The 56860-nt window shown below is 65.5% G+C and carries 51 protein-coding genes and 3 pseudogenes (1 of these 54 running past the window's edge); 11 read left to right on the forward strand and 43 right to left on the reverse strand.

Translation table 11 applies throughout. The annotated features are described in order from the left end of the window. Both rpmF and Atro_RS06845 read right to left on the reverse strand, forming a co-directional pair. A protein-coding gene (gene rpmF / locus Atro_RS06840; protein ID WP_007160601.1) for a 50S ribosomal protein L32 crosses the window boundary here: on the reverse strand, positions 1-12 show its 5' portion. It extends 171 nt beyond the left edge of the window; only the first 12 of its 183 coding nucleotides appear in the window; it begins with the start codon at positions 10-12; its stop codon lies off the left edge, out of view. Positions 13-25: 13 nt separating this feature from the next. After that, positions 26-553 (reverse strand): YceD family protein, encoded by a 528-nt coding sequence (locus Atro_RS06845; RefSeq protein WP_497926986.1) that lies wholly within the window; start codon positions 551-553, stop codon positions 26-28. Between the two features lie 105 nt (positions 554-658). On the opposite strand from Atro_RS06845, the pseudogene Atro_RS06850 reads away from it, so the two are divergent. Then, positions 659-1236 (forward strand): annotated as a pseudogene (locus Atro_RS06850) (Maf family protein). A 36-nt stretch (positions 1237-1272) separates the two neighbouring features. On the opposite strand, the gene Atro_RS06855 reads toward Atro_RS06850, so the two are convergent. Genes Atro_RS06855 through rluC form a run of 3 tightly spaced genes read right to left on the reverse strand, consistent with a single transcriptional unit; the run spans position 1273 to position 3879 of the window. Next, positions 1273-2247 carry a S49 family peptidase gene (locus Atro_RS06855; RefSeq protein WP_497926987.1) on the reverse strand — a complete coding sequence of 325 codons (975 nt, stop codon included), beginning with the start codon at positions 2245-2247 and terminating at the stop codon, positions 1273-1275. A gap of 2 nt (positions 2248-2249) precedes the next feature. Further along, on the reverse strand, positions 2250-2933 hold the full coding sequence (locus Atro_RS06860) for an HAD-IA family hydrolase (protein WP_497926988.1): 684 nt from the start codon (positions 2931-2933) through the stop codon (positions 2250-2252). Continuing rightward, positions 2926-3879 carry a 23S rRNA pseudouridine(955/2504/2580) synthase RluC gene (rluC, locus tag Atro_RS06865; RefSeq protein WP_497926989.1) on the reverse strand — a complete coding sequence of 318 codons (954 nt, stop codon included), beginning with the start codon at positions 3877-3879 and terminating at the stop codon, positions 2926-2928. Before rluC ends, Atro_RS06860 begins: the two co-directional genes overlap by 8 nt. A 573-nt stretch (positions 3880-4452) precedes the next feature. On the opposite strand from rluC, the gene rne reads away from it, so the two are divergent. Continuing rightward, the gene (gene rne, locus Atro_RS06870; RefSeq protein ID WP_497927627.1) at positions 4453-7899 is read left to right on the forward strand and encodes a ribonuclease E; all 3447 of its coding nucleotides are present in this window, start codon (positions 4453-4455) and stop codon (positions 7897-7899) included. Positions 7900-7991: 92 nt separating this feature from the next. Here the strand turns inward: rne and murB are convergent, their stop codons facing one another. From murB to Atro_RS06910, 8 genes are all read right to left on the reverse strand, one after another. Next, the gene (murB, locus tag Atro_RS06875; RefSeq protein ID WP_497926990.1) at positions 7992-9011 is read right to left on the reverse strand and encodes a UDP-N-acetylmuramate dehydrogenase; all 1020 of its coding nucleotides are present in this window, start codon (positions 9009-9011) and stop codon (positions 7992-7994) included. Beyond that, entirely contained in the window at positions 9008-9472 is a 465-nt protein-coding gene (locus tag Atro_RS06880; protein WP_497926991.1) for a low molecular weight protein-tyrosine-phosphatase, read from the reverse strand. The genes murB and Atro_RS06880 overlap by 4 nt, the downstream gene beginning before the upstream one ends. Next, the gene (kdsB, locus tag Atro_RS06885) at positions 9472-10236 is read right to left on the reverse strand and encodes a 3-deoxy-manno-octulosonate cytidylyltransferase (RefSeq protein ID WP_497926992.1); all 765 of its coding nucleotides are present in this window, start codon (positions 10234-10236) and stop codon (positions 9472-9474) included. The genes Atro_RS06880 and kdsB overlap by 1 nt, the downstream gene beginning before the upstream one ends. After that, entirely contained in the window at positions 10233-10418 is a 186-nt protein-coding gene (locus Atro_RS06890; RefSeq protein WP_089167535.1) for a Trm112 family protein, read from the reverse strand. The genes kdsB and Atro_RS06890 overlap by 4 nt, the downstream gene beginning before the upstream one ends. Positions 10419-10479: 61 nt before the next feature. Then, complete coding sequence (lpxK, locus tag Atro_RS06895) at positions 10480-11481, reverse strand: tetraacyldisaccharide 4'-kinase (RefSeq protein WP_497926993.1); 1002 nt, start codon at positions 11479-11481, stop codon at positions 10480-10482. Beyond that, complete coding sequence (pocB, locus tag Atro_RS06900) at positions 11481-11909, reverse strand: flagellar polar localization protein PocB (RefSeq protein ID WP_497926994.1); 429 nt, start codon at positions 11907-11909, stop codon at positions 11481-11483. Before pocB ends, lpxK begins: the two co-directional genes overlap by 1 nt. Beyond that, positions 11906-12538 carry a flagellar polar localization protein PocA gene (gene pocA, locus Atro_RS06905; protein ID WP_497926995.1) on the reverse strand — a complete coding sequence of 211 codons (633 nt, stop codon included), beginning with the start codon at positions 12536-12538 and terminating at the stop codon, positions 11906-11908. Before pocA ends, pocB begins: the two co-directional genes overlap by 4 nt. Before the next feature lie 72 nt (positions 12539-12610). After that, the gene (locus tag Atro_RS06910; RefSeq protein WP_497927628.1) at positions 12611-14833 is read right to left on the reverse strand and encodes a DNA internalization-related competence protein ComEC/Rec2; all 2223 of its coding nucleotides are present in this window, start codon (positions 14831-14833) and stop codon (positions 12611-12613) included. 129 nt (positions 14834-14962) lie between these two features. Between Atro_RS06910 and Atro_RS06915 the strand changes: the two genes are divergently transcribed. Beyond that, positions 14963-15490: a DUF2062 domain-containing protein gene (locus Atro_RS06915; protein WP_497926996.1), complete on the forward strand. Its 528-nt coding sequence runs from the start codon at positions 14963-14965 to the stop codon at positions 15488-15490. Between the two features lie 10 nt (positions 15491-15500). Here Atro_RS06915 and Atro_RS06920 read toward each other — a convergent pair whose 3' ends face one another. From Atro_RS06920 to Atro_RS06930, 3 genes are read right to left on the reverse strand one after another with little or no spacing between them, the layout of a single operon-like run. Beyond that, positions 15501-16745, reverse strand: a complete 1245-nt coding sequence (locus Atro_RS06920; RefSeq protein WP_497926997.1) for a lipoprotein-releasing ABC transporter permease subunit — start codon at positions 16743-16745, stop codon at positions 15501-15503. 2 nt (positions 16746-16747) lie between these two features. Next, complete coding sequence (lolD, locus tag Atro_RS06925; protein ID WP_497926998.1) at positions 16748-17446, reverse strand: lipoprotein-releasing ABC transporter ATP-binding protein LolD; 699 nt, start codon at positions 17444-17446, stop codon at positions 16748-16750. Beyond that, positions 17439-18689, reverse strand: a complete 1251-nt coding sequence (locus tag Atro_RS06930; protein ID WP_497926999.1) for a lipoprotein-releasing ABC transporter permease subunit — start codon at positions 18687-18689, stop codon at positions 17439-17441. The genes lolD and Atro_RS06930 overlap by 8 nt, the downstream gene beginning before the upstream one ends. A gap of 286 nt (positions 18690-18975) precedes the next feature. Here Atro_RS06930 and Atro_RS06935 point away from each other — a divergent pair, with 286 nt between their 5' ends. Continuing rightward, positions 18976-19698: a glycerophosphodiester phosphodiesterase gene (locus Atro_RS06935; protein ID WP_497927000.1), complete on the forward strand. Its 723-nt coding sequence runs from the start codon at positions 18976-18978 to the stop codon at positions 19696-19698. Positions 19699-19740: 42 nt separating this feature from the next. On the opposite strand, the gene sthA is transcribed toward Atro_RS06935, so the two are convergent. The 10 genes and pseudogenes from sthA to Atro_RS06985 form a co-directional block, all read right to left on the reverse strand. Then, positions 19741-21135, reverse strand: coding sequence for a Si-specific NAD(P)(+) transhydrogenase (gene sthA / locus Atro_RS06940; RefSeq protein WP_131341218.1), 1395 nt, complete (start codon positions 21133-21135; stop codon positions 19741-19743). 130 nt (positions 21136-21265) lie between these two features. Next, positions 21266-21499: a (Na+)-NQR maturation NqrM gene (gene nqrM / locus Atro_RS06945; RefSeq protein WP_497927001.1), complete on the reverse strand. Its 234-nt coding sequence runs from the start codon at positions 21497-21499 to the stop codon at positions 21266-21268. Further along, positions 21496-22509, reverse strand: a complete 1014-nt coding sequence (locus Atro_RS06950) for an FAD:protein FMN transferase (RefSeq protein WP_497927629.1) — start codon at positions 22507-22509, stop codon at positions 21496-21498. The genes nqrM and Atro_RS06950 overlap by 4 nt, the downstream gene beginning before the upstream one ends. 13 nt (positions 22510-22522) lie before the next feature. After that, positions 22523-23746 (reverse strand): NADH:ubiquinone reductase (Na(+)-transporting) subunit F, encoded by a 1224-nt coding sequence (nqrF, locus tag Atro_RS06955; protein ID WP_497927002.1) that lies wholly within the window; start codon positions 23744-23746, stop codon positions 22523-22525. A gap of 15 nt (positions 23747-23761) precedes the next feature. Further along, positions 23762-24370, reverse strand: coding sequence for an NADH:ubiquinone reductase (Na(+)-transporting) subunit E (gene nqrE, locus Atro_RS06960; protein ID WP_497927003.1), 609 nt, complete (start codon positions 24368-24370; stop codon positions 23762-23764). After that, positions 24370-25044, reverse strand: coding sequence for an NADH:ubiquinone reductase (Na(+)-transporting) subunit D (locus Atro_RS06965; RefSeq protein ID WP_497927630.1), 675 nt, complete (start codon positions 25042-25044; stop codon positions 24370-24372). Before Atro_RS06965 ends, nqrE begins: the two co-directional genes overlap by 1 nt. Further along, complete coding sequence (locus tag Atro_RS06970) at positions 25041-25829, reverse strand: Na(+)-translocating NADH-quinone reductase subunit C (protein WP_497927004.1); 789 nt, start codon at positions 25827-25829, stop codon at positions 25041-25043. Before Atro_RS06970 ends, Atro_RS06965 begins: the two co-directional genes overlap by 4 nt. After that, positions 25822-27032: pseudogene (locus Atro_RS06975) on the reverse strand (NADH:ubiquinone reductase (Na(+)-transporting) subunit B). Before Atro_RS06975 ends, Atro_RS06970 begins: the two are co-directional and overlap by 8 nt. 3 nt (positions 27033-27035) lie before the next feature. Beyond that, complete coding sequence (locus Atro_RS06980; RefSeq protein WP_497927005.1) at positions 27036-28373, reverse strand: Na(+)-translocating NADH-quinone reductase subunit A; 1338 nt, start codon at positions 28371-28373, stop codon at positions 27036-27038. 292 nt (positions 28374-28665) lie between these two features. Next, the gene (locus Atro_RS06985) at positions 28666-30114 is read right to left on the reverse strand and encodes a glyceraldehyde-3-phosphate dehydrogenase (RefSeq protein ID WP_497927006.1); all 1449 of its coding nucleotides are present in this window, start codon (positions 30112-30114) and stop codon (positions 28666-28668) included. Between the two features lie 159 nt (positions 30115-30273). On the opposite strand from Atro_RS06985, the gene mfd reads away from it, so the two are divergent. Further along, positions 30274-33720 (forward strand): transcription-repair coupling factor, encoded by a 3447-nt coding sequence (mfd, locus tag Atro_RS06990; protein WP_497927007.1) that lies wholly within the window; start codon positions 30274-30276, stop codon positions 33718-33720. Positions 33721-33730: 10 nt separating this feature from the next. After that, complete coding sequence (locus Atro_RS06995) at positions 33731-34255, forward strand: CsiV family protein (RefSeq protein ID WP_497927008.1); 525 nt, start codon at positions 33731-33733, stop codon at positions 34253-34255. 61 nt (positions 34256-34316) lie between these two features. Here Atro_RS06995 and Atro_RS07000 read toward each other — a convergent pair whose 3' ends face one another. Genes Atro_RS07000 through Atro_RS07015 form a run of 4 tightly spaced genes read right to left on the reverse strand, consistent with a single transcriptional unit; the run spans position 34317 to position 37373 of the window. Further along, positions 34317-35054 carry an S-methyl-5'-thioinosine phosphorylase gene (locus tag Atro_RS07000; protein WP_497927009.1) on the reverse strand — a complete coding sequence of 246 codons (738 nt, stop codon included), beginning with the start codon at positions 35052-35054 and terminating at the stop codon, positions 34317-34319. 9 nt (positions 35055-35063) lie between these two features. After that, positions 35064-36062 carry a beta-N-acetylhexosaminidase gene (gene nagZ, locus Atro_RS07005; RefSeq protein WP_497927010.1) on the reverse strand — a complete coding sequence of 333 codons (999 nt, stop codon included), beginning with the start codon at positions 36060-36062 and terminating at the stop codon, positions 35064-35066. A 9-nt stretch (positions 36063-36071) separates the two neighbouring features. Next, a complete protein-coding gene (locus tag Atro_RS07010; protein ID WP_497927011.1) occupies positions 36072-36596 on the reverse strand; it encodes a L,D-transpeptidase family protein in 525 nt (174 codons plus the stop codon). A 45-nt stretch (positions 36597-36641) separates the two neighbouring features. After that, the gene (locus Atro_RS07015) at positions 36642-37373 is read right to left on the reverse strand and encodes a TetR/AcrR family transcriptional regulator (protein ID WP_497927012.1); all 732 of its coding nucleotides are present in this window, start codon (positions 37371-37373) and stop codon (positions 36642-36644) included. Positions 37374-37528: 155 nt separating this feature from the next. On the opposite strand from Atro_RS07015, the gene lexA reads away from it, so the two are divergent. Both lexA and sulA read left to right on the forward strand, forming a co-directional pair. After that, positions 37529-38137, forward strand: a complete 609-nt coding sequence (gene lexA / locus Atro_RS07020; RefSeq protein ID WP_497927013.1) for a transcriptional repressor LexA — start codon at positions 37529-37531, stop codon at positions 38135-38137. An 8-nt stretch (positions 38138-38145) separates the two neighbouring features. Next, positions 38146-38619, forward strand: coding sequence for an SOS-induced cell division inhibitor SulA (gene sulA / locus Atro_RS07025; protein ID WP_497927014.1), 474 nt, complete (start codon positions 38146-38148; stop codon positions 38617-38619). A 73-nt stretch (positions 38620-38692) separates the two neighbouring features. On the opposite strand, the gene Atro_RS07030 is transcribed toward sulA, so the two are convergent. The 6 genes from Atro_RS07030 to fadB form a co-directional block, all read right to left on the reverse strand. After that, the gene (locus Atro_RS07030; RefSeq protein WP_497927015.1) at positions 38693-38926 is read right to left on the reverse strand and encodes a hypothetical protein; all 234 of its coding nucleotides are present in this window, start codon (positions 38924-38926) and stop codon (positions 38693-38695) included. Between the two features lie 95 nt (positions 38927-39021). Next, positions 39022-39546 (reverse strand): DUF6586 family protein, encoded by a 525-nt coding sequence (locus tag Atro_RS07035; RefSeq protein WP_497927016.1) that lies wholly within the window; start codon positions 39544-39546, stop codon positions 39022-39024. Positions 39547-39679: 133 nt separating this feature from the next. Beyond that, entirely contained in the window at positions 39680-42286 is a 2607-nt protein-coding gene (topA, locus tag Atro_RS07040; RefSeq protein ID WP_497927017.1) for a type I DNA topoisomerase, read from the reverse strand. 268 nt (positions 42287-42554) lie between these two features. Next, on the reverse strand, positions 42555-42791 hold the full coding sequence (locus tag Atro_RS07045) for a DUF1653 domain-containing protein (RefSeq protein WP_497927018.1): 237 nt from the start codon (positions 42789-42791) through the stop codon (positions 42555-42557). A 90-nt stretch (positions 42792-42881) separates the two neighbouring features. After that, positions 42882-44057 carry an acetyl-CoA C-acyltransferase FadA gene (gene fadA / locus Atro_RS07050; protein ID WP_497927019.1) on the reverse strand — a complete coding sequence of 392 codons (1176 nt, stop codon included), beginning with the start codon at positions 44055-44057 and terminating at the stop codon, positions 42882-42884. Between the two features lie 11 nt (positions 44058-44068). After that, entirely contained in the window at positions 44069-46216 is a 2148-nt protein-coding gene (fadB, locus tag Atro_RS07055) for a fatty acid oxidation complex subunit alpha FadB (protein ID WP_497927020.1), read from the reverse strand. A gap of 306 nt (positions 46217-46522) precedes the next feature. On the opposite strand from fadB, the gene Atro_RS07060 reads away from it, so the two are divergent. Then, positions 46523-47008: a MarR family winged helix-turn-helix transcriptional regulator gene (locus Atro_RS07060; protein WP_497927021.1), complete on the forward strand. Its 486-nt coding sequence runs from the start codon at positions 46523-46525 to the stop codon at positions 47006-47008. A gap of 43 nt (positions 47009-47051) precedes the next feature. Here the strand turns inward: Atro_RS07060 and Atro_RS07065 are convergent, their stop codons facing one another. Further along, positions 47052-47963 (reverse strand): helix-turn-helix domain-containing protein, encoded by a 912-nt coding sequence (locus tag Atro_RS07065; RefSeq protein WP_497927022.1) that lies wholly within the window; start codon positions 47961-47963, stop codon positions 47052-47054. Between the two features lie 164 nt (positions 47964-48127). On the opposite strand from Atro_RS07065, the gene pobA reads away from it, so the two are divergent. After that, positions 48128-49312, forward strand: coding sequence for a 4-hydroxybenzoate 3-monooxygenase (gene pobA, locus Atro_RS07070; RefSeq protein WP_497927023.1), 1185 nt, complete (start codon positions 48128-48130; stop codon positions 49310-49312). 98 nt (positions 49313-49410) lie between these two features. On the opposite strand, the gene Atro_RS07075 is transcribed toward pobA, so the two are convergent. Beyond that, positions 49411-49884, reverse strand: a complete 474-nt coding sequence (locus Atro_RS07075) for an integrating conjugative element protein (RefSeq protein WP_497927024.1) — start codon at positions 49882-49884, stop codon at positions 49411-49413. 123 nt (positions 49885-50007) lie between these two features. Between Atro_RS07075 and Atro_RS07080 the strand changes: the two genes are divergently transcribed. Next, positions 50008-50154, forward strand: a complete 147-nt coding sequence (locus Atro_RS07080; RefSeq protein WP_497927025.1) for a hypothetical protein — start codon at positions 50008-50010, stop codon at positions 50152-50154. Positions 50155-50226: 72 nt separating this feature from the next. Here Atro_RS07080 and Atro_RS07085 read toward each other — a convergent pair whose 3' ends face one another. The 5 genes and pseudogenes from Atro_RS07085 to Atro_RS07105 form a co-directional block, all read right to left on the reverse strand. After that, positions 50227-51156, reverse strand: coding sequence for an electron transfer flavoprotein subunit alpha/FixB family protein (locus tag Atro_RS07085; protein WP_497926967.1), 930 nt, complete (start codon positions 51154-51156; stop codon positions 50227-50229). Between the two features lie 2 nt (positions 51157-51158). Then, positions 51159-51908, reverse strand: a complete 750-nt coding sequence (locus Atro_RS07090) for an electron transfer flavoprotein subunit beta/FixA family protein (protein WP_497927026.1) — start codon at positions 51906-51908, stop codon at positions 51159-51161. 19 nt (positions 51909-51927) lie between these two features. Then, a pseudogene (locus Atro_RS07095) lies at positions 51928-53684 on the reverse strand (acyl-CoA dehydrogenase family protein). Positions 53685-53705: 21 nt separating this feature from the next. Further along, positions 53706-54956, reverse strand: coding sequence for a thiolase family protein (locus Atro_RS07100; RefSeq protein WP_497927027.1), 1251 nt, complete (start codon positions 54954-54956; stop codon positions 53706-53708). Beyond that, entirely contained in the window at positions 54953-56806 is a 1854-nt protein-coding gene (locus Atro_RS07105; protein ID WP_497927028.1) for a feruloyl-CoA synthase, read from the reverse strand. The genes Atro_RS07100 and Atro_RS07105 overlap by 4 nt, the downstream gene beginning before the upstream one ends. Positions 56807-56860: the final 54 nt, after the last annotated feature.

The raw sequence follows: 56860 nt of genomic DNA on the forward strand, positions 1-56860 counted from the left end.
CTGAACAGCCATAACTGATTAACTCCTAAACGTTTGGGTCGCGCTTTAACTGCGCCAGTACGCTGAACGGGTTGGACCGAGATACCTCGTCCTCGCTCGGCTCGGGCTCTTCAAGCCCGGCCGGCGGCCGGCAAACATCAGGGTCATGGAGCGGAACGATGGGCAAGGCAAGCAGCAGTTCGTCCTCGACCAGCGCCAGCAGATCCAAGGGATCTTCCCCAACCTCCAGCACGTCATAGTCCTTGGGCAACGACTGAGTGTTCGCCCCCTCCTTCACCACAGCGTAATGGCATTCGCTGTGGATCGGCAGGGCAACCAGCTCCAGACAACGCTGGCAAACCATCTTGACCTCAACGTCGAGTTCGCTGCGAATGACCACAGCTTTGCGTTCGTCGCGCTCAAAATGGAGTCTTGCATGCACCACTCCCGAACTATCGGAAAGCGGATCGCAAAGACGCGGCAGGCTGGCCAGCGGCAGCTCACCCTCGAGGGTTGCGCTGCGATCAGCCAGCTTGCGTGGATCAACGTGAGGTGGAATCGGCCCATTCAACATAGGGGCGGCATTCTAGGGACGGGCCGAAGTGCTGTCAAAGGGAATTCCTCCCTGTCCGCCAACCGGCGACGCCACTAGAATCGCGCCATCCTCCAGGAGAACATCATGCTGCCGCTCGTGCTTGCTTCCAGCTCCCTCTACCGTCGTGAACTGCTGAGACGCCTTCGACTGCCCTTCATCTGGACAGCCCCCTCCATCGATGAAACCCCCATCCCGGAGAAAGCGCTGACAGCCTAGTCAGGCGCCTGGCAGCCGAAAAGGCCAACGCCCTTGCCACAGAGCATCCGCATCATCTGATCATCGGCTCAGACCAAGTTGCCGTATTGAACGGACAAATCCTCGGCAAGCCTCACGATCTCTCTCGTGCGCGCCTCCAACTGCAGAGCGCCAGCGGCAATAGCGTGACCTTCCTGACCGGGCTTTCCCTGCTCAACACATCCAGCGGAGCACAGCAGACCGACTGCATTCCTTTCACAGTGCACTTCCGCCCCCTGGACAGCGCCCGAATCGAGCGCTACCTGGCAGCCGAGCACCCCTTCGACTGCGCTGGCAGCTTCAAATCCGAAGGACTCGGCGTGAGCCTGTTCCGCTCCACCGAAGGCGAAGATGCCACTAGCCTGATCGGCCTGCCACTGATTCGCCTAGTCGATATGCTACTGGCCGAAGGCGTGCAGATTCCCTGAATAGCCATCAAAAGTCCGAACAGGACGACGGCCCGCTCAGCGCAACGCCGGAGCCTGCAGCCCCACCCACACAGCCAGACGCTCTGCCACGCCACTGCCCAGCTTTTTGGCAAAACGATCGAAGGGCGTTTCCCGTACCGTGAAATCGACCAGATTTTCCGCTCCCACGACTTCGCGAGCCACATGGCTGGCGCTACCTAGTGCATCGACCAGCCCCAACTGCAAGGCCTGCTCGCCAGACCAGACCAGACCGGAGAACAGCTCGGGATGCTCCTTGTCCCTCAGCCGCTCACCGCGCCCCTGCTTGACGCTGTCGATGAACTGCCGGTGGGTGACCTCCAGCACCTCCCGCCAGAAACGCACCTCCCCCTCCTTTTGCGGCTGGAACGGATCGAGGAAGGCCTTGTGCTCGCCAGCCGTGTAGACCCTACGCTCAACCCCGAGCCGCCCCATAGCCTCAACGAAGCCGAAGCTTGCGGCCGTCACCCCGATCGAACCGACCAAGCTGGCCTTGTCCGCGTAGATGATATCGGCGGCACTGGCGATATAGTAGGCACCGGAGGCCCCGAGATCGGCGATGACCGCATAAAGCTTGATATCCGGATGCGCGCCGCGCAGCCGGCGAACCTCATCATAGATATAACCAGACTGCACAGGACTGCCGCCCGGACTGTTGATACGCAGCACCACACCTTTGGTATGCTTGTCCTTGAAGGCCGCTCGCAGACTGCCGACGATGTTGTCGGCGCTGGCCGCCTCGTCGTCGGCGATCATGCCGCGCACCTCGACCAATGCCGTATGATCACCGGCACGCGCCGCCTCCTTGAGATCCAGCGACGGAGAAAACACGGCCAAGAGCGCGAGCAGATAGGCGAACCCCAGCAGTTTGAAGAAGATGCCCCAGCGACGCGCCCGCCGCCGCTCCTCCACGGTGGCCAGCAAGGTCTTCTCTAGCAACTTCCAGCTCTTCCCGTCACCACCCTCCGGCGGCGCCTTCCATTCATCGGCCATGCCTACCCCTCAACAATGAGACTCCGTACCGGCCAAACCCCCAGCCAGGCACACAACTCGCCAAATTCGTCAATAATCAAACGCGGCCCGTGCAGACACAGCACCTCGGCACACTGAGCCCCATAGCTCACCGCCACCGCATCCATCCCGGCATGCCGCGCCATCTCCAGATCGAATGAGGAATCCCCCACCATCAGCGCCTGCCCAGGCAATACACTGCAGTGCGCAAGAATCTCGTGCAGCATTCGCGGATCAGGCTTGCTGGCGGTTTCATCCGCACAGCGGCTGACATCGAAATACTCCTGCCAGCCATGCCCTGCCAGAACCCGATCGAGCCCCTGGCGCGTCTTGCCGGTCGCCACTGCTAGGCGGTAACCCGCCTCCCGGAATGCCTCCAACGCCTCGGCCACCCCAGCGTACAGCGGCGACGGCTCGCCCTCCAGAGCCAGGTAATGGTCGCTATAGAGGTGACGGAAGCGCTCCAGCAGCCGAGCGTCATGCGATTCTGGATAGAGCGTGCGGATTGCCTCGGGCAAACCCAGCCCAATGATGCCTTTTATGGCCGCATCACCGAGCGGCTCTAGATCACAGCCCGCCGCTGCAACACGCATGGACTCGACGATGCGTCCGATCGAATCAACCAGCGTGCCATCCCAGTCGAAAATCAACAGCCGATAATCAGTCACTCAAACGCTCCAGAGTCTGCGCCCACATCTCATCCACCGGCGCCTCTAGGCGCAGCTCGCCGCCCTCCGGCAGTGGCACCACCAGCGAGTACGCATGCAGAAATAGGCGCTTGCCGCCAAGCGCACGAATCTCGCGGGTGAACGCCTCGTCTCCATACTTGGCGTCGCCAGCAATGGGATGCCCGGCATGCCGGGCATGCACCCGAATCTGATGGGTCCGCCCAGTGACCGGCTTGGCCTCCACCAAGGTAGCGAAATCACTGAAACGCCGCAGCACGCGAAAAAGCGTCAGCGCCTCCCGCCCTTCTTCGTCAACCTCCACCATCCGTTCGCCGGAACGCAGGGTATTCTTCTGCAACGGCGCACTGACCTGCTTTCTGGCACTGGACCAAGCGCCACAGACCAGCGCTAGATAACGCTTGTCCACTCCATCACCACGCAGCGCCTCGTGCAGATGGCGCAACATGCTGCGCTTCTTGGCGATCATCAACAGCCCCGAAGTGTCCCGATCGAGCCGGTGAACCAGCTCCAAATCCTTGGCTTCCGGACGCAACTGACGCAACGCCTCGATCACGCCGTAACTGAGGCCGCTACCGCCATGCACGGCAATGCCGGCCGGCTTGTTCAGCACGATCAGCGCCTTGTCCTCATGGAGAATGGCCGCCTCGAGTCGCTCGAGCAGCCCCTGCGCCAGCGGAACCGGCTCGTCACGCTCAGCCAGACGGAGCGGCGGCACACGCACCAAGTCGCCAGCCTGCAGCTTGTACTCGGGCTTGATCCGTCCCTTGTTCACTCGCACCTCACCCTTGCGCAGGATGCGATAGATCAAGGTCTTGGGCGCCCCCTTGAGCTGGGTGCGAAGAAAATTATCGATTCGTTGACCGGCCGCTTCCGGGCCGATCTCAAGCAGTTGGACGCCAGAATTTGCATGAGAGGGATTTATCATCGCAATATCATATCAATTTTTAGAGAATTGAAGCACTTATTAATAGCTGCTATAGTCGCAAATGCCGCCATTTACGGCCAAGCCAGTGGATGGGCGCAAAATCCCCAGCCACTCATCCGCAATGCTATCCATCCAGGACGTAAGGCCGTCCGACGGGACTTCGCCCGACTATCGCGAAGCCTCGGAAACAAATGCCTTAGCTACATGATGGCGTACCTCCAGCACGGGAGGACGCAAAATGAGTAATTGCCAACTCGCTGCAGATTCTGCGGACGGCACCCGATTTTCAAAGGATACGTGCAGGGTGGAGATGTACAACCATCGGATTGCGTAGCTGCAAGCCTTTACCCAGACGCACATGGCGTCCGCTGCCGATGCTTGATTCCTCCTCCTGATTGATTGCTTTCTGCCACAACAGTAAGCAGGAGACGTAGTCGCGACTCTGGCCACCAGCCAAACGTTGCTTGACACGGGAATGGACGACAAACCTTTCCTGAACGCCCCTGTCACCGACCGCGAGAGTCGTGTGTGCCGAACGCCGTTTCCGGCAGCCCGGAAACCGAACGGTACTACATGAAAAGAATGCTGATTAACGCAACTCAGCCTGAGGAGTTGCGTGTTGCCTTGGTCGATGGCCAACGTCTCTACGACCTGGACATCGAATCGGGCGCCCGCGAGCAGAAAAAAGCCAATATCTACAAAGGCCGTATCACCCGGGTCGAGCCGAGCCTTGAGGCAGCCTTCGTCGACTTCGGCGCCGAACGCCACGGCTTTCTCCCTCTCAAGGAAATTTCCCGCGAATACTTCAAGAAGGCTCCGGAAGGCCGCATCAACATCAAAGAAGTGCTCTCCGAAGGCCAGGAAGTCATCGTCCAGGTGGAGAAGGAAGAGCGCGGCAACAAAGGCGCGGCCCTGACCACCTTCATCAGCCTCGCCGGGCGCTATCTGGTGCTGATGCCGAACAATCCGCGCGCCGGCGGCATCTCCAGGCGCATCGAGGGCGAAGAGCGTAACGAACTGCGCGAAGCCCTTAACGGTCTCGATGTTCCGAGCGACATGGGACTTATCGTACGCACCGCCGGCCTCGGCCGCTCCAGCGAAGAACTGCAGTGGGATCTCGACTACCTAGTCCAGCTGTGGACCGCGATCAAGGAAGCCTCGCTGGACCGCTCGCCGCCCTTCCTGATCTACCAGGAATCCAATGTCATCATCCGGGCAATCCGCGATTATCTGCGCCAGGATATCGGCGAAGTGCTGATCGACAGCGTGGAAGCCCAGGAAGAGGCTCTGAGCTTCATCCGCCAAGTGATGCCGCAGTACGCCAGCAAGATCAAGCTGTACGAGGACAGCGTACCGCTGTTCAACCGTTTCCAGATCGAGAGCCAGATCGAAACCGCTTTCCAGCGTGAAGTGAAGCTGCCGTCCGGTGGCTCTATCGTCATCGACCCGACCGAGGCTCTGGTATCCATAGACATCAACTCGGCACGTGCGACCAAGGGCGGCGATATCGAGGAAACTGCGCTGCAGACCAACCTGGAAGCAGCCGAGGAAATCGCCCGCCAGCTGCGCCTGCGCGACATCGGCGGCCTGATCGTCATCGACTTCATCGATATGACGCCGGCAAAGAACCAGCGTGCCGTGGAAGACCGCATGCGCGAGTGCCTGGAGGCCGACCGCGCGCGCGTGCAGATCGGCCGCATCTCGCGCTTTGGCCTGCTGGAAATGTCCCGCCAGCGCCTGCGTCCCTCCCTCGGCGAAACCAGCGGCATCGTCTGCCCGCGCTGTAACGGCCAGGGCATCATCCGCGACGTCGAGTCGCTATCCCTAGCGATCCTGCGCCTGATCGAAGAGGAGGCTCTGAAGGACCGTACCGCAGAGGTACGCGCCCAGGTACCGATTCCGGTCGCTGCCTTCCTGCTCAACGAGAAGCGCAACTCCATCACCAAGATCGAGCTACGTACCCGCGTGCGCATCGTTATCTTGCCGAGCGATCACATGGAAACGCCGCATTTCGAAGTGCAGCGCCTGCGTGACGACAGTCCAGAAGTGCAGAGCGCCCAGTCGAGCTACGAAATGACCCCGGCGGAAGTGGAGGAAGTCCAGCTGGTCAGCTCCACCCGCACCCTGGTGCGCCAGGAGGCTGCGGTCAAGACTGCTCCGCCGCGCAACGCCCTGGTGCCGGTCCCGGCCGAGCCGCCGGCAGCACCGGCAGTGGCCCCGCACCCCGCTCTCGAACTCAATCTGTTCAAGGGGCTGGTGAAATCGCTGGTCAGCCTGTTCGCGGGCAAAGAAACGGCCAAACCCGTTGCTGCCGAACGGCTGGTCGAGGAGCGCCTGACGCGCAGCAGCGAGGAGCGCCGCAGCAGCCGCCAGCAGAATCGCCGCCGCGAAGGCCGCCATGCTCGCGACGAGGAACGCAAACCGCGTGAGGAGCGCCAGCTTCGCGAGGTGCGAGACGAGCGCATACCTCGCCCCCCCCGCGAGGAGCGCCCCGCGCGCGAAGAGCGCCAGCCCATCGAGATCGTCGAGGCCCGGGAACCGCGTGAAAGTCGTCGCGAACGTCCGTCTCGCGAGGAGCGTGCCCCACGCGAAGAGCGCCAGCCCACGGAAAGCGTGGAAACTCGCGAACCACGAGAGCCGCGGGAAAGTCGCCGCGAGCGCCCACCCCGCGAGGAGCGCCGTCGCGAGTTGCGCGAGCCGCTCGATGCCCAAGAAAGCCCGCGGGAAGAGCGTCCCGCCCGCTTGCCGCGCGAGGAATCCCTCCAGCAGCGGGAAGAGCATCAGCCGCATGAGGAGCACCCAGTGCACGAGCTGAAGGCTCCGGAGCAAGAGGTCCTGTCCCAGGAAACGCTAGAGGACGAGCTCGAAGCCAGCAGCGAGGAGCGCCCCCGCCGGCGCTCTCGCGGCCAGCGTCGCCGCAGCAATCGCCGCGAACGCCAGCGCGACAGCCAAGGCAACGAGATCGAGAGCGGCGAAGAGAGCGAAGCCGCGACTACCGCGGCAGCCGCCACAGCCACTGCCGTGATTACCGCCCAGCCTCATCAGGTTGACGAGGTCGCTGAAGAAGCATCCGCCAGCAGCGCTCCGCTCGCCGAGCAGCCTGCAGGAGAGGAATGCCAAGCTCCCATCGAGACTGCCACGGCGATTCCCGTCATCGAGACGGGTATCACGGAGATCTCGAATCTCGCCCCGCGAGTCGAGCAACTGCAATCGGCACCAATCGAAGAGCCGACAGTCGGCACAAGCGAAGCGCCGCAGACCGCGCTGCCAGTCGAAGAGCCAGCACCGCTCGCCGTGGCGCCAGCCGAAGCGCCACGCAGCACTGCCCGCGCCGCCAACGACCCGCGCGAAGTACGCCGCCGCAAGCGCGAAGCTGCCGAGGCGGCAGCCAGGCAGGCCGCCGAGACAACCAAGGTCGCGGAAGCCGCCGCCATCGTCGCCTCAGCGCCAGTAGTCGAAGTGCAAGCCGACGTTGAGCCCGTCGTCACGCAAGAAACAACGGAGGAAATAGTCGAAACTCCGCTCGAGCAAGCGCAGCCAATAAACGAGCCCTCCCTCGCGGTATCAGAGTCGACCGAGGCGCAAAGCGAGCAGATTCGCCCCGAGCGAGAGGCCCCCATCGTAGCCCCGGAGCCGATCGCCGAAGCACCGAGCGAAACTCGTTCAGCGTCAGAGGTTTCCCTTGCGCCCCCAGAGTCGGTCGAGGCGCCGTTCGAACTGATTCAGCCGGAAGTCCAGCCTTTCATCGCGACAGAGGAACCGATCGAAACATCGTCCGAGCAACCAATCCCAATGGCGGACGAACTGCCAGACGCTCGGAAAGAGCAGCAGACGCTTGATTTCCAGCCAGTCGCCGAGCAATTGGAAGAGACCTCCAATGCGATGGAGACCTCCCCTCAGACAGCAAGCCCGGCGGAGAAACACGAAGAGACTGCCGAGCCACTGTGCACGAAAGCCGAGGCGAAGGATGAAAACGCGGAGGTGAAGCTGGCCGACAAGCATGATCGGACCGCCGGCTGAAGCTGGAAAGAAACATGAGGGCCGGCTCCGCGCCGGCCTATCATGACAAAAGGGGATGCTTTGCATCCCCTTTTGTGTTTGAACGTTCGAATTTAAATTACGCTGGGCTCGATTTCCAGAGACACGCCGAAACGCCTTTCGATATCTTCACGGATAAGCCGGGCCAGTGCCAGCACCTGTCTGCCCGTGGCCTGCCCATGGTTAACCAGCACCAGTGCCTGCAGACGATGCACGCCAACATCGCCATCGCGGTATCCCTTCCAGCCGGCCCGCTCGAGTAGCCAGCCGGCCGCCAGCTTCACCGTGCCATTGGCCTGCGGATAGGCAACCAAATCCGGATATTCTACGCGCAAGCGCTCGGCCTGCTCGACAGAAACCAGTGGATTCTTGAAGAAGCTCCCGGCATTGCCGAGCGTGGCGGGATCGGGCAACTTCTCCCGGCGGATGGCACAGATTGCCCGGCTGACATCCAGAGGGGTCGGCGAAACCATGCCCTGCTCCGCCAGCCACTGGCGTACCGGGCCGTAGTCCAGATGCAACCGCGGCGTGCGCTGCAACGCGAAACGCACACGCAGGATCAACCAGCGCCCGGCTTGGCGCTTGAACAGGCTGTCGCGGTAGCCGAAAGCGCACTCCTCACGGCTGAACTCGTGCAGTTCGCCGCTCTGCCGGTCAAGGGCGACCAGACCGGCAAACACATCCTTGAGCTCGACGCCATAGGCCCCGATGTTCTGCATTGGCGCAGCACCTACGGTGCCCGGGATCAGGCTGAGGTTCTCCAGCCCCGCCAGTCCCAGCCCTAACGTGTGCAGCACGAAGGGATGCCAGGGCTCGCCCGCCTCCGCCTCGATTAGTACTCGTTCGCCATCGTCGGCCAGCAGCCGCACGCCACGGCTGACCATATGCAGCACCAGCGCCTCGACATCCCGGGTCAGGAGCAGGTTGCTGCCCCCCCCCAGCACTAACAGCGGCAAGCTACGCGCAGCGGCTAATGCCAGCGCCTCACGCATCTCGGCTTCGTCATGAGCCTCGGCGAATAGCTTGGCCCGCGCCTCAAGGGCGAAAGTGTTGAACGGCTTGAGGGAAAAGTTTTCCTGTACCTGCAGATTCACAGGCGCCTCCGCATCTCGGCGAGCAGATCGTCGCTGGCGCGCTCGAGCAGATCGAGCACCCGCTCGAAGCCCTCTTCGCCGCCGCAATAGGGATCCGGCACCTCATCCTCTTCCAGCGCGTAGCGGCGCAGATAGAGGTCCAGCTCGGCCTGGGAGTCTCCTGGGCGCATAGCCTGCAGGTCCTTCAGATTGTTGCGATCCATGGCGAGGATGAGGTCGAAGCGCGAGAAATCTTCCCGACAGATCTGGCGGGCGCGCAATGCATCCAGATCATAACCACGCAGGCGCGCTGTTCGTCGCGTGCGGACATCCGGCGCCTTACCTACATGCCAGTCACCGGTACCGGCCGAGTCGATACGAATGCGCTCCTCCAGGCCCGCCGCGCGTACCCGCTGACGGAACACGCCTTCGGCAGTGGGCGAGCGGCAGATATTGCCGAGGCAGACGAACAGGATGCGCATCAAGCCCCCAACAGGCGCCGCACGCGCTCCAGGTCTTCCGGGGTATCCACACCGGCCGGCGGTGCCTCCAGGGCATCGGCCACATGGATGCGCACGCCATGCCAGAGCGCGCGCAACTGTTCCAAGCTTTCGACGTTTTCCAGCCAGCAGGGTCCCCAGGCGACGAAATCGCGGAGAAAGCCCGCGCGATAGGCATAAATGCCGATGTGCCGACGATAGGGCACGCCAGCCGGCAATCCTTCGCAGCTGCTGGCGAAGGCATCCCGCGCCCAGGGCAAGGGGGCACGACTGAAGGTCAGGGCCAGACCGTGGATGTCGCTCACGACCTTCACCACATTGGGATTGAACAGCGCCTCAACATTGTCGATCGGCTCAGCCAGGGTGGCGATGGCAGCTTCCGGATGGACCGCCAGGTTTCCCGCTACCTGATCGATGATAACCGGCGGAATCAGCGGCTCGTCGCCCTGCACGTTGACCACGATGGCATCGTCGGCCAAGTCGAGCCGACCAGCCACCTCCGCCAGCCGGTCGGTTCCGGAGTTGTGCTCGACGCGGGTCAACATCACCTCGGCGCCGAAGTCCCGGCAAACCGCTTCGATGCGCGCGTCGTCGGTAGCCACCACCACGCGCGCTGCCCCGCTGCGGCTAGCCTGCTCCCAGACATGCCAGATCATAGGCTTGCCGGCGATGTCCTGCAGCGGCTTGCCTGGCAGCCGGCTGGAGGCGTAGCGGGCAGGAATCACCACGGTGAAGGCTGTGCTCATTTGTCCAGGCGCTCGTCGACATTGAGGGTGCGGGCCTCGCTTTCCAGCATCACCGGGATACCGTCGCGCACCGGGAAGGCCAAGGCATCGGCCTTACAGATCAGCTCGGACTTGTCGTCGGCCAACTTCAGCGGGCCCTTGCAAATCGGGCAAGCGAGAATGTCGAGTAATTTCGGGTCCATGATGAAATCCTGGAGAAGCAATGGAAAGCCGGCAGCAGGCGCCCGGCAAGAGGCCGAACGTTCAGCGCAATGCCAGCAGGCGATCGAGGGCCGCGTCGAACCAGCCGGCGAAAGCCGGCGAAGGCACGGCATCGACGGCCAGATACCAGCAATCGGCAGGGGCGAAGGCCCGGCATTTAACCGCATCCTTTTCCGTCATCACCACCGGCAGCACCGGAGAGAAACGCAGCTGCTCGGCACGGTAGCGGGCATGGTCGGGAAAGGCGTGCGCAATCGGGCGCCAGTGTAGCGCCTCGAGCGTAGCGAAGAAACGCCGGGGATTGCCGATGCCGGCCAAGGCATGCAGGGTCGTTCCAGGTGGGAAGTGATTCAAGGAGCGGCGCTCACCCGTGGCCAGGTGCACCAGGGCGCCGGGCTGCAGGGTAAAGGCAAAGCCGCCAGGGGGATCCTCGCCAGCCCCATTGTGGAGCACCGCATCCACGCTAGCCAAGCGCTCGATCGGCTCACGCAACGGGCCGGCCGGCAAGCAGCGGCCATTGCCGAGACCGCGCGCGGCATCGATCAGGACCAGTTCCAGGTCGCGAGCCAGCCGATAATGCTGCAGGCCGTCGTCGCAGAGGATGAGATCGAGCGGCTGATCTTCGAGCAAGGCTCGCACGGCCCGCGGGCGATCCGGATCGATCACCAGCGGTACGCCGGTACGCTGGACGATCAGCAGCGGTTCGTCGCCGGCCTGCTCGGCCGGCTGATCGGCGGTGACCCGCCAGGGCAGTTGCGGCGGTCTGGCACCATAGCCGCGGCTGACCACCCCGACCCGCAGGCCGCGGCGTCGGCAGGACTCGATCAGCCAGAGAATCAGCGGCGTCTTGCCGGTGCCGCCGACGGTGATATTGCCGACCATCACAACCGGCACCGGCGCCCGGTAGATGTCGCCCTCGCCGCGCAGGAAGCGCTCGCGGCGACGCCGTGCCACGCAGCGGAACAGCACCTCCAGCGGGCGCAGCAGGATCAGGGCCGGATGGCCGCGATACCAAGCCTCGAGCAGACGGTCGGCACCGACCATCAGGGCGCCGCCTGAGCCTCGACCGTGGTGATGCGCAGATGGGAGAAGCCAAGCTTGCCGGCCGCGTCCATGGCAGTTATGACTGCCTGATGGGGGGTCTTGCCGTCGGCGCTGATGACCAGCGGCAGGCCATTGTCGCCGCCCGACTCCTTCTGCAGGGCGCGCATCAGGCTATCCAGGTCGCTGCTGATGAGCTCTTGCCCATTCAGCGAATAGCTGCCATCGACATCAATCAGCACCTCCAGCTGCTTCGGCTCGACCGTTTCGGGCGGCGTGCCATTGACGGCCTCGGGCAGATCGACCTTGAGCTGGGTCTCACGGGTGAAGGTCGTGGTAACCACGAAGAACAGCAGCAGGATGAATACGACATCGATCAGGGAGGCCAGATTGATCTCGACATTCTCCCGGGGTTTGCGCCGGAACTTCACGCCTTGCCCCCGTTGAGATCGACCTCGCGGTCCCCCTGCAGCACCTCCACCAGCTTGATCGCTTCCTGCTCCATGCCGACCACCAGCTCTTCGACGCGACGCTGCAGATAGCGATGGAAGAACAGCGCGGGAATCGCCACGAACAGACCGGCAGCGGTGGTGATCAGCGCCGTGCCGATACCGCTGGCGAGCTGCGAGGCGTTGGCCATGCCGGCCCCCATGAAGCTGCCGAAGATCTCGATCATGCCCAGCACCGTACCGAGCAGACCGAGCAGCGGTGCAATGCCGGCAATGGTGCCGAGAGCGTTGAGGTAACGCTCCAGATCATGAATGACGCGGGCTGCCGCCTCCTCGATACACTCCTTCATGACTTCCCGGCCATGCTTGGAGTTGGCCAGCCCCGCTGCAAGGATCTGCCCGAGCGGCGAATCCGCACGCAACTCCTTGAGCTTGTCGCTGTTCAACTGCTTGTCCTGGATCCAGCGCCAGACCTGTCCGAGCAGATGTGCCGGAGTGATCCGGCTCGACCGCAGGGTCCAGAGACGCTCGGCGATGATGGCGAGGGCAACGACGGAACAAAGAATGATCGGCAGCATCATCCAGCCGCCCGCTTTGACAAGCTCCCACACGGTGGCAAATCCCCTTGAAAAAAGTGGCGCAACTCTAGCACAGGCGTACTCGCTCGCCGACGGCCATTGTTCTCATTTTTCCCGCCAGAAACGGGCTTGTTCGCGCAATCCCACCGCCCTGCCCCAATCTCCCAAACGAAACTGCAGAGCGCCCTGAAGGGCAGTATCGTAGACCAGCATCGGCAAGTCCCGGTAGCGGGCCACGACGTCCGGATGCGGATGGCCGAAGGCGTTACCCCAGCCGCGTGAAATCAGCACTGCGCGCGGCGCCAAGGCCTCGAGCAAGGCCTGGGAGGACGAGCCGCGGCTGCCGTGGTGCGGTGCCAGCAGCCAGTCGGCACGCCATGCTGGGCGATCTGCGAGCAGGGCACGCTCGGCCGCGACATCGATATCGCCGGTCAGCAGCAGACGCTCGCCATCGGCCTCCACCAGCAGCACACAGGAAGCCTGATTGCCATCCTGCGCAGACACCCAGCGCCAAGTGACGAAACGCACGCCATCCCATTGCCACTCCCGGCTGCGGCAAGGCCTGGCAGTTAGCGCCGCCGGCAGTGCCTGAACCTCGCCAGCGATGACCTCGCTTGGCGGTAGGCCACGCTGCACGGCCAGGGCACCGCCGGCGTGATCACCATCGGCATGACTGAGCAGCAGACTATCCAGGCGGGTCACGCCCAGACTGCGCAGCGAAGGCAACACCACCCGCTCGCCCAGATCAAAATCGCCGAAACGTGGTCCTGCATCATAAAGCAGAGCATGCTCGCGAGTGCGCAGGAGTACAGCCAGCCCCTGACCGACATCCAGTAGCCAGACATCGGCACGACCAGCAGGAATGCGCGTTTCGGGAGGAAATACCAGAGGCAGCAGCAGCGTCAGCCCTAAAGCACGCAGCGGCACCCCGGCCGGTAACAGAATGAGCAAGGCACCAAGCATCGCCAGCAGCCAGCCCCAGAACGGCACGGCATGGGGCAGCCAGGCCGGTACGGCGCCGGCAATCTCGCCGAGCAGCCAGAACAGCGCAGCCAGCAAGGCACCGGCGATCCAGAGAAAACCCTCGCCGAGCAGAGGCACGGGCAGCAACAGGGTGCCGAAGAGCGCCAGCGGAACCACCGCGAGCCCTACCCAAGGCACAGCGATCAGATTGGCCAGCGGACTGCTCAGACTGATCGGCAGCCCCAGGATCAGCAGTAGCGGCAATAGTCCCAACGCGCTAGTCCATTGGGCACGCCACAGGCTCTGCCGCCATGACCAAGCACCCAGCCGGCCGCCAAAGGCCAGAGCGAGAACCAACACTGCGCCGAACGACAGCCAGAACCCCGGCTGCAGGCTGGCCAGCGGCTCGAACAGCAGCACTGCGTCCAGCGCCAGCAACAGGGGCAGCCAGAACCCCAGGTGACGGAAACGCAGGCGCCAGAGCAATACCACAGCGAGCATGGCGCAGGCCCGCTGCACCGGCACCGCGAAACCGGCCAGCCAGCCGTATCCCAAGGCCGTCATCAGCGCCAAAGCGCAAGCCCAGGGCAGCCAAGGCAGGCGCCGCGGCCACAGGCCATAACGCGCCAGCAGCGCGATCAGCCCATAGACCAGACCGGCGAGCAAGGCCACATGCTGGCCGGAGATCACCATCAGATGCACGGTGCCAGTGTCCTGCAGAAGGCGCCAATCCGTCGCACTCAGTCCCGAGGCATCGCCCATCACCAGGGCGGCGATCGCGCCTGCGCGGCCATGGGCATCGACCTGCTGCAGGCGTTGGCGCAGGACGTCGCGCCAACCGTCGGCCATGCCTGGTGGCCCGAGACGCTCCCCAGCCTTCACCGTACCGGTGGCACCGATGCGCTGGGCCAGCAACCAGGCTTCGTTATCGAAGCCCTGAGGATTGATCAGACTGCGTGGACGCTTGAGGGTAACGGCCAGGCGCCAACGCTCGCCGGCGCGGATCTCCGGCCCGGCACGCCAGGTCAGACGCAGCCGCCGGGGCAACTCGGCACGCCGGGAGCGGGCATCCTCCACCTGAAAGCGCAGCGTACCGTCAACCCGCTCCGGCAGACCGACCACCTGCCCTTCCAGCCACAGGGTGCGACCGTCGAGCTCGGCAGGCAGACGCCCCTCCAGCGCCCAGTATGCCGACAGGCAGGCCCAGCTCAGACCGAGCAGAAACAGTGCCGACCGATAACGGCGCAACGCCAGACAGAACACCCCGCCCGACAGCCACAGCGACCACAGCCACCAGTCCGGCAAGGCCGGGAGAAATCGCAGGACGAGCAGGCCTGCCGCGAGCGCCAACATCCCTGTGCGCAACATTCGAAACGACTCCGCAATCAATGCATTTCAGCGGGACGAGCGGCCGGGATGGGCGGTAACAATACCTGCAGCAGGCCGTCATCAATGTGTGCATAATACTGGCGCTTCGAACTGCCGAGTGTCGCCATGCCCCGTCGCATCTTTAAGCGCTACATGCCGCATCCGGATAGCATCAGGGAACACAAGTCCCTGCGCTTTTTGGGCAGCTTGATCCACGACCCCAACCTCTGGCACCTGAACCGCCACTCGGTGTCACGAGCCATGCTCGTCGGCCTGTTCAGCGCCTTCATTCCCATCCCGATGCAGATGCTCCTCGCCGCCAGCCTGGCCATCCCGCTGCGGGCCAATCTGCCGATTTCCATCGGCCTGGTCTGGTTGACCAATCCGATCACCATGCCGCCGGTGTTCTACTGCACCTACAAGGTCGGCAGTTGGGTTCTGGACACACCGCCGCTGACCCTGCCCAGCGAATTGAGCATGGCCTGGATCAGCGAGCGGGTCGCCACCCTGTGGGAGCCGATTCTGGTCGGCTCGTTCATCACCGGAATCGTTCTCGGCATCGTCGGCTACTTCGCGACCATGCTGTTCTGGCGCTGGTGGGTCCGTCACAACTGGCGGAAACGTCAGGAAAAACGGCGTCCTCCCCTCGTTTGAAGCGAGCGCCTCACTCGTAACGCAAGGCTTCGGCCGGCTGGGTGCGTGCAGCGCGCCAGGAAGGATAGAGGGTGGCGAGAAAGCTCAGGACGAAGGCTGCCGTGCAAACCAGCGCCACGTCCAGCGCCTGCAGATCGGACGGCAGATAATTGACGAAATAGATATCCGAGCTGAGGATCTGCCGGCCGCTGACCGACTCCAGCCAGGCGATCAGCCCGCTGACGTTCAACGCCGCAAGCACGCCCAGCACAGCGCCAATCAGGGTACCGAACGCCCCGATCACCGTGCCCTGTACCATGAAGACCGCCATGATCTGCGCCGGCGTGGCACCCAGGGTGCGCAGGATGGCGATATCCGCTCCTTTGTCGGCGACCACCATGATCAGAGTAGCGACGATGTTGAACGCCGCTACTGCGACGATCAGCAATAGAAGCAGGCCGATCATGGTCTTTTCCATCTTCATGGCGCTGAACAAGCTGCCTTGGGTCTGCGTCCAGTCGACATGATGATAGGCCGCACCGAGCTTCCCGGCGATTTCTGCCGCTACCTGCGGTGCTTGGTACAGATCCCTCATGGCCAAGCGAACGCCTTGCACCTGATCGGGCTGCCAGCGCATCAGCTGCGCAGCATCGGCGACATGGATCAGCGCCAGCGAGCCATCCAGTTCAGCGCCGATCTTGAACACGCCGACCACGTTGAGACGCTGCATGCGTGGGGTGATGCCGCCCTGGTTGTCGCTCAGCTCAGGAACGATCAAGGTCAGCTTGTCGCCGACCCGAAGACCGAAGCGCCGCGCGGTGATCTCGCCGATGACCACGCCGAATTCGCCGGGCGCCAGATCCGCTAGGTGCCCCTGCTGCAGGTGGTTGGCGACGATGGACACCTTCGGCTCCTCGTGCGGATCGATGCCTTGGATCTGGATTGGCTGCATCGATCCCTTGTAGGACAGCATGCCATCCAGCTCGGTAAGAGGGGCCGCGGCCCGTACCTGCGGATGCTCCTGCGCGATCCGGGCCAGGCCGCGCCAGTCGCCCAGCGGCTGTGCGCCGACGATGGCAGCATGCGGCACCATGCCGAGGATCCGCGAGCTCATCTCCCTCTGGAAACCGTTCATTACCGACAACACCACGATCATCGCCAGTATGCCGAGGGCGAGACCGAGCATCGAGGCCAGCGAGATGAAGGAGATGTAATGGTTGCGCCGCTTGGCGCGGGTGTAACGGACGCCGATGAAAACCGCCAGGGGACGAAACATGCTCACTCCGCGACCAGTCGACCGTCTTCGAGACGCAAAACCCGATCCATCTGCCGGGCCAGCTGAGAATCGTGGGTCACCACCAGGAAAGCCGTGCGCAGCGAGGTGCTGAGCTCCAGCATCAGCTCCTGGATACCGTGGGCGGTATGCTGATCGAGATTGCCGGTCGGCTCATCGAGCAACACGAGGCCCGGCCGGTTGGCCAGGGCACGGGCGATCGCCACGCGCTGGCGCTCACCGCCGGAAAGCTCCGCTGGCTTGTGCTTGAGGCGGTGCCCCAGGCCGACCCGTTCGAGCAGCGCAGTGGCCCGTTGGCGTGCCTCGGGAATCGCCACCCGGGCGATCAGCAGAGGCATGCAAACATTCTCCAGAGCCGTGAATTCCGGCAGCAGATGATGGAATTGATAGACGAAGCCAAGTGCGCGATTGCGCAGCAGGCCCCGCTCCTTCTCGCTGAGCGCCGAAAGCTCCTCACCGGCCAACCACACACCACCCTCACTCGGCGTGTCCAGCCCGCCGAGCAGATTCAGCAAAGTACTCTTGCCGGAGCCCGAGCTTCCGACGATGGCCACTCGCTCGCCCGGATGCAGTTCCAGCTCCAGGCCGGAAAGCACCACCACCGACTGTGGGCCCTCCTCGTAGCGCTTGCCCAGGTTGCGGCAACTGAGAACAGCTCGATCTTTCATGGCAATGTCACTCATAACGCAAGGCCTCCGCGGGCTGAGTGCGTGCAGCGCGCCAGGCTGGATACAGGGTGGCAAGGAAACTCAGCAACAGGGCCGCACCACACACCAGCGCCACGTCCTCGCTCATCAGCTGCGAAGGCAGGTAATCGATGAAGTAGACGTCCGCACTGAGGAACTTGTGACCCAGAAGCCTCTCGAGGGCGGCGATCCAGCTACCGATGTTGAGTGCGGCAAGAATGCCCAGGGCCCCGCCGATCAAGGTGCCGATCACCCCGATCACCGTGCCCTGAACCATGAAGGTGGCCATGATCTGCGCCGGCGTGGCACCCAGGGTACGCAGGATGGCGATGTCGCCCTTCTTGTCGGTGACCACCATGACCAGCGTGGAAACGATGTTGAATGCCGCCACCGCGACGATCAGCAGCAGCAGCAGGCCGATCATGGTCTTCTCCATACGGATCGCCTGATACAGGTTGCCATGGCTGCGCGTCCAGTCGCGGGCATAGAAATCCTCGCCGCCCAGTCTCTCGGCGATCGCCCAAGCGGTACTCGGCGCTTGGAACAGGTCGGCTAGCCTGAGGCGTAACCCCTGGACCTGGCCGGTTTTCCAGCGCTGCAGGCGCCCCAGATCGTCGATATGAGCCATGGCCACGTAGCCATCCAGCTCGCCGGCACCGACATGGAAGATCCCCTGTACGGTAAAGCGCTTCATGCGCGGAAACATGCCGGCCGGCGTCACCGTCACCTCGGGAGCAACGAAGGTGACCCGATCGCCAATGCCGACGCCCAGCTTGGCAGCCGCCTTGTCGCCGATGAGAATGCCGAACCCTCCCGGCTGCAGCGCAGCCAGACTACCCTGACGAAAGAAATCGCCGATGATCGACACTTGGGGTTCGAGCCCCGGATCGATGGCGTTGATCAGCACTTTCTGCACCTGACCGCCGTGGGTCAGGAGTCCCTGCATCTGGGTGAAGGGAGCAACCGCGACAACCTGGGGATGGGCCTGCGCCCGCGCAGCCAGACTGCGCCAGTCGTCGATCGGCACCGGGCTCTCGATGGTCGCATGGGGAACCATGCCGAGCACCCGGGTACGCATCTCGTGATCGAAGCCGTTCATCACCGAAAGCACCAGAATCATCACCAGCACACCGAGCGCCAGTCCGGTCATCGAGGTCAGCGAAATGAAGGAGACGAAATGGTTGCGACGCTTGGCACCCGTGTAACGCATGCCGATGAAGACGGACAGCGGTCTGAACATAGCGGAGAATCGTTATCGCCGGCGAGAGAGAAGCGTCCCCCGGCAAGCGCTAAGGGCCAAGCCCAGCTGTTACACTCGGGGCCGGCAGCTCGCCAGGAAAACGCCATATCGACATGAAATCGCCGCGCATACTACCGTATCGCTGCAACGGATGGCACCGAAAATTGCCCGGCCACCGCCCGGCGAAAGGGGCTGCAGGGCGCAGAGTGTACGTCCTGCGCGAGCCTCCGCATCCGCTTTCGCCCCCTCAACCACGCAGAGCACAACCGCTCCGGAAGGAACAATCGTGACCCTCATCTACGGCCATCGCGGCGCCAAGGGCGAAGTCCCGGAAAATACCCTGATCGGCTTCCAGCGCTGCCTCGAACAGGGCGTGCGTCGCTGCGAACTCGATCTGCATCTCTCTCGCGACGGCGAGCTGATGGTCATCCATGATCCGACCCTGAAGCGCACCACCGGCCGGCGGGGCAAGGTCAGCGAACAGGATGCCGCCGATCTGGCGAACATCGACGCCCGGCTGGGCGGCCCTGGCTGGGTACAGCCCTGCCCTATCCCGCGGCTGGCCGAGCTCTTCGAGAAATGCGCTTTCGAGCACTGGCAACTGGAAGTGAAGAGCGCCTCACGGGTACGTGCGGCACGCACCGTGACAGCCATCCAGGAGTTGGCGGAGCATTATGGCCTGCTCGAGCGGATCACCGTGACATCGAACTCACGGGAAGTTCTACGCGCCCTGCGCCGGCTGACACCTCGCCTGTCGCGCGGCCTGGTGGCCGAATACGCCTGGCTCGATCCGGTAAAGGCAGCTTGCAACTATGGCTGCGAGCTGCTCGCCCTGAACTGGACGCTGTGTACTCCGGAGCGTTTGAAAAAGGCGCGGCAGATGGGACTGCAGGTGTCGGTATGGACGGTTAACGAACCGGCGCTGATGCGCCGGCTCGCCGATTTCGGCGTGGACAGCCTGATCACAGACTTTCCCGGTTTGGCCATTGCCACCCTTGGGAAAGGCTGAAGTCGCCCCCTCCGACCGGCTCAGGCCACCGGTCGGAGCCTCTCAAAAAAGCCGGTTGAGGCCGTCGTACGCCGCCACCCGATAGGCTTCGGCCATGGTCGGGTAGTTGAAGGTGGTGTTGATGAAGTACTTGAGGGTATTCGCCTCGCCCTTCTGGTTCATGATCGCCTGGCCGATGTGGACGATCTCCGAGGCCTGATAGCCGAAGCAATGCACGCCGAGAATTTCCAGGGTCTCGCGGTGGAAGAGGATCTTCAGCATGCCGGCCTTTTCGACGGCGATCTGCGCCCGCGCCATGCCCTTGAAGAAGGCCTTGCCCACCTCGTAGGGAACCTTCGCCTGGGTCAGCTCCCGCTCGGTCTTGCCGACCGAACTGATCTCGGGGATGGTGTAGATTCCGGTCGGCACGTCGTCGACGAAGCGCCAGCTGTCGTTCTCGGTGATGCTGCCCGCGGCCGAGCGGCCCTGGTCATAGGCGGCACTGGCCAGACTCGGCCAGCCGATCACGTCGCCAGCCGCATAGATGTTGCCGATGTCGGTGCGGTAATGCTCGTCGACCTGGATCTGCCCGCGGCTGTTGGCCTTGAGGCCGATGTTCTCCAGACCCAGCTTGTCGGTGTTGCCGGTACGGCCGTTGCTCCACAGGAAGGCATCGGCCTTGATCTTCTTGCCGGACTTGAGATGCAGAATCACCCCGTTGTCCAGACCTTCGACGCGCTCGTACTCCTCGTTGTGGCGGATCAGTACGTTGTTGTTGCGCAGGTGGTAGCTGAGCGAGTCGGAGATCTCGTCATCGAGGAAGCTGAGCAGTTGGTCGCGGTTGTCGATGAGGTCGACCAGCACCCCCAGGCCGCTGAAGATGGAGGCGTATTCGCAGCCGATGACCCCTGCCCCGTAGATGATCAGCCGGCGCGGGGTATGGCCGAGACTGAGGATGGTGTCGCTGTCGTAGATGCGTGGATGGCTGAAGTCGACATCGGCCGGGCGGTAGGGGCGCGAGCCGGTGGCGATGACGAACTGCTTGGCCACCAGTTTTTCGACCATGCCGTTGAGATGGACGACCTCGATGGTGTGCTCGTCGCAGAAGCTCGCGGTCCCGAAGAAGGTGTCGATGCGGTTGCGCGCGTAGTAGCCGGTGCGCGAGGAAACCTGCTTGGCGATGACCTGCTCGGCGCTCTTCAGGACATCGGCGAAGGAAAACCAACGCGGTTCGCCGATCTGGCGGAACAGCGGGTTGTTGTTGTACTGCATGATCTGCCGCACCGAGTGGCGCAGCGCCTTGGAGGGAATGGTTCCGAGGTGGGTACAGTTGCCGCCGACCTGGGGACGATCGTCCACAACGGCTACCTTGCGGCCGGCCTTCACGGCATTCATCGCGGCCCCTTCGCCAGCGGGACCCGTGCCGATTACCACCACATCGTAGTTATATACAGCCATACTTACTCCTGAAAACGCAGCGGGGCGCCCCGGTGCGGTTAACGAATTCGCTCAGAACCCGACTGAATACTCCAACAACACTCCTGTCGCTATAGGCCTTTTGGGTATCGGCGCCTCGTCACGGCTTCGGCTAGTCCCTGTTGGCGTCATACCCCAGACTGGGCTTGGCCGCCTTGCCACCGCCGGCATTCGCTTCCTCGCACTTGTCCTGATCGCCGCCGCAGATGGGGCAATCATCCTTCTCGACCCCCAGATTGGCGATGCCGCCGCAGGAGCCGGCAATGGGCTTGCGGCCCATGATCACGCCGATGGACATGCCCAGTACCACCAGCAGCATGACGAGAAAAACCAGTACCCAGGTCATTGCTTTTCTCCTTCACCAAACAGCCGCTCGAAAGCCGTGGTGCTCTTGGCGATGAACCCTTCGTTCTCGCGGATCACCAGGAAGGCTGCAATCCCCTGCCGCTCCGCAAAGGCGGAACCAAGTTCATCGCCGAGTACCATCAGGATGGTGGACAGACCATCGGCTCTGAGCGCCGAGGGGTCTATGACCGTCACGGCAGCCAGCCGGTGAGCGACCGGAGTACCCAGCTTGGGATCCACCGTATGGGAATAGCGCTTGCCATTCTGCTCGAAGAAGTTTCGATAATCACCCGACGTGGAAACCGCATAGCCATCCAGGGAGATGATCTTCTGCGCGACCCGCTCGTTGTCGTGGGGAGCTTCGATAGCGATCCGCCAGGCCGTACCGTCGGGCTTGTGCCCCTTGGCCTTGAGCTCTCCAGTGATTTCCACCAGATAGCTGTCCACCCCCAGCCCCTCGAGACGGGCGGCGACCAGATCGACCGCGTGGCCGGCAGCGATGCTGTTGAAATCCACCTGCACCGGCGCATCCTTGCATAGCCGCTCGCCATCGATGCGCAGATGCTGGTGCCCTACGCGCTGACGCGCCGCGGCGATCTCTCCGGCGTCAGGTACCCGCTCGCCCTGGCCATGCGGGCCGAAGCCCCAGAGATCAAGCAGCGGACCGACCGTCAGGTCCAGAGCCCCCTCGCTTTCCACGGAAAGCCGCTCGCCGGCTGCCACCAGTTCGCGCACCTCGCTGGGCACCAGCGCACAACTGCCACTCGGCAGAGCATTGAAGCGCTCGATATCCGAATCGGAACGATAGGTGGAGACCTGCCGGTCGAGATCGGCCAGGATCCTCTCAGTCTCGCGCTGCAGATCCTCCTTGTCAGGCGCCCCCCGGCGATGCACGTACTTCACCGAATAGGTGCTGCCCATGGTCGGTCCGGAGAAGCTTTCCACCTGCTCGGAAAACATGCAGCCCGCTATCGTGGCCGCCAAGGCGACCACGATAGCGGGCTTCAACAGTGCTGCGACCACACTAACCACCGAAGTCGTCGAGCAGGATGTTCTCCCGTTCGACACCGAGATCGAGCAGCATCTTGATCACTGCAGCGTTCATCATCGGCGGGCCGCACATGTAGAACTCGCAATCCTCCGGCGCCGGATGGTCCTTCAGATAGTTCTCGTAAAGCACGTTGTGGATGAAGCCGGTCAGCCCGGTCCAGTTGTCTTCGGGCTGCGGATCGGACAGCGCCAGGTGCCACTGGAAGTTCGGGTTCTCCGCCTGCAGTTGGTCGTACTCCTCGACGTAGAAGGCCTCGCGCATGGAGCGGGCACCATACCAGAAACTCATCTTGCGCTTGGATTTCAGGCGCTTGAGCTGGTCGAAGATGTGCGAACGCATCGGCGCCATGCCGGCACCACCGCCGATGAACACCATCTCGGCATCCGTGTCCTTGGCGAAGAACTCGCCGAAGGGGCCGTACACAGTGACCTTGTCGCCCGGCTTGAGGTTGAATACCCAGGAAGACATCTTGCCCGGCGGGATATCGTCGCGGTTCGGCGGCGGCGAGGCGATGCGGATGTTGAACTTGACGATGCCCTTCTCTTCCGGGTAGTTCGCCATGGAATAGGCACGAATGGTCGTTTCGTCCACCTTGGATACGAAGCGCCACATGTTGAACTTGTCCCAGTCGCCGCGGTACTCCTCCTGGATATCGAAATCCTTGTAGTTGACCACGTGCGGCGGGCACTCCAGCTGAACGTAACCCCCCGCACGGAAGTCCACACTCTCACCTTCGGGCAAACGCAGGGTCAGCTCCTTGATGAAGGTGGCAACGTTGGGGTTGGACTCCACGGTGCATTCCCATTTCTTCACGCCGAAGACTTCTTCCGGCACTTCGATATGCATGTCCTGCTTGACCGGGGTCTGACAGGACAGGCGCCAGCCTTCCTTGGCCTGCCGGCGGGTGAAGTGCGACTCCTCGGTGGGCAGCATCTCGCCGCCGCCGGACTCGACGATGCACTTGCACTGCGCACAGGTGCCGCCGCCGCCGCAAGCAGAGGACAGGAAAATGTTGTTGGCCGCCAGGGTCTGCAGCAGTTTGCCGCCGGCCGGTACGGTAATGGTGCGCTCGCCGTTGATCTCGATGCTCACGTCGCCGCTGGACACCAGCCGGGCGCGGGCGGCGAGAATGATCACCACCAGCGCCAGCACGATGGCAGTGAACATGCCGATGGCGAGGAATATTTCGTAACTCATCTGCTCATCCCATCCTTACAGCTGAATGCCGGAGAAAGACATGAAGCCCAGGGACATCAGGCCAATGGTGATGAAGGTGATCCCCAATCCCTGCAGCCCTTCGGGCACATCGCTGTACTTCAGCTTCTCGCGGATGCCGGCGAGCAGGGCGATGGCCAGTGCCCAAGAGAAACCCGAGCCGACCCCGTAAACCACACTTTCCGGGAAGTTGTAGTCGCGCTCGACCATGAACAGCGAGCCAGCCATGATGGCGCAGTTCACCGTGATCAGCGGCAGGTAGATGCCCAACGCGTTGTAGAGCGAGGGTACGTACTTGTCCAGGAGCATTTCGAGGATCTGCACGATGGCGGCGATCACCCCGATGTAGCTCAGGAAGCCGAGGAAGCTGAGATCGATATCGGGCAGGCCGGCCCAGGCCAGCGCGCCCTCCTTGAGCAGATAGGCGTAGAGCAGGTTGTTGGCCGGCACCGTGATGGCCTGAACCACCACGACCGCGATGCCGAGGCCGATGGCCGTCTCCACTTTCTTGGAGATGGCGATGAAGGTGCACATGCCGAGAAAGAACGCCAGAGCCATGTTCTCGATGAACACGGACTTCACGAACAGACTGAGATAGTGCTCCATTAGTAAGCCTCCTTGTTCGAGACCTGCGGGGCCAGGCGGTAGGTCGGTTGCTCGACCTGATCCTTCCTCCAGCTACGCAGCCCCCAGACGATCAGACCGATGAGGAAGAACGCCGAGGGCGGCAGCAGCAGCAGGCCGTTGGGCTGATACCAGCCACCGTCGTTGACGACCGGAATGATGGTGAAGCCGAACAGCTTGCCGGCACCGAACAGCTCGCGGAAGGTGCCCAGCACGATCAGCATGGCGCTGTAGCCCAGGCCATTACCGATACCGTCATAGAAAGACAGGGCCGGCGGGTTCTGCATGGCGAAAGCTTCGGCACGCCCCATCACGATACAGTTGGTGATGATCAGGCCGACGAACACCGAGAGCTGCTTGGACAGGCCATAGGCGAAAGCCTTGAGCAGCTGGTCGACCACGATCACCAGCGAGGCGATGATCACCATCTGCACGATCATGCGGATCGAGCTGGGGATCTGGTTGCGGATCATCGAGATGAACATGCTCGAAAAAGCCGTTACCAGAGTCAGCCCGATGGCCATCACCAGCGCGGTTTTCAGGTTCGAGGTGACTGCCAGGGCCGAGCAGATGCCAAGGATCTGCAGGCCGATGGGATTGTTGTTGAAGACCGGATTTAACAGGACTTCCTTGATGGTCGGTTGCGCCATGCTCAGGCCCCCCCATTGCGCAGGTTAGCGATAAACGGACCGAAGCCCTTCTGGCCGAGCCAGAAGCGCAGCAGGTTCTCGACGCCGTTGCTGGTCAGGGTCGCACCAGCCAGGCCATCGACCTGATGGGTGGCTTTCGGGCTTTGCGAATCGACGTTGCCCTTAACGATATCCACGGCCAGCTTGCCGTCCTCGTCGAACAGGGTCTTGCCCGGCCACAGGGCCTTCCATTTCGGATTGTCCACTTCGCCGCCCAGACCGGGGGTCTCGGCATGTTGATAGAAGCCCATGCCCGCTACGGTGTTCAGGTCGCCCTTGAGCGCCATGAAGCCATACAGGGTCGACCACAGGCCGTAGCCGCGCACCGGCAGGATCAGGGTGTCGAGCTGGCCGTCCTTCTCCACCAGATAAACGGTGGTGAAGCGTTCGCGCCTTTTGATCGAGGCGATGTCCTGGTCGCCCGGCAGGGCGTCGGACAGCTTGGCATCTTTGGCCGCCTTGAGCGGATCGAAGACGTTCGCATCGTAGGCGTCACTGAAGGTGCCGGACTCCAGGTCCACCACCTTGGCAACGATGCGCTCCTTGTACAGCGCCTTGACCTGCCTGCCGGAGAGGTCCACATCGCCCAGTCCGGCGATCGCCAGGATGCTGCGCTGCTTGTCCAGCTCCTTGTTCTCGGCCTGGGCCGGTTTCAGCGCCACGGCGGCGCCGGCAACGAACACCGAGCACACCAGGCAGACCACCAGGGCCACCGCCAGCGTACGGACGGTGGATTCTTGCTGATTAGACATTGCGTGCCAGCCTCCGCTTGATGTTGGCCTGAGCGACAAAGTGATCGATCAAGGGTGCACACAGGTTGCCGAACAGGATCGCCAGCATCATGCCTTCGGGAAAGGCCGGGTTGACTACACGGATCAATACGACCATGACCCCGATGAGGATGCCGAACGTCCACTTGCCGGTATTGGTCATGGACGCCGAAACCGGATCGGTAGCCATGAACATCATGCCGAAGGCGAAGCCGCCGACGACCAGATGCCAGTACCAGGGCATGGCGAACATGGGGTTGGTATCGGAGCCGATCAGATTGAACAAGGTGCTCAGGGCGACCATGCCGACCATCACGCCGGCGACGACGCGCCAGGCGGCGATCTTGGTCAGCAGCAGCACCGCACCGCCAATCAGGATGGCCAGGGTGCTGGTTTCGCCGATGGAGCCCTGCTCGACCCCCAGGAAGGCATCCATCCAGTTGGCGCCAGCGGCAATCACGCTCTCGATACCCCGGTAGCCGCCAGGCTCAGCGCAGTAGCGCCGGCATAGCCGTCGACCGCGGTCCATACGGCATCGCCGGACATCTGGGCCGGATAGGCGAAGAACAGGAAGGCCCGGCCGACCAGCGCCGGATTGAGGAAGTTCTTGCCGGTACCGCCGAACACTTCCTTGCCGATCACCACGCCGAAGCTGATGCCCATCGCCACCTGCCACAGAGGAATGCTCGGCGGCAGGGTCAGCGCGAACAGCACGGAGGTGACGAAGAAGCCCTCGTTGACCTCATGGTTGCGCACCGAGGCGAACAGCACTTCCCAGAAGCCACCGACGATGAAAGTCACCGCATAGATGGGCAGGAAGTAGGCTGCTCCCTGAACGAAGCAGTCCCACAGACTGTGCGGATCGAACCCGGCCAGGGCGCCGGTCAGGGCGAAACGCCAGCCATCCTGGGCCGCCAGCAGCTCGGGGCTCTTGGCGAAAATCAGGTTGGCCTGGTAGCCGGTGTTCCACATGCCGAAGAACATCGCCGGGAAAGTGCAGAGCCAGACCAGGATCATCATCCGCTTGAGGTCGATGCCATCGCGCACATGAGCGGTGGTCTTGGTCACGCTGGCCGGACGGTAGAGGAAGGTATCGACGGCCTCGTAGAGGGCGTACCACTTCTCGAAGCGGCCACCCTTTTCGAAATTATGCTCGATCTTGTCGAGAAACGCGCGGATTCCCATCGATCAACCCTCTTTCTCGATGCGGGTGAGGTTGTCCCGGAGAATCGGGCCGTACTCGTACTTGCCGGCACAGACATAGCTGCACAGGGCCAGATCTTCTTCGTCCAGCTCCAGTGCACCGAGCTTCTGCGCCATCTCGGTATCGCCGACGATCAGGCTGCGCAGCAGCTGCGTCGGCAGGATGTCCAGCGGCATTACTTCTTCGTAGTTGCCGACCGGCACCATGGCGCGCGGGCTGCCGTTGGTGGTGGTGGAAAAAGCGAAGCGCTTGTCTTCCGCCAGCTTGGAGACGAATACGTTGAGCAGCGAGTGCTTCTCCGTACCGGCACGCAGGTAATGCAGCATTTCCCGCTCCTCGCCCTCCCGCAGGCAGGACACCTGCAGGTGGTAGCGGCCGAGATAGGCAAAGGCGCCATGAGCGGTACGACCGCCGAGCAGCGAGCCGGACACCACGCGGTTATAGCCGGGCTGCAGCTCGCCAGCGGTCAGCTCGTCGAGATTGGCGCCCAGGCGGGTACGCAGCAGACGTGGATGCTCGACCACCGGGCCGCCCAGAGCGACGACACGCTCGACCGACAGCCGGCCACTGGTGAACAGCTTGCCGATGGCGATCACGTCCTGGTAGTTGACGGTCCAGACACTCTTGCTGGCGCTGACCGGATCGAGAAAATGGATGTGGGTACCGGCCAGGCCTGCCGGATGCGGACCGGTGAAGACCTCGGCCTGCACCTTGGCCAGCTGCTCGCCGGGCAGGGCGATGCGATCGGCCTTGCACAGGTAGATCTTGGCCAGATTGCCGAGCACCTTGAGGCCATTCTCGAAGTCCGCCGCCTGCTCGGTGATGACCACCAGCGGATTCGCCGCCAGCGGATGGGTATCGAGCGCCGTGACAAAGATCGAGCTGGGTTTCGCATCGATGGCCGGCACACGACTGAACGGCCGGGTACGCAATGCGGTCCAAAGACCGGAACGCAGCAGATTCTCGCGAACCAACTCGTCGCTCAGGCTTTCCAGCTGCTCCGGCGCATACTGGGCGAAGGTTTCTTCTTCGTCGCCTTCCAGGTCGATGACTACCGACTGGAGGACACGCTGCGCCCCCCGATGGATGGCGCTGACGACCCCGGCGCCCGGTGCGGTGTACTGAACACCCGGCGTTCTCTTGTCGCCGAACAAGACCTGACCGAGCTTGACCCGGTCGCCGACCTGGACATTCATGGTCGGCTTCATACCGTGATAGTCGAAGCCTATTACGGCCACGCTGCGAACCGCCCTCGCTGCGTCTATGCGCTGCGTCGGCTCGCCGGTTATGGGCAAATCGAGCCCTCGTTTGATTCTGATCATAGGTTCCAGACCTGACCCATTGATTCCAAAAAGCTTTAGGAACTCGAACGAACGCGAAACGAGGGGCAGTCAACGGCGAACCGAGACTTTCCCCTGCGCTTCGCGGCCTGCGAATCCATGGAAAAAATCCGGTCAATTATAAATATGCTACTTGGCAATGACTATCCAAGGGCTTGTTTTTTTACATTTTATTGAAACAGGGGCGCCCCCTGCAAGCGCGGAGCCCTCGAAATAGAACGCAGAAAACAAAAAACGGGAGCCTTAGGCTCCCGTTTTTACGGCCCAGCGATGATCAGCGAGGAAAGGCCGGCGGATTGACTCCAGCCATTTCCTCAAGCACGCGCACCACCTGGCAGCTGTAACCGAACTCGTTGTCGTACCAGACATAGAGCACGACCCGGTTGTCGGTGCAGATGGTGGCTTCGGCATCCACCACGCCGGCATGACGGGAGCCGACGAAGTCGGTCGACACCACCTCGGACGAGTTGACGAAGTCGATCTGCTTGTGCAGCTCGGAGAACATCGCTACCTGGCGCAGGTATTCGTTGATCTCATCGCGACTGGTGGGCTTTTCCAGGTTCAGGTTGAGGATCGCCATGGAGACGTTCGGCGTCGGCACGCGGATCGCATTGCCGGTCAGCTTACCCTTCAACTCCGGCAGGGCCTTGGCTGCCGCGGTGGCCGCACCGGTTTCGGTGATCACCATGTTCAGCGGAGCACTGCGACCACGGCGACTGCCTTTGTGGAAGTTGTCGATCAGGTTCTGGTCGTTGGTATAGGAATGCACGGTTTCCACATGACCGTTGACGATGCCGAACTTGTCGTTCACCGCCTTCAGCACCGGCACGATGGCGTTGGTGGTGCAGGAAGCGGCGGAGACGATTTTGTCCTCGTCGGTGATGTCACGATGATTGATGCCATGCACGACGTTCTTCAGCGCCCCCTTGCCCGGAGCGGTCAGAACCACGCGGGCAGCACCCGGGCACTTCAGGTGCTGACCGAGACCCTCGGCGTCGCGCCACTTGCCGGTGTTGTCCACCACGATGGCATCCTGGATCCCGTACTTGGTGTAGTCGACGGAGGTCGGATCGTTGGAGTAAATCACCTGGATCAGGTTGCCGTTGGCGAGGATGGTGTTGTTCTCCTCGTCGACGGTGATGGTGCCCTCGAACGGACCATGCACCGAGTCGCGGCGCAACAGGCTGGCACGCTTGGCCAGATCGTTGTCGGCCCCCTTGCGCACGACAATGGCGCGCAGACGCAGGCCGTCGCCGCCGCCAGTTTTCTGGATCAGGATGCGCGCCAGCAGGCGGCCGATACGGCCAAAGCCATACAGGACCACATCGACGCCCTTGTGCGGCGCGGTGCTCTGCTTGCCTGCGACTTCGGCCAGCTCGTCACGAACGAACTGCTCGACGGAGCGGCCGGCACCTGCCTCCTTGTACTTGCCGGCCATCTTGCCCAGATCGACCGAAGCGGCGCCGAGCTTCAGCTCGCTCATGGCCTTGAGGATCGGGAAGGTGTCGTGCACCGAGAGCTCGGCCTCGTCGGTCTGGCGATGACGGGCGAAACGGTGAGCCTTGAGGATCGCGATGACGGAACGGTTGATCAGGCTGCGGCCGAAGATCGAGGTCACCACATTGTTGTTGCGGTAGAGCTGACCAATCAGCGGGATCATCGCCTCAGCGAGCGCTTCACGGTCAATCCATTCACCAAGACACTGGTCGGGCTTCTGATTCACGGGCGACACCTTCTTACATGTAGGGGCTGATAAAAATGACTACATTATGACCAGCCCAGCAGGGGCCGGCAATCTACAACGGACGAAACACTGACAGCAAAGCACGCGGATAGTTACAATCGACCGGATATCAATTCTCCATCGGAGCCACGCCTCCCCGTGTCTGTACTGCGTCTTCCGAGCCTGCCGGCCGCCTCCGGCAAACAACACTGGGGCAGCCTGCCAGGTACGGCGCTCTCCCTGGCGATCGCCGAGGCCGCCAGCGCCGCCAAGCGCTTCACCCTGCTCCTCACCGCCGACAGTCTGAGCGCCGAACGCCTGGAACAGGAACTGCGCTTCTTCGCCCCCGCGCTTCCCGTGCTGCAGTTCCCGGACTGGGAAACCCTGCCCTACGATCTCTTCTCGCCTCACCAAGACATCGTCTCGCAGCGTATCGCCAGCCTTTATCGTCTGCCGGAGCTGAGCCACGGCGTGTTGGTGGTGCCGATCACCACCGCCCTGCACCGCCTGGCGCCGAAGCCCTTCCTGCTGGGCAGCAGCCTGGTGCTGGACGTAGGCCAGAGGCTCGACGTGGAGCAGATGCGTCAGCGCCTGGAGGCCGCCGGCTACCGCTGCGTGGAAACCGTCTACGAGCACGGCGAATTCGCCGTGCGCGGCGCACTGATCGATCTCTTCCCCATGGGCAGCGAGCGGCCCTACCGCATCGATCTGTTCGACGACGAGATCGAAACCCTGCGCACCTTCGACCCGGAAACCCAGCGCTCGATCGACAAGGTCGACTCGATCCGCCTGCTGCCGGCCCGCGAATTCCCGCTGCGCAAGGAGGCGGTCGCCACCTTCCGCACCCGGTTCCGCGAGCGCTTCGACGTCGACTTTCGCCGCTGCCCGATCTATCAGGATCTCACCAGCGGCATCACGCCGGCCGGCATCGAGTACTACCTGCCGCTGTTCTTCGAGGAGACCGCCACCCTCCTCGACTACCTGCCGCCCACCACCCAGGTGTTCTCCCTGCCCGGTATCGAACAGGCCGCCGAGAGCTTCTGGAGCGACGTGCGCAACCGCTACGAGGAGCGCCGCCTCGATCCGGAGCGCCCGCTGCTGCCGCCTGCCGAGCTGTTCCTGCCGGTGGAGGACTGCTTCGCCCGGCTGAAGAATTGGCCGCGGGTGATCGTCTCGGCGGAGGACCTCGAGCCCGGTATCGGCCGCGAGCGCCTGCCCGCCCGCCATCTGCCGCCATTGGCCCTCGATGCCAAGGCCAGCCAGCCGCTGGCGGCCCTGGCCGATTTTCTCGGCGAGTTTCCCGGCCGCGTGCTGTTCGCCGCCGAATCGGCCGGGCGCCGCGAGGTCCTGCTGGAGCTGCTCGCGCGCCTGAACCTGCGCCCGCAGAGCGTCGACGGCTGGCCGGGCTTTCTCGCCGCCACGGAGCGCCTGGCCATCGCCATCGCCCCGCTGGACGAGGGCCTGCTGCTCGAGGAGCCAGCCTTGGCGCTGGTTCCCGAAAGCCAGCTGTTCGGCCAGCGGGTGATGCAGCGCCGCCGGCGGGAAAAAACCCGTGACGGCGGCGACAACGTCATCAAGCACCTCACCGAGCTGCGCGAAGGCGCACCGGTGGTGCACATCGACCATGGCGTCGGCCGCTATTGCGGCTTGGTCACCCTGGAAGTCGAAGGCCAGGCCGCCGAATTCCTCATGCTGGAATACGCCGAGGAGGCCAAGCTCTATGTGCCGGTGGCCAACCTGCACCTGATCGCCCGCTACACCGGCAGCGACGATGCTCTCGCCCCGCTGCACCGCCTCGGCTCGGAACAGTGGCAGAAAGCCAAACGCAAGGCCGCCGAGCAGGTCCGCGACGTCGCCGCCGAACTGCTCGACATCTATGCCCGACGCGCCGCCCGTGCAGGCTTCGCCTTCAGGGACCCGGCCGCCGACTACGAAACCTTCAGTGCCAGTTTCCCCTTCGAGGAGACCCCGGACCAGCATGCCGCCATCGATGCGGTGCGCGCCGATATGCTGGCGCCCAAGCCGATGGACCGCCTGATCTGCGGCGATGTCGGCTTCGGCAAGACCGAAGTGGCCATGCGCGCCGCCTTCATCGCCGTGCACAGCGGCAGGCAGGTGGTGGTACTGGTGCCGACCACCCTGCTCGCCCAGCAGCACTACAACAGCTTCCGCGACCGCTTCGCCGACTGGCCGGTGAAGGTCGAGGTGATGAGCCGCTTCAAGTCGGCCAAGGATGTCGAGAGCGCCATCGCCGCGCTGGCCGAGGGCAAGATCGACATCGTCATCGGTACCCACAAACTCCTGCAGGACGACGTCAAGTTCAAGAATCTGGGCCTGGTCATCATCGACGAGGAACACCGCTTCGGCGTGCGCCAGAAGGAGCAGCTCAAGGCCCTGCGCAGCGAGGTGGACATCCTCACCCTGACCGCCACGCCGATCCCGCGCACCCTGAACATGGCCGTCGCCGGCATGCGCGACCTGTCGATCATCGCCACCCCGCCGGCGCGCCGGCTGTCGGTGCGCACCTTCGTCATGGAGCAGCAGAACACCCTGATCCGCGAGGCCCTGCTGCGCGAATTGCTGCGCGGCGGCCAGGTCTACTACCTGCACAACGAGGTGAAGACCATCGACAAGTGCGCCCGCGAACTGGCCGAACTGGTGCCGGAGGCACGCATCGCCATCGGCCACGGACAGATGCGCGAGCGCGAGCTCGAACAGGTGATGAGCGACTTCTACCACAAGCGCTTCAACGTGCTGGTGGCCTCGACCATCATCGAAACCGGCATCGACGTGCCCAGCGCCAACACCATCGTCATCGAGCGCGCCGACAAGTTCGGCCTGGCCCAGCTGCATCAGCTGCGCGGGCGGGTCGGACGCAGCCATCACCAGGCCTATGCCTACCTGCTCACCCCGCCGCGCAAGCAGATGACCGAGGACGCGCAGAAGCGCCTGGAAGCCATCGCCGGCGCCCAGGATCTCGGCGCCGGCTTCGTCCTGGCCACTCACGATCTGGAGATCCGCGGCGCCGGCGAGCTGCTCGGCGAAGGCCAGAGCGGGCAGATCCAGGCGGTCGGCTTCACCCTCTACATGGAAATGCTCGAGCGCGCGGTCAAAGCCATCCGCAAGGGCGAGCAGCCGAACCTCGAGCAGCCGCTGGGCGGCGGCCCGGACATCAACCTGCGGGTCCCGGCGCTGATCCCCGAGGACTACCTGCCGGACGTGCACGCCCGCCTGATCCTCTACAAGCGCATCGCCTCGGCGGCCGACGAGGACGAGCTCAAGGAACTGCAGGTGGAGATGATCGACCGCTTCGGCCTGCTGCCGGAGCCGACCAAGCACCTGATGCGCCTGACCCAGCTCAAGCTGCAGGCGGAAAGGCTCGGCATCGCCAAGATCGACGCCGGCCCGCAGGGCGGGCGTGTCGAGTTCGCGGCCCATACCTGCGTCGATCCGCTGGTGCTGATCAAGCTGATCCAGAGCCAGCCGAACCGTTACAAATTCGAAGGCGCCACCCTGCTCAAGTTCCAGATCCCCATGGAGCGCCCGGAAGAACGCTTCAACATCCTCGAGGCGCTGCTCGAGCGCCTGACTCCGCCATCCGCTTAAGGACAGATCCATGCGTGCGTTACGCCTGCTTCCTCTGCTGTTCGCTCTGCTCGCTCCCGCTGCGTTCGCCGAGGGGCTCTATCAGATCGAGCTGATCCTGTTCCGCCAACCCGGCGACCCGCTGCCCGCCGGCCAGCCGCCGGCTGAAGACTGGGCCGTCGGCGCGCAGACCCTCAACAATTCGAACCGTCGGACGCCGGCCCTGGAAGAGCAGGTGGCCAAGCTGTCCGCAGCCGAGGGGTACAAGGTGCTGCTGCACCAGGCCTGGCAGCAGCAACTGGGCGGCGCACCGAGCCGGATGGCGCTGAGCAGCGGCAAGGAGCGTCACAGCCACTACCCCATCGAGGGCACGCTGAGCCTGACCCAGGGCCGCTACCTGGATGTCGCGGCGGAGTTCTGGCTCAACCGTTTCGACAACACCGGCTTCCTCGCCGGCAGCGAGCGCCTGAAACAGACGGGCCGCCTGTCCGCCGGACAGCTCACCTTCCTCGATCACGGCAACCTGGGGCTGCTGATCCTGGTCACGCCACTCTGACGCATGGCACAAACGAAAAGGACCGCCTACAGCGGTCCTTTTCGTTTTCAGGCTCTGCGACTCAGGCCGCCAGCACGCGCCCCAGCACCGCCTTGGCCTTGCCCATGCCCTCGCCGATGGCGCGCTCGATATCGGCCATGGTGATCAGCGCCGTGCTCTTGCCCGCCGCCGGGTTCACCACCAGCGCCAGACAGGCGTAAGGCAAGCCCAGCTCACGGGCCAGCACCGCCTCGGGCATGCCGGTCATGCCGACGATGTCGCAACCGTCCCGCTCCAGGCGGACGATTTCCGCAGCGGTCTCCAGGCGCGGCCCCTGGGTGCAGCCGTAGACCCCATGCCCGCTGAAGGCGCAGCCCTCGACGGCCAGCGCCGCGATCAGCCGCTGGCGCAGCGTCTCGTCGTAGGGATGGCTGAAGTCCACATGGGTGACGGCGTCGAGATCCTCTTCGAAGTAGGTGTGCACCCGACCGAAGGTGTAGTCGACGATCTGGTGCGGCACGCAGAAATGCCCGGTGCCCATCGCCGCATGGATGCCACCGACGGCATTCACCGCCAGAATCGCCGTGGCACCCACTTGGCGCAGCGCCCAGAGGTTGGCCCGGTAGTTGACCCGGTGCGGCGGGATGCGGTGCGGATGGCCGTGGCGCGCCAGGAACAGCACCTCGCGGCCGGCGTACTCGCCGCGCAGGATATCCGCCGAGGGCGGGCCATAGGGCGTTTCCAGCGACAGGGACTGACGAATGCTCAGTCCATCCAATTGGGTCAGACCGGTGCCGCCGATGATCGCATGGACCGTCATTTCATCTCCTCAATCGATCAGCCGGGCCTTGCGCAGACACTCGAGCGCGCGCAGCCAGCGTGGGTTCTGCTTGTAGTCGATCCCCGGGAAGGCCCGCCGGCGCATCCGCGCCAGGCGCGGCGCCGGCCGCACGCCGAGGCGCTGCAGAGCGGACAGGGCCAGCTCGGCCGCCGCCCGGTCGTTGCATACCAGCCCCATGTCGCAGCCGGCGGCGAGCGCCGCCTCGATCCGCGCCGCCGCATCGCCGGCCACATGGGCGCCGGCCATCGACAGATCGTCGCTGAACACCACGCCGTCGAAGCCCAGTTCGCCGCGCAGGATGTCCTGCAGCCAACGGTGGGAAAAGCCGGCCGGCTGCGCATCCACCTGCGGATAGATGACATGTGCCGGCATCAGCGCATCGAGCTGCCCGCGGAGCTGCTGGAAGGGCAACAGGTCCTGGCCACGAATCGCCTCGAGGCTGCGCTCGTCGGTGGGGATGGCCACATGGGAGTCGGCCTCCGCCCAGCCATGCCCCGGGAAATGCTTGCCGGTGGCCGCCATGCCGGCGGCGTGCATGCCGCGGACGAAGGCCCCGGCCAGGCGGACGACCGCCTGCGGATCGCCGGCGAAGCCGCGCGAACCGATCACCGCGCTGCGCCCATGGTCGAGGTCCAGTACCGGCGCGAAACTGAAGTCCAGTCCCGCCGCCAGCACCTCGGTCGCCATCAGCCAGCCGCACGCCTCGGCCAGCCGCTCGTCCTCGTCGCGGCCGGCCAGCGCGCCCATCGCCGGCAGGCGGACGAAGCCCTGGCGCAGGCGCTGCACGCGGCCGCCCTCCTGGTCCACGGCGAGCAACAGGTCGGGACGCACGGCGCGGATCGCCGCGCAGAGTTCGCGCACCTGGGCAGGGTGCTCGATATTACGGGCGAACAGGATCAGGCCGCCCACTTCGGGCTGGCGCAGCAAGCGGCGATCCTCGGCGGTCAGCCAGGTGCCGGCGATGTCCAGCATCAGAGAGCCTTGCATGGAAAATCCTTAAGTGAGATCGGCCGCCGCCCAAGCGGGGCACGGCGCTTCTTCGATCCGCACGCGGCAGCGCAGGGGCACGCGCGGGTAGAGCTCCAGCAGGTCGGCGTTGCGCAGACGCACGCAGCCATGGGAGCGCGGCACCCCCATGGGCTCGCTGTCCGGCGTGCCATGGAGATAGATGTAGCGGCGGAAGGTGTCGACCGCTCCCAGCCGGTTGCGCCCGACCTCGCAGCCGCTCAGCCAGAGAATCCGGGTGAGAATCCAGTCGCGGCCGGGAAAGGCCGCGTGCAGCTCGGGCGTCCAGACCTCGCCGGTCCAGCGCCGCCCGCGCAGCACCGCCCCCAGCGGCAGCCCCTCGCCGACCTTGGCACGCACCTGATGCAAGCCGCGCGGCGTACAGCCGGAACCGGACTGCTCGCCGGGACCGTTCAGGGCGGTGGACACCGCCAGGCGCAGGAGCAGGCGGCCGTCGGCAAAGCCGTACAGCGCCTGATCGGCAAGGGAGATATGGAGCAAGTCGAGAGATCGCATGGGCCGCTAGCTTAGCCGATCGACACGGTGCCGCCCACCGCCTCGCTACTCGTCCGCATCGGTCGGGGCGGGGCGAGCCGCGTGCCTCGAAGGCAAGGCCGCCTTACTGCGCGGCCTGGGCTGGGCACTGGCCAGTTGCGGATCACGAATGGCGCTCTCCGCACGCAGGCCGGCGGCGAGAAAGGGCACCAGCAGGCGCAACGCCTGCTCGTTGGTGGTCTGCACCGCGAAGCGCTCCTCGGCGGAAATCCGCAGCGTATCGACACCGGCCAGGCTGAAAGTGGCCGCGCCGAGCATGAAATGGGTACGCCAGAACAGTTCCAGCGGCGGAACCTGCGGCACCGCTTCCTGCAGCAACAGCAGATAACGCCGGAAGAGCTTGCCGTAGGTATCCTCAAGATAGCGCCGCAGGTGTTCCTGCCCCTGGCTCAGGGACAGACCGAGCAGACGCATGAAGATGATCAGGTCGCCGTGCGGACGCACCGATTGCGCCTGCGCGATGGTGATGCCCAACAGCTCCTCAAGGCTCATGCCCGGCTCCGGATCGGCCTGACGGCGATCCAGCTCGCGCTCCAGACTGGCGCAGAAAGGGCCGAGGACCCGGGAAAAGACCGCCTCGATGAGCGCGCTCTTCGAGCCGAAGTGATAGTTCACCGCCGCCAGGTTGACATCGGCCTTGCTGGTGATCAACCGCAGCGAGGTTTCCGCGAACCCCCGCTCCGCAAACAGATGCTCCGCGGCATCCAGGATGCGCTCGACAGTTTCCGAGTGGGGCATGCTTCCTCCGGCGGTCGACAATCCTGTCGTTTTTAGCCGTCATTGTATTGCAATTCAAACGCCGGGCTGAGGAGGTATCGCCGCGTCGAGAGGTTGCCACCCGGGTCGCACTGTATATAATCCCAGGACCTGGATAAAAAGACAGAGCAACCTCCATGTCCAAACTGACGCCTCGCCAAGTCGAAATCCTCGCCTTCATCAAGCGTTGTCTGGAGGAGAACGGCTATCCACCGACCCGGGCGGAGATCGCCCGCGAACTCGGCTTCAAGTCGCCCAATGCGGCAGAAGAGCACCTCAAGGCGATGGCGCGCAAGGGAGCGATCGAAATGACCCCGGGCGCCTCCCGCGGCATCCGCATCCCCGGCGGCGAGGCGGACAGCGAACCGACCAGCCTGCCCGTCGTCGGCCGGGTCGCGGCCGGCGCACCGATCCTCGCCCAGCAGCACATCGAGGACACTTGCCAGATCAATCCCGGGTTTTTCCATCCCCGTGCCGACTACCTGCTGCGGGTACGCGGCATGAGCATGAAGGACATCGGCATCTACGACGGCGACCTGCTGGCTGTGCATACCTGCCGCGAGGTGCGCAACGGACAGATCGTGGTAGCGCGCCTCAACGACGAGGTGACGGTGAAGCGCTTCAAGCGCGAGGGCGACAAGGTCTGGCTGATCGCCGAAAACCCCGAATTCGCTCCGATCGAGATCGATCTGAACAAGCAGGACCTGACCATCGAAGGATTGAGTGTCGGCGTGATACGCCGCTAGGAGGAACCATGCAACTCCGGCAGCCCCTGCAAGCTCCGCAACCGATGCCGTTCGACACGGCGCCGGCCCGGCCAGCCTTCCGCGGCATGAAGGACATGCCCGGATCGCCCCCGGTCCGGGAAGCGGAGCCCTTCAGCGAAGTCAGCTTGCGCGGCGGCGCCGACCAGTGCCTGTTTTTGCTCGCGCCGATGCTGCGCGAGCTGAGTCAGGGAAACAACGGACGCTGGCTGACCCTGGTCGCGCCCCCCGCCAACCTGAGCCACGGCTGGCTGCGCGAGGCCGGCCTGAACCGCGAGCGGATTCTCCTGCTGCAACCCTCCCGGGAACAGGAGGCCAGCGAGCTGGCCTGCGAGGCCCTGCGCCTGGGGCGCAGCCACACGGTGGTCAGCTGGCTGAACGCGGTGAACCGCTCGACCCGGCACCGGCTGCTCCAGGCGGCCCGGACCGGCCAGGCGCAAAGCCTGAACATCCGCCTGGGCTGAACCCCCGCGACAAAGCGGCAAGCGCGGCATGCGGTCAGGCGAGATCGCCCGCTTCCCACGGGTGCATCCGGACTCAGTGCAGCACTCGTGGCAGCTCGTCGCTTTCGAAGTCACCCTCGGCCAGACGCCCGGCCATCTGCACGCCGACGTTCAGCATGGCCTTGGCCACCTCGATGTGATGGCCCTGCAGGAAGTGCTTTGCGCTTTCGGAAAAGTCGAGGATGACCAGCTCTTCTTCGTCATCGGCACGACGCAAGGCGATACGCCCGTCGGGCAGTTCGACAATTTCGAGAAAGGACGTAGGCATGGGGCTCTGCTCTCAGGAAAGGCCGGACATTGTAATGTAACAGTCGTTCCCGGGCACCCCTGAATGACCGCCAGCGCCTTTCCCCTCCTGCCCGCTCAGCACTCGGTCAAGGACGCGCGAAAACGCAGGGCCAGCTCCTTGAGTGACTGGCGCCACTGCTCCAGTTGCGCGGCGCCCAAGGCCGGCGCCTCTTCCTTCTCGTCCAGGCTGACCGCCTCGATCAGCGGCAAGCGGGGATCGACCTTGGCTTTCTGCGGGGCTTGCGGCGGCTGGAACAGCCGGGCGTACTCGGCCAGCAGCTGCGCCAACCAGGTTTCCGGCTGGCCGGCCAGCTCGACCAGCTCGGCCAATTCGGGACTGGGTGCCGCGCTCAGCAGTTCGGCGTTCAGAAAGCGCGCGACCTGCGGCGAGCCGGCCTCCGGCAGACGATAGAAACCGGCGATCTCATGGCACAACCCCAGCAGGGCGCCGTGCAGATGGAAAAGCACCGCCTCGCGCTCCGCCATGGCCTGCGCCTGGGCATTCAGCGCACGCCCCTCCTCCGCCTGGCGCAAGGATGCCAGCGCCAGACCGGCGAAATAGAGTTTCTGGTTGGTGCGGGTGTAAAGCTCATGGGCCATGAAGGCGCCCTCCGGTTCGAGACAGCCACTGTATACCGGGCCAAAGTGCAATTATGGACCCGCTGCGCAGAGGGCACCGGCCGTCTCCGACGGCGGGCGCCCGGCAAGCGGGGCGCGCGGCGGGCAACGCGGATCAGCGCTTGTCCTCGACCACCCAGCGACCGTCCTGATAGAAGGCGCGCCAGCCGCTGGGCTTGCCCTCGACCTCGCTCTGCACGTACTGCTCCTTGGTCTTGCGGCTGTAGCGGATCACCGCCGGGCGCCCCTCCGGATCCTGGGTCGGCGCCTCCAGCAGGAAGTGGTACTTCGGGTCGATCTCGTCGCGGTGCGGGAGCAACTCCCGGACCAGCGGCGCACGGGTTTCGCGGTTCTTCGGGAACTGGCTGGCGGCAAGGAACAGGCCGGAGGCGCCATCGCGCAGCACGTAGACGTCGTCGACCTTCTCGCAACGCAGCTCCGGCATCTTCACCGCATCCATCTTCGGCGGCGCCGGCTCGCCGCTCTTCAGCAACTTGCGGGTGTTCTTGCAGGCGGCGTTGGTACAGCCGAAGAACTTGCCGAAGCGACCGGTCTTGAGCTGCATCTGGCTGCCGCACTTGTCGCATTCGAGGCTCGGCCCTTCGTAGCCCTTGATCCGGTACTGGCCCTCCTCGATCTCGTAGCCGGAGCAGTCCGGGTTGTTGCCGCAGATGTGCAGTTTGTGCTGCTCGTCGAGCAGATAGGCGTCCATCGCCGTGCCGCATTTCGGGCAGCGGCGCTTGTGGCGCAGCAGCAGCGACTCGGACTCGCCCTCGTCGTCCGCGGCGATCTCGTCGCCCGGGACCAGGTTGATGGTCGACTTGCAGCGCTCCTTGGGCGGCAGGCTGTAGCCCGAGCAGCCGAGGAACACGCCGGTCGAGGCGGTACGGATCATCATCGGCCGGCCGCATTCGCGGCAGGGAATGTCGGTCAGGGTCGGCTGGTTGGCGCGCATGCCCGCCTCGCTGGACTCGGCGACCTCGAGTTTCTTGCGGAAATCGCCGTAGAACTCGTCGAGCAGGTGCTTCCAGTCGCGCTCGCCCTGGGCCACGTCGTCCAGGCGCTCCTCCATGCCGGCGGTGAAGCCGTAGTCCATCAGGTTGGCGAAGCTCTCGGCGAGGCGCTCGGTGACGATGTCGCCCATCTTCTCGGAGTGGAAGCGACGGTTCTGCAGGGTCACGTAGCCGCGCTCCTGGATGGTGGAGATGATCGCCGCGTAGGTGGAGGGCCGACCGATCCCGCGCTTCTCCATCTCCTTGACCAGGCTGGCCTCGCTGTAGCGTGCCGGCGGCTTGGTGAAGTGCTGGCTGGGATCAAGCGCGAGCAGCTCGAGGTTCTCGCCCTCGGCCATGTCCGGCAGCACGTCGTCCTCGCCGGGCTTGGCCAGCTGCGGCAGCACGCGGGTGTAGCCGTCGAACTTGAGGATGCGGCCCTTGGCGCGCAGCTCGAAGCCGCCGGCCTGGACGCTGACGCTGGTCGACAGGTATTCGGCCGGCGGCATCTGGCAGGCGACGAACTGGCGCCAGATCAGCTCGTAGAGCCGCTCGGCGTCGCGCTCCATGCCGGACAGCTGGGTCGGCTGCAGATTGACGTCGGAGGGGCGGATCGCCTCGTGGGCCTCCTGGGCGCCCTCCTTGCTGGTGTAGAGGTTGGGCTGGGCCGGCAGGTACTTCGCGCCGAACTCGCCCTCGATGAAACCGCGCGCCATTTCCAGGGCATCGGCCGAGAGGTTGGTCGAGTCGGTGCGCATGTAGGTGATGTAGCCGGCCTCGTACAGGCGCTGAGCCATCATCATGGTCTTCTTCACCGAGAAGCCCAGGCGGTTGCTCGCCGCCTGCTGCAGGGTCGAGGTGATGAAGGGCGCCGAGGGCTTGCTGCGGGTCGGCTTGTCCTCGCGCTTGACCACCCGGTAGCTGGAGGCCTTGAGCTTCTCCAGCGCGGCCATGGCCTGGGCCTCGTTGAGCGGGCGGAAGGTTTCCCCGTTCTCGCGAGCCACCTCGAAGCGCACCATGTCGCCACGGGCAGTGCCCAGATCGGCATGGACCTCCCAGAACTCCTCCGGAATGAAGGCGCGGATCTCCCGCTCGCGCTCGACGATCAGCTTCACCGCCACCGACTGCACGCGGCCGGCGGACAGGCCGCGGGCGATCTTCTGCCAGAGCAGCGGCGAAACCATGTAGCCGACCACCCGGTCGAGAAAGCGCCGTGCCTGCTGGGCGTTGACCCGGTTGATGTCCAGTTCGCCCGGCTGGGCGAAGGCCTCCTGGATGGCCTTCTTGGTGATCTCGTTGAACACCACGCGCTTGTAGCGCTCCTCGTCGCCGCCGATGGATTCGCGCAGGTGCCAGGCAATGGCCTCCCCTTCGCGGTCCAAGTCGGTGGCCAGATAGATGGTGTCGGCTTCCTGGGCCAGGCGGCGCAGCTCGTCGACCACCTTCTCCTTGCCCGGCAGGATTTCGTAATGGGCCTTCCAGCCGTGCTCGGGATCGACCCCCATGCGCGCGAACAGCTGGCGCTTGGCCTTCTCCTTGGGCGACAGCGCCGGCGCCTCGGCCGTGCCCTTGCCACGCTTGGCCGGCTCTTTGGCGGTACTGGCCGAGCCGCTGGTGGGCAGGTCACGGATATGGCCGATGCTCGACTTCACCACGTACTGGCTGCCCAGGTACTTGTTGATGGTCTTGGCCTTGGCCGGGGATTCCACGATGACCAGCGATTTACCCATGGATCGGAGTGTTCCTAATTCGAGAGATGAAAGCGGGGAGCGTCTATCGGCCCGCCGAGCCGGTGCCTGAACGCAAGTTCGACCGAGGGAGATTCCGAGACAAGGCGCTGTGACGGGTCATAGCCGGGCTATGGCGAGGGGCGGCAACGCAGTATCGGGGCCTCGAACGCCGAAAGTGATTCACACAACCGACCGCAAGGCTCCAGCTCGGCGCTATATATAGTGGCCGCCGACGCGCGGTCAAGGGCGGCACGCCCGTACTTGTGGCCTACATGGCCGGAAAAGCCGACGTTTCCGCTCGAATCAAAGCAAAGCGCGGCATCCGGTGACCGTCAACTTCGACGCTTTCGGCGAACATCGCCAGCGGCCGGACCCAGAGCCCGAAATCGCCGTACAAGGCCTGGTAGAGCACCAGCTCCTCCTCGGTTTCGGAATGTCGGACCACGCCGAGCACGCGGTATTCGGCGCCCTTGTAATGCCGGTAGAGACCGGGTTGCACGGTCATGGCGTCCTCCAGGTGGTGGATGGCTCCAAGAGACGCGGGAAAGCGGGAGCAGGGCACAGACCCTACCCCCGCCGGGCTACGACGAGAGCCTCAGACCCGCTCGAAGACGGTGGCGATGCCCTGGCCGAGGCCGATGCACATGGTCGCCAGGCCCAGGGTACCGCCCTGCTGGCGCATGATGTTCAGCAGGGTGCCGGAAATCCTCACCCCCGAACAGCCGAAGGGATGGCCCAGGGCGATGGCGCCGCCGTGCAGGTTGACCTTGTCGTCCAGCACGTCGAGCAGCTTGAGGTCCTTGAGCACCGGGATGGCCTGGGCGGCGAAGGCCTCGTTGAGCTCGACGAAATCGATGTCGGCCATCGACAGACCGGCCCGCGCCAGCGCCTTCTGGGTGGCCGGCACCGGACCGTAGCCCATGATCGACGGATCGACGCCGACCACCGCCATGGCGCGCACCACGGCCAGCGGCTGGAGCCCCAGGTCGCGGGCACGCTGGCCGGACATGACGATCATGCAGGACGCGCCGTCGGTGATCTGCGAGGAGCTGCCGGCGGTGACGGTGCCGTTCTTCGGGTTGAACACCGGCTTGAGCTTGGCCAGCCCCTCCAGGGTGGTGTCCGGACGGATCGTCTCGTCCTGCTCGAAGACCCGCAGCAGGCCGTGCTCGTCGTGACCCTCGGTGGGCACGATCTCCTCGGCGAAATGGCCCTCGAGCGTGGCGCGGTGCGCCCGCTGGTGCGAGCGCAGGGCGAAGGCGTCCTGCTGCTCGCGGCTCACGCCGTGCATCATCGCCAGCATTTCGGCGGTCAGCCCCATCATCCCGGCGGCCTTGGCCACCTGCAGGGACAGCTTCGGGTTCGGATCGACCCCGTGGGTCATCGGCAGATGCCCCATGTGTTCGACGCCACCGACCACGAACAGCTCGCCGTTGCCGGTCTGGATCGCCTGCACCGCGGTGTGCAACGCGCTCATCGAGGAGCCGCACAGGCGGTTGACGGTCTGCGCGCCGCTGCTGTGCGGGATCGGCGTCAGCAGGGAAGCCATGCGCGCGATGTTCCAGCCCTGCTCCAAGGTCTGGTTGACGCAGCCCCAGATCACGTCCTCGACCTCCGCCGGATCGATCTGCGGATTGCGCTCGAGCAACTGGGTGATGAGGTGCGCCGAGAGGTTCTCGGCGCGGGTATGGCGGTGCATGCCGCCCTTGGAGCGGCCCATCGGGGTACGGGCGAAGTCGACGATGACGGCGTCTTTCGGATTCAGACTCATGACTCGGCCCCTCAGGCAAAGAACGTCCGGCCCTGGCGGGCCATGTCGCGCAGTTTTTCGGTCGGTTGGTACAGCGGCCCCAGGTCGGCGTGACGGTCGGCCAGCTCGACGAAGCGGGCGACGCCCAGGGCGTCGATGTAGCGCAGCGCACCGCCGCGGAAGGGCGGGAAGCCGATGCCGTAGATCAGGCCCATGTCCGCCTCGGCGGCCGACTCGACGATGCCCTCCTCCAGGCAGCGCACCGTCTCCAGGCACAGCGGCAGCATCAGCCGGTTGACGATCTCCTCGTCGTCCAGCTCGCGCGTCTCGCGCACCAGCGGGCGGAGCAGCTCGGCCACCTGCGGGTCCTCGAGCTTCTTCGGCTTGGGACTGCCGTCGCGCTCGTAGGCGTAGAAGCCGGCGCCGCTCTTCTGCCCCAGACGCCCGGCGCGCAGCAGCACGTCGATGGCGGTGTCGCCCGCCTCCTTCATGCGCTCGGGATAGCCCTCGGCGAGCACGTTGCGCGCGTGCACCGCCGTGTCGATGCCGACCACGTCGAGCAGGTAGGCCGGCCCCATCGGCCAGCCGAACGCCTCCATCACCCGATCGATGCGCTGGAAGTCGATGCCGGAGGCCAGCAGCCGGGTGAAGCCGGAGAGGTACGGGAAGAGCACGCGGTTGACCAGAAAGCCCGGGCAGTCGTTGACCACGATCGGGGTCTTGCCCATCTTGCGCGCGTAGGCGACGGTGGTGGCGATGGTCTGCTCGCCGGTCTGCCGGCCACGGATGACCTCGACCAGCGGCATCAGCGGCACCGGGTTGAAGAAGTGCATGCCGCAGAAGCGCTGCGGGTGCTTGAGCGACTCGGCCAGCCGGCTGATGGAGATGGTCGAGGTGTTGGAGGTGAGCACCGAGTCCTCGGGCACCTGGGCCTCGACCTCGGCGAGCACCGCCTGCTTGACCTCGAGCTTCTCGACCACCGCCTCGACCACCAGGTCGACCTGGCGGAAATCGCCGTAGGACAGGGTCGGGCGGATGCCGTTGAGCACCTCGGCCATCTGCTGCACGGTCAGGCGGCCCTTCTCGACCCGCTTGGCGAGCTGCTTGTCGGCTTCGGCCAGGCCCTGGCGGATCGACTCCTCGCGGATGTCCTTCAGCAGGATCGGCGTGCCCTTGAGCGCCGACTGGTAGGCGATGCCGCCGCCCATAATGCCGGCGCCGAGCACCGCCGCCAGCTTCACCTCGCGGGCATCCTTGTCGTACTTCCTGGCCCTGCGCTTGAGCTCCTGCTCGTTGAGGAACAGCCCGACCAAACTCTGCGCCACCGTGGTGGCGGCCAGCTTGACGAAGCCGCCCACCTCGATCTCCAGCGCCGCCTCGCGCGCGGAGTTGGCGGCCTTCTGGATGGTCTTCACCGCGGCCAGGGGCGCCGGGTAATGCGGGCCGGCCTGGGCGGCCACGTAGGCCTTGGCGCTCTCGAAGGCCATCATCTGCTCGATGTTGCCGAGCTTGAGCGGCTCCAGCTTCGGCTGGCGGCGGCTCTGGAAATCCAGTTCGCCGGCAGCCGCCCGCTTCACCAGATCGAGGGCTGCCTCGCGCAGCCTGTCGTCGGCGACCACGGCATCCACCGCACCGACCTTCAGCGCCTCGGCGGCGCCGTTTTCCTTGCCGGCGGCGATCCACTCGATGGCGTTGTCGCTGCCGATCAGCCGCGGCAGGCGCACGGTGCCGCCGAAGCCCGGGTGGATCCCCAGCTTGACCTCCGGCAGGCCGACCCTGGCCGACTCGGCCATCACCCGGAAGTCACAGGCCAGGCACATCTCGAAGCCGCCGCCGAGGGCCATGCCGTTGATCGCGACCACGGTCGGCACCGGCAGGTCCTCGAAGTCCGAGAAGATCCGGTTGATCTCCAGGCACCAGCCGCGCAGCTCCTCCTCGGGCGCGCGGAACAGCCCGAGGAATTCGGTGATGTCGGCGCCGACGATGAACATGCTCTTGGCGCTGGTGACCAGCACGCCCTTGAGCGAGGCCTCCGCCCGCAGCGCGTCCACCGCCTGGCGGAACTCGTTCAGGGTGAGGCGGTTGAATTTGTTGACGGAGTCGCCCTCGAGGTCGAACTGCATCTCGACGATGCCATCCCCCAGGGCCTGGACCCGGATGGCTTTCCCTTTATAGATCATCGACTGATTCTCCAAGTAGAAGCTGCACAGACCGCGACGGCCGACGCGCATCGTACAAGCCGCCGCAGCCGGATCGCTTGCGGGCAGCGTTGCCCGGCGCTGGTTTCAGGATAGTTGCGCGGCCCCGGGGCCGGCCATCGGACATTCCTCCGACGAGAACGCCGCAACGACGGGCCATGCCTGCATTCAGCACCCGCCCGTCCCTTTAGGCAAGGGATGGCACGCATGAAAGATTGCCTCTGGATAGTTTCCGGCGGGCATTGCAGAATTTTTATGCAGATTAACTAATCGGAAGCGCACAGCCCCATGCCCAGCAAGTCCAGCCCCACCCCGGCCGCCGATCCGCAGGCCGCCGCCCAGCCCGCTGACGGTCCGCTGGACGCCTCCCTCGACGAGCTGATCGGCTATGCCCTGCGCCGCGCCCAGCTCAAGGTCTTCCAGCATCTGGTCAGCCGCCTCGGCGTCTTCGACCTGCGGCCGGCGCAGTTCACCGCGCTGGCGATCATCCAGCAGAACCCCGGCCTGATGCAGGCCGACCTAGCCCGCGCGCTGGCCATCGAGCCGCCGCAGGCGGTGGTCCTGTTGAACAAGCTGGAAAGCCGCGGGCTGGCGGTGCGGGTGCGCTGCAAGCCGGACAAGCGCTCCTACGGCATCTTCCTCAGCAAGGCCGGCGAGACGCTGCTCAGGGAGTTGCGCGAAGTGGCCGCGCAGAGCGACCTGGATGCCACCGCCGCGCTCAGCGCCGAGGAGCGCCAGCAACTGATCGGGCTGCTGCACAAGATCTACCGCTGAATCGGCCCGGCGCGGCCTGCAAGCGCCGCGCGTCCTGCCCTCCTCACCCTTCCTCGTCCCGCTCCGGCAGCGACGTACCGCCGGCCGCCGCCCCCTGGCGGAAGGCCTTCGGCGATTGCCCGGCGAGGCGGCGGAAGAACCGCGAGAAGTACGCCGGATCGTTGAAGCCGAGCGCATCGGACAGCTCGTTGACGGTCATGGTGGTGTAGATCAGGTTGCGCTTGGCCTCCAGCAGCAGGCGCTGGTGGATCACCTGCAGGGCGCTCTGCCCGACCAGCTGGCGGCACAGGCTGTTCAGGTGGACGCCGGACAGCCCGACGCGATGCGCGAACTCGTCCACCGGCAGGTGCTCGCGGTAGTGCTGCTCGACCAGCCGCATGAAGCGCGTCAGGTACTGGCGGCTGCGCTCGCTGGCGTCGAGCGGGGCGGCATGCTGGCGTTCGCGGCGGCCGAGCCAGACCATCAGCAGGTTGACCAGCGACTGCAGCTGCAGCTCGCGCCCCGGCTCGTGCCCCCGGTACTCGCGAAAGAGCGTCTCGAACAGCAGATCCAGCCAGGCGCGATCCGTACCGACCGGGTGGCAGGCGAACCCGCCCTGAACGCCCAGGTTGTGCCCCAGAAGCTCCTCCAGATGCGCCACCAGCGGCGCGGCCAGGGTCAGCACGTAGCCCTGGATGTCCTCGGAGAAGCGGAAGCCGTGCACGCAGAGCGGCGGCACCACCTGGATCGCCGCCTCGGCCAGGCGCAGGCGCTGGTTCTCCACCTCGGCCAGCGCCTCGCCCGCCTGGACGTAGAGCAGCTGGAACAGGTCGGCGTGGCGGTGCGGCTTGATCTCCCAGTGGTGCAGGCTGCTGCGCTGCGCGATCGACTCGCAGTGCAGCAGGTCCGGCGTCGGCCAGGCCAGTTGCTCCCCGTACAGCTTGAACACCGGAATGGCGGGCACGATCGGCCTCATGGGGGAGCTCCTTTGGTTCGACAATCGAACGAATCATCCGAAAGTACCATTAATACTGCCTAAATCACCTTATTTTGGCGAATCCATTGAACAAAAATGCAGAGGCCTTCAGCGAAAACCGGCCCTGCGCAGGCGGGCCGGCCCCAACCAGAGAGACAATAAAAATGAAAACTCAAGTGGCAATCATCGGCGCCGGTCCGTCCGGCCTGCTCCTCGGCCAGCTGCTGCACAAGGCCGGCATCGACAACGTGATCCTCGAGCGTCAAACCCCCGACTACGTGCTCGGCCGCATCCGCGCCGGCGTGCTCGAGCAGGGCGTGGTCGACCTGCTGCGCGAGGCCGGCGTGGCCGAGCGCATGGACCGCGAAGGCCTGGTCCACGAGGGCATCGAGCTGGTCTGCTCGGGCCGGCGCATCCGCCTGGACCTCAAGGCGCTGTCCGGCGGCAAGACGGTGATGGTCTACGGCCAGACCGAGGTCACCCGCGACCTGATGGACGCGCGCCGGGCCAGCGGCGCGCCGATCGTCTACGAGGCCGAGAACGTGCAGCTGTTCGGCCTCAAGGACGAGACGCCCTACGTCACCTACGAGAAGGACGGCCAGACCCAGCGCATCGACTGCGACTACATCGCCGGCTGCGACGGCTTCCACGGCGTGTCGCGCAAGACCATTCCGGCCGAGGTGCTGTCGCACTACGAGCGCGTCTATCCGTTCGGCTGGCTCGGCCTGCTGTCCGACACGCCGCCGGTCCACGAGGAGCTGATCTACGCGCACACCGAGCAGGGCTTCGTGCTCTGCAGCCAGCGCTCGACGACGCGCAGCCGCTACTACCTGCAGGTGCCGCTGAGCGAGAAGGTCGAGGACTGGTCCGACGAGCGCTTCTGGAACGAGCTCAAGCGCCGTCTGCCGGGCGACGTGGCGACCAGGTTGGTCACCGGGCCGTCGCTGGAGAAGAGCATCGCCCCGCTGCGCAGCTACGTGGTCGAACCCATGCAGTACGGCCGGCTGTTCCTGGTCGGCGATGCGGCGCACATCGTCCCGCCGACCGGCGCCAAGGGCCTGAACCTGGCCGGCAGCGACGTCTGCTACCTGTTCCGCATCCTGGACAAGGTCTACCGGGAGGGCCGCACCGACCTTTTGGAAAAGTATTCCGAGCTGGCCCTGCGCCGGGTCTGGAAAGGCGAGCGCTTCAGTTGGTTCATGACCAACCTGCTGCACGACTTCGCCGGCAGCGACGCCTTCGACAAGCGCATGCAGCTGGCCGACCGCGAGTACTTCCTCAACTCCGACGCCGGCCGCGTGACCATCGCCGAGAACTACGTCGGCCTGCCCTACGAAGAGGTCGCCTGAGTCCGGCGCAGCGAAAAAGCCGCCCCGCCCCGCAGGGACAGTTCCCTGTCGGGCGGGGCGGCTCGCCGCTCAGCCGGCCAGGGCGGCGCGGACGACGGTCATTGTTCGAGGAAGGTGGAGGTGACCAGCACCGGGTAGTGGGAAAACTCCAGCAGGGCCGCCAGATCGTCGCCGGTCACCGGGATCAGCCGCAGCCCCTCCGCCAGCTGGCGCAACTCCAGTAACCCCTGGGGCGAAGCGACGTTCACCACCAGACCGAGCGCGTTCAGCCGCCGCAGCTTGTCCCGCCACAGCTTCAGCCAGCTCCTGGACAGACTGTCGTCGCCGATCAGGAACACCGGCCGCAGGCCGGGAATATCGATCGCACGGCTCTCGACCGGGCCGGGCGACAGGCGCCAGGAAACCACCGGCAGCATCTCGGCCTCCCACGGCGCCAGGGAGAGGACCTGCTTCGGGCGCTCGGCCTGGCGGCCTCGCTCCGGCCCCGTCGACGCGCAGGCCGCCAGCAGGCCGGCCAGGACGCAGCAGAGCATCCGTCTGCTCCAGGTATTCATCGGGTTCATCGCCGTCATGGATTGCTCGCCATCAGGAGGAAAAAGCCGTCGACCATGCGGGTAGGTATTCTCCACTCGGAGCCAGACGCCGTCATCCGTCGTCCCTCTCTTGGATCGACAGGCCTGCCGTTGGAATATTCGATGAATCGCGACGAAATTATCAACGGCGAGGCCCCGCCGATTCTCCGGAAAGCGGCGGGGAATGGTGCGGCGACCATCTGCTGGCCGCTTGCAGCCATTATCGGTGGAGGATTTCTCGTAGAGCGGATTGACTGCAACGCGGCGTGATCCGGCAAGCATGCCGGCCCCCTTGCAAGAAGCCCGCTCGGTGAGCGGGCTTCGGGGCCGGCCAGAGAGCGCTCAGAGCTGCTTTGCCAGCTCCGGCACGGCCTCGAACAGATCCGCCACCAGCCCGTAGTCGGCCACCTGGAAGATCGGCGCCTCGGCGTCCTTGTTGATCGCCACGATCACCTTCGAGTCCTTCATCCCCGCCAGGTGCTGGATCGCCCCGCTGATCCCCACCGCGACGTACAGGTCCGGCGCGACGATCTTGCCGGTCTGCCCGACCTGCAGGTCGTTGGGCGCAAAGCCCGCATCCACCGCGGCGCGGGAAGCGCCCACCGCCGCGCCCAGCTTGTCCGCCAGCGCGTACAGCAGCTGGAAGTTCTCCCCGCTCTGCATCCCGCGCCCGCCGGAGATCACCACCCTGGCCGAGGTCAGCTCCGGACGGTCGGACTTGGCCAGCGCCTCGTCGACGAAGCGCGAGGTGCCCGCCTCGCCCGTGCCGGCCAGCGCCTCGATGGCCGCGCTGCCGCCCTCGCCCGCCGCCGCGTCGAAGGCGGTGGCGCGCACGCTGATCACCTTGATCGGTGCGCTGGACTGCACGGTGGCGATGGCGTTGCCGGCGTAGATCGGCCGCTTGAAGGTGTCGGCGCTCTCCACCGCGACGATCTCGGAGAGCTGGTCGACGTCGAGCAGCGCGGCCACGCGCGGCAGGTAGTTCTTGCCGTTGCTCGAGGCCGGCGCCAGCACATGGCTGTAACCCCTGGCCAGGCCGGCGACCAGCGGCGCGACGTTCTCGGCCAGCCGGTGGGCGTAGGCCGTATCGTCGGCGACCAGCACCTTGGCCACTCCGGCGATCTTCGCGGCGGCCTCGGCCACCGCGCTGCAGCCGCTGCCGGCCACCAGCACATGGATCTCCCCGCCGATCTGCTGCGCAGCCGCGACGGTGTTCAGGGTCGCGGCCGCCAGGACCGCGTTGTCGTGTTCAGCGATTACCAGGATTGCCATGTTCAGATCACCTTCGCCTCGTTCTTCAGCTTCTCCACCAGCTCGGCCACCGAGCCCACCTTGATGCCGGCCTGGCGCTCGGCCGGGGCCTCGACCTTGAGGGTCTTCAGCGTCGAGGCGACCGACACGCCCAGGTCCGCCGGCGTGACGGTCTCCAGCGGCTTCTTCTTGGCCTTCATGATGTTCGGCAAGGAAGCGTAGCGTGGCTCGTTGAGGCGCAGGTCGGTGGTGACGATGGCCGGCAAGGCCAGCTCCAGGGTCTGCAGGCCGCCGTCGATCTCGCGGGTGACCATGGCCTTGTCGCCGGCAAGTTCGACCTTCGAGGCGAAGGTGCCCTGGGCGTAGCCGGTCAGCGCGGCGAGCATCTGCCCGGTCTGGTTGTTGTCGCTGTCGATGGCCTGCTTGCCGGTGATGACCAGCTGCGGCTGTTCCTTGTCGACCACCGCCTTGAGCAGCTTGGCCACGGCCAGCGAGCCGAGTTCCTCGTCGGTCTCGATCAGGATCGCGCGGTCGGCGCCGAGGGCCAGGGCGGTGCGCAGCTGCTCCTGGGCCTGGGCCGGGCCGACGGACACGGCGACGATCTCGGTGGCGATGCCGCGCTCTTTGAGGCGCACCGCTTCTTCCACGGCGATCTCGCAGAAGGGGTTCATCGACATCTTGACGTTGGCCAGGTCGACGCCGGAGCCATCGGCCTTGACGCGGACCTTGACGTTGTAGTCCACCACGCGCTTGAGGGCGGTCAGGATCTTCATCGGGGTTTTCCTTGTTCGGTCATTCGGGGAGGAACGGCAGCGGCTGGCGGCTGGCCTCGATCAGCGCCAGACGGTGGTCCGCCTCCGGCAGCAGGTAGGCGAAGAAGAAGGCCGCCGACTCCAGCTTGCCGGCATGGAAGGGATCGTCCGCGCGCCCGGCGGCCAGGCGCGCGCTGCGCGTCCAGGCGAAGGCCAGGGCGACCAGGCCGAGCAGGCGCAGGAAGTCGCCCGCCGCCCGGTAGGGCCGCTCCGGGTCCTGCGCCGCGGCGGCGGCCAGCCCTTCGGCGGCGGTGGTCAGGCGGTCGCAGTACTGCCCCAGGGCGGTAGCGAAGGCGCCGCACTCCGGGCTGGCCGCCGCGATCTCCGCCTCGGCGCGGAAGTCCTCCAGCAGGTCGCGCAGCACGGCGCCGCCGTCGCCCAGCACCTTGCGCAGCAGCAGGTCGTTGGCCTGAATCTCGTTGCTGCCCTCGTAGATCATGGCGATGCGGCTGTCGCGCAGGGTCTGTTCGATGGCGTACTCCTGCACGTAGCCGTAGCCGCCGAACACCTGCAGCGCCGCGCTGGCCAGGCGGAAGCCCTGCTCGGTGAAGAAGGCCTTGACCAGCGGGGTCAGCAGCATGGCCCGGCCCAGCGCCTGGGCGCACCGCGCCGGGTCGGCGCCCTGCTCGGCCTCATCGAGCAGGTGCGCGGTCCAGTAGCCGAGGGCGCGCATGCCCTCGGTGAGCGTGCGCAGTTCGAGCAGGGTGCGGCGCATCGTCGGGTGGTAGTGGATCGGATCGGCCGGCGCCTCGGCGCGGCCTTCCGGGCGGCGCACGGCGCGCATCTGGCGGCGCTCGGCGGCATAGGCCGCGGCGCTCTGCCAGGCCGCCTCGGCATGCCCGAGGCCCTGCAGGCCGACGTGCAGGCGCGCCGAGTTCATCATCACGAACATCGCCGCCAGGCCCTTGTGCGGTTCGCCGAGCAGCCAGCCCTCGGCCTGCTCGAAACTCAGGGTGCAGGTGGCGCTGCCGCGGATGCCCAGCTTGTGCTCGATGCCGTCGCAGCGCACCGCGTTGTGGCGGCCGTCGGGCAACAGCTTGGGCACCAGGAACAGCGAGATGCCGCGGCTGCCGGGCGGCGCGTCGGGCAGGCGGGCGAGCACCAGATGGAGGATGTTCGCGGTCAGGTCGTGCTCGCCGCCGGAGGCGAACAGCTTGCCGCCGCTGATCCGGTAGCCGCCGTCCGCGGCCGGTTCGGCGCGGCTGCGCAGCAGACCCACGTCGCTGCCGGCCTGCGGCTCGGTCAGGCACATGGTCGGCAGGATCTCGCCGCTGACGATGGCCGCCAGGTAGCGCTCGCGCAGCTCGGGCGTGCCGTGGGCGCGCAGGCATTCGTAGGCGCCGTGGGCGATGCCGGGGTACATCGCCCAGGCATGGTTGGTCGAATAGATCATCTCCAGCAGCGCGGCGTTGAGCAGCTGCGGCAGGCCCTGGCCGCCGTCCTCCGCGGCGCAGGCCAGCGCCGCCCAGCCGCCGTCGACGAAGGCCCGGTAGGCGGCGGGAAAACCGTCCGGGTGGTCACCCGGCCGTTGTCGAAGCGGCAGCCCTGGCGGTCGCCGGGCGCGTTCAGGGGTGCCAGCACGCCGCTGGCGAAGCGCCCCGCCTCCTCGACCACCTGGGCGGCCAGTTCGCCGTCCAGATGCTCGAAGGCCGGCATGCGCCGCCAGTCGGCCGGCGCCGCCAGCCATTCCTCGATGACGAAGCGCATGTCGCGCAGCGGGGCTTGGTAGTGCCACATGGCAAATCCTCCAGTGAATGCTCAGCCCCGGTAGTCGGGGTTCTCGATCAGCACGGCCATGCCCTGGCCGCCGCCGATGCAGGCCGCGGCCACGCCGTAGCGCCGGTTGGCGGCACGCAGCTGGCGCGCCAGGGTCAGGGTCAGGCGCAGGCCGGTGGCGGCCAGCGGATGGCCGAGGGCGATGGCCCCGCCGTGGACGTTCAGCCGCTCCGCGTCGATCTCCAGCTCGCACTGCACGGCGAGCAGCTGCGCGCCCTGGGCCTCGTTGATCTCGAAGCGGCCGATGTCCGCCGGCGTCAGGGCGCTGCGTGCAAGCAGCAGGCGGATCGCCGCCACCGGGCCGATACCCATCAATTCGGGCGGCACCCCGCAGGCGCTGGCCGCGCGCAGCCAGGCCAGCGGCCGGGCGTCGGGGAAGTCGCGGCAGGCGCCGACCAGCACGGCGGCGGCACCGTCCACCACCGCGCAGCTGTTGCCGGCGGTCTGCACGCCGCCGGCATGCACCGGGCGCAGCGCCTGCAGGGCCTCGAACGAGGAGGCGCGCACATGGCTGTCGCGTTCGACGCGCTCGACGCCGCGCGGCAGTTCGAGGGTGCGCTCTCGGCCACCGGCCAGGGCGAAGCGGGCGCGCTCGAGCGGCAGGATCTCGCCGGCGAACCAGCCGGCCTCCTGCGCGGCCAGGGCGCGCGCGAAGCTCTGCGCAGCGAAGCGGTCGACCGTCTCCCGGTCGAGTCCATAGAGGCGCGCGAGGTTTTCCGCGGTCTGCAGCATGTCGATACCGGCGGCCGGATCGAACAGCGCCTCCCAGAGGAAGTCCTTGAACGCCACCGGCGCGCCGAGGCGGAAGCCGTCGCGATGGGTGTAGGCGGCGATCGGGTTGCGCGACATCGACTCGCTGGCCACGCACAGCGCCAGCGCGGCGCTGCCGCGGGCGATCTGCTCGCCGGCCTGGCGGAGGATCTCGAAGCCGGTGCCGCAGATACGCTGCACCGCCAGCGCCGGCACTGCCTGCGGCACGCCGCTGTAGAGGCCGATATGGCGCGGCAGAAAATAGGCGTCGAAGCTGGCCTGGGCCATCGAGCCGGCGATCACCGAGTCCACCGCCGCCGCATCGATGCCGCTGCGCGCGAACAGCCCGCGGGCGACGGCTATCCCCAGGTCGATGGGCGAGACCTGCGCCAGCGCGCCGCCCAGATCGACCCAGGGGGTGCGCAGGGCATCGACCAGGCAGACCTCGTCGAGGGCCGAATACAGCCCGGCCGCGCGACTCATGCGAGCACCCGCCCGGCATCCTCGCCGGCGTAGAGGGCGTCGATCTGCGCCTCGCGGAACTGCAGCACCGCACGCTGGTTGATCGAGCCCTTGTCGGTCACCTCGCCGCGGTCGATGCACGGCGGCTCGGCGAGCAGGCAGGCCCAGGCCAGGCGGCTGGCGTTGCCGGTCGCGGTGCGGTTGAGCGCGTCCAGCAGCCCCTGCAGCCAGCCACGCACCGCCGGCGCCGCCAGCACCTCGGCGGCCGGCGCCGACTCCGGCAGGCCGGCCAGGGCCCGGCACTCGGGCAGCCGCGGGAAGATCAGCAGGGCCAGCTCGGGCCGGTTCGGCCCGGTCACCACCACGTCCTGGATATAGGGCGCGCCGGCTAGGATGATGCGGGCGCGCAGCGGCCCGACGCTGACGAAGCCCCCGGAGGACAGCTTGAAGTCCTCGGCGATGCGCCCGTCGAACAGCAGGCCCAGCTCGGGACGCTCGGGGTCGACCAGCTTGAGGGCATCGCCGGAACGGTAGTAGCCCTCCTCGTCGAAGGCCTCGGCGCTGAGCTCGGGCTCGCGCCAGTAGCCGGCCATCACGTGCGGGCCGCGAAAGCGCGCCTCCAGCTTGCCGTCCACCGGCGCGAGCTTCAGCTCGCAGCCCGGCGCCGGCACGCCGACGTAGCCGGGCAAATCCACCGGCCCGGTGCTGAAGGTGCAGGACGGCGCCGTCTCGGTCATGCCCAGCCCGGCCACCGTGCGGATGCGCTCGCCGCAGTGCGCCTCGGCCACCCGGTCCAGCCGCTCGCGCACCGAGTGCGACAGGCCGGCGCCGGCGAAGAAGAACAGCCGGACCTTGGCGAAGAAGCGCTCGCGCAGTTCGGCATCCCGTTCCAGGGCACCGGCCAGCTCCTCCCAGCCCTTGGGCACGGTCAGGTAGGCGGTCGGCGAGATCTCGCGCAGGTTGCGCAGGGTTTCGGCGAAGCCCTGCGGGGTCGGCTTGCCGTTGTCGATGTAGAGGGTGCCGCCGTTGTAGAGGGCGATGCCGACGTTGTGGCTGCCGCCGAAGGTGTGGTTCCAGGGCAGCCAGTCGACCAGCACCGGCGGCTCCTCGGCGAACACCGGGAAGGTCTGCAGCAGCATCTGCTGGTTGGCGCAGAGCATCCGCTGGGTGGTTGGCACCGCCTTGGGCAGCTTGGTCGAGCCGGAGGTGAAGAGGAACTTGGCGATGCTCTGCGGCCCGACCCGGGCGAAGGCGGCGTCCGCTCCGGCGCCATCGACCGGCCGCTCCAGCTCGGCGAAGGGGCGGCAGGATCGGCCGGGCAGCGCGCCCTCGCTGAACAGCAGCGGCACCTGCGCCGGGATCACGGTGTCGATGGCGCGGGCGTAGGTCGCGCTGTCCGAGGCGAAGACCAGGCCGGGCCGCAGGCGCTCGACGATGTGGCGCAGCTTGGCCAGGTCCTGGGACAGGGTGGAATAGGCCGGCGACACCGGACAATAGGGAATGCCCACGTAGAGGCAGGCGGTGGCCAGCTTCAGGTGATCCAGACCGTTGCCGGAGAGGATCAAGAGCGGCCGCTCGGCGCTCAGCCCGTAGTCGAGCAGGTGCTGGCCGATGGTCCGGGCGCTGTCCAGCATCTGCGCGTAGCTGAGGCGCTGCCACGCTCCGTCGTCGCCGCGCCGGGCGACCAGGGTTTGCTCGGGGGTCAGCCGCGCCCAGTGGTGCAGGCGGTCGAGCAGGCGCGGCGGCAGGGGCGCCAGGGCTTCCAGGGGACGCAGGTAGAGGCAGCCGTTCGCCGTCTCGAAGGCGACGCCCGGCTGGCCGATCGCCACCGGACGCAGGCGCGGCTGCGCCAAAGGGTAAGGGACTCGCAAGCCTTGCTGTTCATTGCATTCCTCCCGCAGGACGCCGCCGCACGCGCGGGGCCC

This window comes from Azotobacter tropicalis, from assembly GCF_059739045.1.

Bases quoted from the DNA above. Each gene is read 5' to 3' on its own strand.
- Atro_RS06845 (WP_497926986.1), bottom strand. From the start codon at position 553: ATGTTGAATGGGCCGATTCCACCTCACGTTGATCCACGCAAGCTGGCT.
- Atro_RS06855 (WP_497926987.1), bottom strand. From the start codon at position 2,247: ATGGCCGATGAATGGAAGGCGCCGCCGGAGGGTGGTGACGGGAAGAGC.
- rluC (WP_497926989.1), bottom strand. From the start codon at position 3,879: ATGATAAATCCCTCTCATGCAAATTCTGGCGTCCAACTGCTTGAGATC.
- rne (WP_497927627.1), top strand. From the start codon at position 4,453: ATGAAAAGAATGCTGATTAACGCAACTCAGCCTGAGGAGTTGCGTGTT.
- Atro_RS06880 (WP_497926991.1), bottom strand. From the start codon at position 9,472: ATGCGCATCCTGTTCGTCTGCCTCGGCAATATCTGCCGCTCGCCCACT.
- kdsB (WP_497926992.1), bottom strand. From the start codon at position 10,236: ATGAGCACAGCCTTCACCGTGGTGATTCCTGCCCGCTACGCCTCCAGC.
- Atro_RS06890 (WP_089167535.1), bottom strand. From the start codon at position 10,418: ATGGACCCGAAATTACTCGACATTCTCGCTTGCCCGATTTGCAAGGGC.
- lpxK (WP_497926993.1), bottom strand. From the start codon at position 11,481: ATGGTCGGTGCCGACCGTCTGCTCGAGGCTTGGTATCGCGGCCATCCG.
- Atro_RS06915 (WP_497926996.1), top strand. From the start codon at position 14,963: ATGCCCCGTCGCATCTTTAAGCGCTACATGCCGCATCCGGATAGCATC.
- Atro_RS06920 (WP_497926997.1), bottom strand. From the start codon at position 16,745: ATGTTTCGTCCCCTGGCGGTTTTCATCGGCGTCCGTTACACCCGCGCC.
- lolD (WP_497926998.1), bottom strand. From the start codon at position 17,446: ATGAGTGACATTGCCATGAAAGATCGAGCTGTTCTCAGTTGCCGCAAC.
- Atro_RS06930 (WP_497926999.1), bottom strand. From the start codon at position 18,689: ATGTTCAGACCGCTGTCCGTCTTCATCGGCATGCGTTACACGGGTGCC.
- sthA (WP_131341218.1), bottom strand. From the start codon at position 21,135: ATGGCTGTATATAACTACGATGTGGTGGTAATCGGCACGGGTCCCGCT.
- nqrM (WP_497927001.1), bottom strand. From the start codon at position 21,499: ATGACCTGGGTACTGGTTTTTCTCGTCATGCTGCTGGTGGTACTGGGC.
- nqrF (WP_497927002.1), bottom strand. From the start codon at position 23,746: ATGAGTTACGAAATATTCCTCGCCATCGGCATGTTCACTGCCATCGTG.
- nqrE (WP_497927003.1), bottom strand. From the start codon at position 24,370: ATGGAGCACTATCTCAGTCTGTTCGTGAAGTCCGTGTTCATCGAGAAC.
- Atro_RS06970 (WP_497927004.1), bottom strand. From the start codon at position 25,829: ATGTCTAATCAGCAAGAATCCACCGTCCGTACGCTGGCGGTGGCCCTG.
- Atro_RS06980 (WP_497927005.1), bottom strand. From the start codon at position 28,373: ATGATCAGAATCAAACGAGGGCTCGATTTGCCCATAACCGGCGAGCCG.
- Atro_RS06995 (WP_497927008.1), top strand. From the start codon at position 33,731: ATGCGTGCGTTACGCCTGCTTCCTCTGCTGTTCGCTCTGCTCGCTCCC.
- Atro_RS07000 (WP_497927009.1), bottom strand. From the start codon at position 35,054: ATGACGGTCCATGCGATCATCGGCGGCACCGGTCTGACCCAATTGGAT.
- nagZ (WP_497927010.1), bottom strand. From the start codon at position 36,062: ATGCAAGGCTCTCTGATGCTGGACATCGCCGGCACCTGGCTGACCGCC.
- Atro_RS07010 (WP_497927011.1), bottom strand. From the start codon at position 36,596: ATGCGATCTCTCGACTTGCTCCATATCTCCCTTGCCGATCAGGCGCTG.
- Atro_RS07015 (WP_497927012.1), bottom strand. From the start codon at position 37,373: ATGCCCCACTCGGAAACTGTCGAGCGCATCCTGGATGCCGCGGAGCAT.
- lexA (WP_497927013.1), top strand. From the start codon at position 37,529: ATGTCCAAACTGACGCCTCGCCAAGTCGAAATCCTCGCCTTCATCAAG.
- sulA (WP_497927014.1), top strand. From the start codon at position 38,146: ATGCAACTCCGGCAGCCCCTGCAAGCTCCGCAACCGATGCCGTTCGAC.
- Atro_RS07030 (WP_497927015.1), bottom strand. From the start codon at position 38,926: ATGCCTACGTCCTTTCTCGAAATTGTCGAACTGCCCGACGGGCGTATC.
- Atro_RS07035 (WP_497927016.1), bottom strand. From the start codon at position 39,546: ATGGCCCATGAGCTTTACACCCGCACCAACCAGAAACTCTATTTCGCC.
- topA (WP_497927017.1), bottom strand. From the start codon at position 42,286: ATGGGTAAATCGCTGGTCATCGTGGAATCCCCGGCCAAGGCCAAGACC.
- Atro_RS07045 (WP_497927018.1), bottom strand. From the start codon at position 42,791: ATGACCGTGCAACCCGGTCTCTACCGGCATTACAAGGGCGCCGAATAC.
- fadA (WP_497927019.1), bottom strand. From the start codon at position 44,057: ATGAGTCTGAATCCGAAAGACGCCGTCATCGTCGACTTCGCCCGTACC.
- fadB (WP_497927020.1), bottom strand. From the start codon at position 46,216: ATGATCTATAAAGGGAAAGCCATCCGGGTCCAGGCCCTGGGGGATGGC.
- Atro_RS07060 (WP_497927021.1), top strand. From the start codon at position 46,523: ATGCCCAGCAAGTCCAGCCCCACCCCGGCCGCCGATCCGCAGGCCGCC.
- Atro_RS07065 (WP_497927022.1), bottom strand. From the start codon at position 47,963: ATGAGGCCGATCGTGCCCGCCATTCCGGTGTTCAAGCTGTACGGGGAG.
- pobA (WP_497927023.1), top strand. From the start codon at position 48,128: ATGAAAACTCAAGTGGCAATCATCGGCGCCGGTCCGTCCGGCCTGCTC.
- Atro_RS07075 (WP_497927024.1), bottom strand. From the start codon at position 49,884: ATGACGGCGATGAACCCGATGAATACCTGGAGCAGACGGATGCTCTGC.
- Atro_RS07080 (WP_497927025.1), top strand. From the start codon at position 50,008: ATGAATCGCGACGAAATTATCAACGGCGAGGCCCCGCCGATTCTCCGG.
- Atro_RS07085 (WP_497926967.1), bottom strand. From the start codon at position 51,156: ATGGCAATCCTGGTAATCGCTGAACACGACAACGCGGTCCTGGCGGCC.
- Atro_RS07090 (WP_497927026.1), bottom strand. From the start codon at position 51,908: ATGAAGATCCTGACCGCCCTCAAGCGCGTGGTGGACTACAACGTCAAG.
- Atro_RS07100 (WP_497927027.1), bottom strand. From the start codon at position 54,956: ATGAGTCGCGCGGCCGGGCTGTATTCGGCCCTCGACGAGGTCTGCCTG.